The 57,671-nt window shown below is 45.8% G+C and carries 47 protein-coding genes and 1 tRNA gene (1 of these 48 running past the window's edge); 19 read left to right on the plus strand and 29 right to left on the minus strand.

The features are described from left to right. Nucleotides 1–211 precede the first annotated feature (211 nt). The 4 genes from carB to QUB77_RS13430 all read right to left on the minus strand — a co-directional run bounded on the left by carB (nt 212) and on the right by QUB77_RS13430 (nt 6,012). On the minus strand, nt 212–3,523 hold the full coding sequence (gene carB, locus QUB77_RS13415; RefSeq protein ID WP_333173756.1) for a carbamoyl-phosphate synthase large subunit: 3,312 nt from the start codon (nt 3,521–3,523) through the stop codon (nt 212–214). Between the two features lie 730 nt (nt 3,524–4,253). Continuing rightward, on the minus strand, nt 4,254–4,493 hold the full coding sequence (locus QUB77_RS13420; RefSeq protein WP_333173517.1) for a hypothetical protein: 240 nt from the start codon (nt 4,491–4,493) through the stop codon (nt 4,254–4,256). Between the two features lie 213 nt (nt 4,494–4,706). Further along, on the minus strand, nt 4,707–5,798 hold the full coding sequence (locus tag QUB77_RS13425) for a transposase (protein ID WP_333173519.1): 1,092 nt from the start codon (nt 5,796–5,798) through the stop codon (nt 4,707–4,709). Nucleotides 5,799–5,856: 58 nt separating this feature from the next. Next, nucleotides 5,857–6,012, minus strand: a complete 156-nt coding sequence (locus tag QUB77_RS13430) for a hypothetical protein (RefSeq protein ID WP_333323045.1) — start codon at nt 6,010–6,012, stop codon at nt 5,857–5,859. Between the two features lie 459 nt (nt 6,013–6,471). On the opposite strand from QUB77_RS13430, the gene QUB77_RS13435 reads away from it, so the two are divergent. From QUB77_RS13435 to QUB77_RS13450, 4 genes are all read left to right on the plus strand, one after another. After that, the gene (locus QUB77_RS13435) at nt 6,472–6,729 is read left to right on the plus strand and encodes a hypothetical protein (protein ID WP_333070949.1); all 258 of its coding nucleotides are present in this window, start codon (nt 6,472–6,474) and stop codon (nt 6,727–6,729) included. Next, on the plus strand, nt 6,722–7,945 hold the full coding sequence (locus tag QUB77_RS13440) for a murein transglycosylase A (protein ID WP_333173524.1): 1,224 nt from the start codon (nt 6,722–6,724) through the stop codon (nt 7,943–7,945). The genes QUB77_RS13435 and QUB77_RS13440 overlap by 8 nt, the downstream gene beginning before the upstream one ends. 141 nt (nt 7,946–8,086) lie before the next feature. Then, on the plus strand, nt 8,087–8,791 hold the full coding sequence (locus QUB77_RS13445; RefSeq protein ID WP_333173526.1) for a tetratricopeptide repeat protein: 705 nt from the start codon (nt 8,087–8,089) through the stop codon (nt 8,789–8,791). Nucleotides 8,792–9,049: 258 nt separating this feature from the next. Beyond that, on the plus strand, nt 9,050–9,937 hold the full coding sequence (locus tag QUB77_RS13450; RefSeq protein WP_333173528.1) for an ROK family protein: 888 nt from the start codon (nt 9,050–9,052) through the stop codon (nt 9,935–9,937). Between the two features lie 167 nt (nt 9,938–10,104). On the opposite strand, the gene QUB77_RS13455 is transcribed toward QUB77_RS13450, so the two are convergent. The 3 genes from QUB77_RS13455 to QUB77_RS13465 form a co-directional block, all read right to left on the minus strand. Further along, nucleotides 10,105–10,527 (minus strand): hypothetical protein, encoded by a 423-nt coding sequence (locus tag QUB77_RS13455; RefSeq protein ID WP_015174977.1) that lies wholly within the window; start codon nt 10,525–10,527, stop codon nt 10,105–10,107. Between the two features lie 484 nt (nt 10,528–11,011). Continuing rightward, nucleotides 11,012–12,670, minus strand: coding sequence for a CTP synthase (locus QUB77_RS13460; RefSeq protein WP_333173531.1), 1,659 nt, complete (start codon nt 12,668–12,670; stop codon nt 11,012–11,014). 106 nt (nt 12,671–12,776) lie between these two features. Beyond that, nucleotides 12,777–13,781: an Rpn family recombination-promoting nuclease/putative transposase gene (locus tag QUB77_RS13465; protein WP_333173534.1), complete on the minus strand. Its 1,005-nt coding sequence runs from the start codon at nt 13,779–13,781 to the stop codon at nt 12,777–12,779. A gap of 294 nt (nt 13,782–14,075) precedes the next feature. On the opposite strand from QUB77_RS13465, the gene QUB77_RS13470 reads away from it, so the two are divergent. The 4 genes from QUB77_RS13470 (at nt 14,076) to cutA (ending at nt 18,434) form a co-directional block, all read left to right on the plus strand. Next, nucleotides 14,076–16,550 carry a VIT domain-containing protein gene (locus QUB77_RS13470; RefSeq protein WP_333173537.1) on the plus strand — a complete coding sequence of 825 codons (2,475 nt, stop codon included), beginning with the start codon at nt 14,076–14,078 and terminating at the stop codon, nt 16,548–16,550. A 253-nt stretch (nt 16,551–16,803) separates the two neighbouring features. Further along, nucleotides 16,804–17,703, plus strand: a complete 900-nt coding sequence (locus QUB77_RS13475) for a pentapeptide repeat-containing protein (RefSeq protein WP_333173540.1) — start codon at nt 16,804–16,806, stop codon at nt 17,701–17,703. Further along, nucleotides 17,703–17,894: a hypothetical protein gene (locus QUB77_RS13480; RefSeq protein ID WP_333173542.1), complete on the plus strand. Its 192-nt coding sequence runs from the start codon at nt 17,703–17,705 to the stop codon at nt 17,892–17,894. The genes QUB77_RS13475 and QUB77_RS13480 overlap by 1 nt, the downstream gene beginning before the upstream one ends. A 219-nt stretch (nt 17,895–18,113) precedes the next feature. After that, nucleotides 18,114–18,434 (plus strand): divalent-cation tolerance protein CutA, encoded by a 321-nt coding sequence (cutA, locus tag QUB77_RS13485; protein ID WP_333173544.1) that lies wholly within the window; start codon nt 18,114–18,116, stop codon nt 18,432–18,434. A gap of 67 nt (nt 18,435–18,501) precedes the next feature. Here cutA and QUB77_RS13490 read toward each other — a convergent pair whose 3' ends face one another. Together QUB77_RS13490 and QUB77_RS13495 are read right to left on the minus strand one after the other, a co-directional pair. Next, complete coding sequence (locus QUB77_RS13490; RefSeq protein ID WP_333173547.1) at nt 18,502–19,041, minus strand: DUF2231 domain-containing protein; 540 nt, start codon at nt 19,039–19,041, stop codon at nt 18,502–18,504. 50 nt (nt 19,042–19,091) lie between these two features. Beyond that, nucleotides 19,092–19,370, minus strand: coding sequence for a hypothetical protein (locus QUB77_RS13495; protein ID WP_333173549.1), 279 nt, complete (start codon nt 19,368–19,370; stop codon nt 19,092–19,094). 211 nt (nt 19,371–19,581) lie between these two features. On the opposite strand from QUB77_RS13495, the gene QUB77_RS13500 reads away from it, so the two are divergent. Then, the gene (locus tag QUB77_RS13500) at nt 19,582–20,754 is read left to right on the plus strand and encodes an FAD-binding oxidoreductase (protein WP_333173551.1); all 1,173 of its coding nucleotides are present in this window, start codon (nt 19,582–19,584) and stop codon (nt 20,752–20,754) included. 257 nt (nt 20,755–21,011) lie between these two features. Here QUB77_RS13500 and QUB77_RS13505 read toward each other — a convergent pair whose 3' ends face one another. Genes QUB77_RS13505 through QUB77_RS13535 form a run of 7 tightly spaced genes read right to left on the minus strand, consistent with a single transcriptional unit; the run spans nt 21,012 to nt 34,194 of the window. Beyond that, entirely contained in the window at nt 21,012–22,130 is a 1,119-nt protein-coding gene (locus QUB77_RS13505) for an ATP-binding protein (RefSeq protein WP_333173552.1), read from the minus strand. 4 nt (nt 22,131–22,134) lie between these two features. Then, nucleotides 22,135–25,842, minus strand: coding sequence for a PAS domain S-box protein (locus tag QUB77_RS13510; protein ID WP_333173554.1), 3,708 nt, complete (start codon nt 25,840–25,842; stop codon nt 22,135–22,137). Nucleotides 25,843–25,886: 44 nt separating this feature from the next. Continuing rightward, nucleotides 25,887–28,712, minus strand: a complete 2,826-nt coding sequence (locus QUB77_RS13515; protein ID WP_333173556.1) for an adenylate/guanylate cyclase domain-containing protein — start codon at nt 28,710–28,712, stop codon at nt 25,887–25,889. Between the two features lie 57 nt (nt 28,713–28,769). Next, on the minus strand, nt 28,770–30,326 hold the full coding sequence (locus QUB77_RS13520; RefSeq protein ID WP_333173558.1) for a PAS domain-containing sensor histidine kinase: 1,557 nt from the start codon (nt 30,324–30,326) through the stop codon (nt 28,770–28,772). Further along, nucleotides 30,323–30,859: a Rab family GTPase gene (locus QUB77_RS13525; protein ID WP_333173561.1), complete on the minus strand. Its 537-nt coding sequence runs from the start codon at nt 30,857–30,859 to the stop codon at nt 30,323–30,325. Before QUB77_RS13525 ends, QUB77_RS13520 begins: the two co-directional genes overlap by 4 nt. A 2-nt stretch (nt 30,860–30,861) precedes the next feature. Next, nucleotides 30,862–33,579, minus strand: a complete 2,718-nt coding sequence (locus QUB77_RS13530) for an OmpA family protein (protein WP_333173564.1) — start codon at nt 33,577–33,579, stop codon at nt 30,862–30,864. A gap of 6 nt (nt 33,580–33,585) precedes the next feature. Then, nucleotides 33,586–34,194, minus strand: coding sequence for a hypothetical protein (locus QUB77_RS13535; protein ID WP_333173566.1), 609 nt, complete (start codon nt 34,192–34,194; stop codon nt 33,586–33,588). A gap of 1,138 nt (nt 34,195–35,332) precedes the next feature. Here QUB77_RS13535 and alaS point away from each other — a divergent pair. From alaS to QUB77_RS13555, 4 genes are all read left to right on the plus strand, one after another. Continuing rightward, the gene (gene alaS / locus QUB77_RS13540) at nt 35,333–37,984 is read left to right on the plus strand and encodes an alanine--tRNA ligase (protein ID WP_333173568.1); all 2,652 of its coding nucleotides are present in this window, start codon (nt 35,333–35,335) and stop codon (nt 37,982–37,984) included. 139 nt (nt 37,985–38,123) lie between these two features. Further along, entirely contained in the window at nt 38,124–41,921 is a 3,798-nt protein-coding gene (locus QUB77_RS13545) for a CHAT domain-containing protein (RefSeq protein WP_333173570.1), read from the plus strand. A gap of 254 nt (nt 41,922–42,175) precedes the next feature. Further along, nucleotides 42,176–42,541 (plus strand): hypothetical protein, encoded by a 366-nt coding sequence (locus QUB77_RS13550; RefSeq protein WP_333173574.1) that lies wholly within the window; start codon nt 42,176–42,178, stop codon nt 42,539–42,541. Next, nucleotides 42,528–44,078 (plus strand): hypothetical protein, encoded by a 1,551-nt coding sequence (locus tag QUB77_RS13555; RefSeq protein WP_333173576.1) that lies wholly within the window; start codon nt 42,528–42,530, stop codon nt 44,076–44,078. The genes QUB77_RS13550 and QUB77_RS13555 overlap by 14 nt, the downstream gene beginning before the upstream one ends. Before the next feature lie 162 nt (nt 44,079–44,240). Here the strand turns inward: QUB77_RS13555 and moeB are convergent, their stop codons facing one another. From moeB to QUB77_RS13600, 9 genes are all read right to left on the minus strand, one after another. Continuing rightward, complete coding sequence (gene moeB / locus QUB77_RS13560; RefSeq protein WP_333173578.1) at nt 44,241–45,410, minus strand: molybdopterin-synthase adenylyltransferase MoeB; 1,170 nt, start codon at nt 45,408–45,410, stop codon at nt 44,241–44,243. A 79-nt stretch (nt 45,411–45,489) separates the two neighbouring features. Further along, nucleotides 45,490–45,969, minus strand: coding sequence for a M67 family metallopeptidase (locus QUB77_RS13565; RefSeq protein WP_333173580.1), 480 nt, complete (start codon nt 45,967–45,969; stop codon nt 45,490–45,492). 124 nt (nt 45,970–46,093) lie between these two features. After that, nucleotides 46,094–46,705, minus strand: a complete 612-nt coding sequence (locus QUB77_RS13570; protein ID WP_333173582.1) for a Uma2 family endonuclease — start codon at nt 46,703–46,705, stop codon at nt 46,094–46,096. 148 nt (nt 46,706–46,853) lie between these two features. Then, the gene (locus QUB77_RS13575; RefSeq protein WP_333173585.1) at nt 46,854–47,081 is read right to left on the minus strand and encodes a ferredoxin family protein; all 228 of its coding nucleotides are present in this window, start codon (nt 47,079–47,081) and stop codon (nt 46,854–46,856) included. Between the two features lie 144 nt (nt 47,082–47,225). Continuing rightward, nucleotides 47,226–48,461: an ATP phosphoribosyltransferase regulatory subunit gene (locus QUB77_RS13580; protein WP_333173588.1), complete on the minus strand. Its 1,236-nt coding sequence runs from the start codon at nt 48,459–48,461 to the stop codon at nt 47,226–47,228. Nucleotides 48,462–48,920: 459 nt separating this feature from the next. Then, nucleotides 48,921–49,832, minus strand: a complete 912-nt coding sequence (locus QUB77_RS13585; protein WP_333173592.1) for a tetratricopeptide repeat protein — start codon at nt 49,830–49,832, stop codon at nt 48,921–48,923. 101 nt (nt 49,833–49,933) lie between these two features. Further along, nucleotides 49,934–50,749, minus strand: coding sequence for an inositol monophosphatase family protein (locus QUB77_RS13590; protein ID WP_333173595.1), 816 nt, complete (start codon nt 50,747–50,749; stop codon nt 49,934–49,936). A 124-nt stretch (nt 50,750–50,873) separates the two neighbouring features. Beyond that, the gene (locus QUB77_RS13595) at nt 50,874–51,389 is read right to left on the minus strand and encodes a thermonuclease family protein (protein WP_333173598.1); all 516 of its coding nucleotides are present in this window, start codon (nt 51,387–51,389) and stop codon (nt 50,874–50,876) included. Nucleotides 51,390–51,423: 34 nt separating this feature from the next. Then, the gene (locus tag QUB77_RS13600; protein ID WP_333040827.1) at nt 51,424–51,792 is read right to left on the minus strand and encodes a 2Fe-2S iron-sulfur cluster-binding protein; all 369 of its coding nucleotides are present in this window, start codon (nt 51,790–51,792) and stop codon (nt 51,424–51,426) included. Between the two features lie 207 nt (nt 51,793–51,999). On the opposite strand from QUB77_RS13600, the gene QUB77_RS13605 reads away from it, so the two are divergent. Beyond that, nucleotides 52,000–52,084, plus strand: a tRNA-Ser gene (locus tag QUB77_RS13605). Between the two features lie 252 nt (nt 52,085–52,336). Here QUB77_RS13605 and QUB77_RS13610 read toward each other — a convergent pair. The 4 genes from QUB77_RS13610 to QUB77_RS13625 all read right to left on the minus strand — a co-directional run bounded on the left by QUB77_RS13610 (nt 52,337) and on the right by QUB77_RS13625 (nt 54,391). Next, nucleotides 52,337–52,735: a transcriptional regulator gene (locus QUB77_RS13610; RefSeq protein WP_333173600.1), complete on the minus strand. Its 399-nt coding sequence runs from the start codon at nt 52,733–52,735 to the stop codon at nt 52,337–52,339. Further along, entirely contained in the window at nt 52,719–53,018 is a 300-nt protein-coding gene (locus QUB77_RS13615) for a type II toxin-antitoxin system HigB family toxin (RefSeq protein WP_333173602.1), read from the minus strand. The genes QUB77_RS13610 and QUB77_RS13615 overlap by 17 nt, the downstream gene beginning before the upstream one ends. Then, nucleotides 52,987–53,499 (minus strand): HEAT repeat domain-containing protein, encoded by a 513-nt coding sequence (locus QUB77_RS13620; protein WP_333173604.1) that lies wholly within the window; start codon nt 53,497–53,499, stop codon nt 52,987–52,989. Before QUB77_RS13620 ends, QUB77_RS13615 begins: the two co-directional genes overlap by 32 nt. A gap of 82 nt (nt 53,500–53,581) precedes the next feature. Next, a complete protein-coding gene (locus QUB77_RS13625; protein ID WP_333173606.1) occupies nt 53,582–54,391 on the minus strand; it encodes a pentapeptide repeat-containing protein in 810 nt (269 codons plus the stop codon). A gap of 71 nt (nt 54,392–54,462) precedes the next feature. Here QUB77_RS13625 and QUB77_RS13630 point away from each other — a divergent pair, with 71 nt between their 5' ends. From QUB77_RS13630 to QUB77_RS13650, 5 genes are all read left to right on the plus strand, one after another. Continuing rightward, a complete protein-coding gene (locus QUB77_RS13630) occupies nt 54,463–55,365 on the plus strand; it encodes a phosphodiester glycosidase family protein (protein ID WP_333173608.1) in 903 nt (300 codons plus the stop codon). Nucleotides 55,366–55,659: 294 nt separating this feature from the next. Then, nucleotides 55,660–56,316, plus strand: a complete 657-nt coding sequence (locus QUB77_RS13635) for a HEAT repeat domain-containing protein (RefSeq protein ID WP_333173610.1) — start codon at nt 55,660–55,662, stop codon at nt 56,314–56,316. Nucleotides 56,317–56,539: 223 nt separating this feature from the next. Further along, on the plus strand, nt 56,540–56,902 hold the full coding sequence (locus QUB77_RS13640; protein ID WP_333173613.1) for a hypothetical protein: 363 nt from the start codon (nt 56,540–56,542) through the stop codon (nt 56,900–56,902). A gap of 9 nt (nt 56,903–56,911) precedes the next feature. Then, nucleotides 56,912–57,061 (plus strand): hypothetical protein, encoded by a 150-nt coding sequence (locus QUB77_RS13645; RefSeq protein ID WP_333173759.1) that lies wholly within the window; start codon nt 56,912–56,914, stop codon nt 57,059–57,061. Between the two features lie 60 nt (nt 57,062–57,121). Next, nucleotides 57,122–57,671, plus strand: part of the annotated coding region (locus QUB77_RS13650) for a ribbon-helix-helix protein, CopG family (protein ID WP_333173617.1) (this coding region is incomplete at its 3' end). 21 nt of the annotated region lie beyond the right edge of the window; 550 of its 571 annotated nt are in view.

A 57,671-nucleotide genomic window follows, 5' to 3' on the forward strand; every position in this document is an offset into this window, starting at 1 on the left:
TAATAGTAGTAAGGTGCGCAGTGCGCACCCTACCTTTGAGACTTTCCCAGTTTAGGTTTGCGGGTAATAGTCTTGAAAAGAATGCAAGTCCTTAATCGTTTGTAGTAAGGTGCGCAGTGCGCACCCTACCTTTGAGACTTTCCCAGTTTAGGTTTGCGGGTAATAGTAGTAAGGTGCGCAGTGCGCACCCTACCTTTGAGACTTTCCCAGTTTAGGTTTGCGGGTAATAGTCTTGAATTGCTTTTACTTCCATCGGGTGGGATTTGAGCGATCGAATTCCCGCTGCTGTCGCTTTGGCACCAGCTATTGTGGTAATAATCGGGATTTTGTAAGTCAAAGCTGTGCGGCGGATAAAGATTCCGTCGGCGCGGGATTCTTCCCCAGAAGGTGTGGTGATAATTAGTTGAATTTTCTCATTCTTGATCGAATCCAACAAATTTGGTCGCCCTTCGTGCAGTTTCAATTCCAAATCTACCTCTAAACCTTGCTCTCGCAAAACTTTGCGTGTCCCGTGAGTTGCGACTACTTTGAAACCCAATTCTAAGAATTCCTTGACAACAGGTACAACTGCTAGTTTGTCCCGATCGCGCATCGAAATCAGCACGGTTCCCAACAACGGCATCATTTGTCCGGCACCGAGTTGAGCTTTGGCAAAGGCTTTGCCAAAATCGGTGTCAATTCCCATGACTTCACCGGTCGATCGCATTTCTGGCCCTAACAAGGTATCAGTTCCGGGGAACTTAGCAAAGGGCAATACAGCTTCTTTTACCGAAACATGGGTGGGTATAATCTCTTCAGTAAAACCCAAAGCTTCTAGAGTTTTGCCAGACATGACTCGCGAGGCCATTTTTGCTAAGGGAACTCCGATCGCCTTGGACACAAAAGGCACTGTTCGAGAAGCGCGCGGATTAGCTTCCAAAATGAAAACTTGTTCCCCTTGAACAGCAAATTGAATATTCATCAAGCCGATTACTTTCAGGGATTTTGCTAATTCTACAGTCCAGCGGCGGATTGTTGCCAAAGCTGCGTCAGAAAGCGTTTGGTAAGGGATAGAACAAGCAGAGTCGCCGGAGTGGATTCCCGCTTCCTCAATGTGCTCCATAATACCGCCGATCGTCACATTGCCAGTAGCATCGGCGATCGCATCGACATCAACCTCGATCGCGTTCTCCAAGAACTTATCAATTAAAATCGGATGATCGGGTTCTACTAAGACGGCATAGGTCATGTAACGTTCCAATTCCGTATCGGAATAAACAATTTCCATTGCTCGCCCGCCTAATACGTAACTCGGTCGCACCACTACCGGATAACCGATCCGTTGAGCTACTATTAAAGCATCCTCAAAACTGCGGGCTAAACCATTAGCAGCTTGCTGAATATCCAACTCCCGCAGAATCTTTTCAAATCGCTCCCTGTCTTCAGCAGTATCAATGGAATCCGGCGAAGTTCCCCAGATTTTTGTTTGTACATCGGGGTGATTTTCCAGAGCTTTTTGTAAAGGAACCGCTAATTTCAGCGGCGTTTGACCGCCAAACTGAATAATTACTCCCTCTGGATTTTCGGCTTCGATGATGTTGAGAACATCTTCTTTTGTTAGCGGTTCAAAATACAGGCGATCGCTCGTATCATAATCCGTCGAAACCGTCTCCGGGTTCGAGTTGACCATAATTGTCTCAAAGCCGTCTTCTCCTAGGGAATAGGAAGCGTGACAGCAGCAGTAATCAAACTCAATTCCCTGTCCGATTCGGTTCGGCCCGCCACCTAAAATCATCACTTTTCGTTTGGTAGAAGGCAAAACTTCCGACTCCGGCGCGAGACTGTGGCCTACAGGCGAAACTTTCTTTTCTTCATCGCCCAATTCCCAAATTGCCGCACCCGCTTCGTAGGTGGAATAATAATACGGTGTAAACGCTTCAAATTCAGCGGCACAAGTATCGACTGTTTTGTAAACCGGAATTACGCCTAACTCTTTGCGGTAAGCGCGGACTTGATCTTCCGGGGTTTTGGTGGCGTAAGCAATTTGGCGATCGCTAAAACCCAACTGCTTTACTTCAAACATTGCCTCTTTTGTCAACTCTTCCAACCGCGTTCGTTTCAAGAACTTCTCAGTTTCCAGCAATTCCTGCATCTTATCCAAAAACCAAGGATCAATTCCTGTAAACTCGAAGATATCTTCCACCGACATTCCCATCATCATCGCGTGGCGAACTGTAAAAATGCGATCGGGATTTGGCGTCCGCAATCCGGCGCGAATTTGTTCCAAACTCGGCAACTTTTCCGGTTTGTCGCACCCGAAACCTGCGCGGCCTGTTTCCAATCCCCGCAGTGCTTTTTGGAAGGATTCGTTGAAGCTGCGCCCGATCGCCATTACCTCTCCTACTGACTTCATTTGCGTTGTCAGAGTCGGTTCGGAACCAGGGAACTTTTCAAAGGCAAATCGGGGAATCTTCGTCACTACGTAGTCAATTGTCGGTTCAAAAGACGCCGGAGTTTTCTTGGTAATATCGTTGGAAATTTCGTCTAGGCTGTAACCTACCGCTAATTTTGCGGCCATTTTAGCAATAGGGAAACCAGTTGCTTTCGAGGCCAACGCGGAGGAACGGGAAACCCGAGGATTCATTTCAATAACGATGAAATCTCCGTTGACAGGATTGACGGCAAATTGAATATTGGAACCGCCGGTTTCAACTCCGATTTCGCGAATAATTTTCACCGAAGCATCCCGCAGGCGCTGATATTCTTTGTCTGTGAGAGTTTGCGCCGGGGCGACGGTGATAGAATCGCCGGTGTGGACGCCCATCGGGTCGAGATTCTCGATCGAACAAATAATCACCACATTATCTGCCAAATCCCGCATTACTTCCAGTTCGTACTCTTTCCAACCAATCAAAGATTGTTCGATCAAAATTTGCGATACTGGACTGGCATCAATCCCGCCTTGTGCCATTTCTTCAAATTCTTCTTGATTGTAAGAAATGCCGCCTCCCGTGCCTCCCATTGTAAAAGCAGGACGAATAATTAACGGATAACTGCCGATTTGGTGACCAATTGCTTTGGCTTCGTCGAGAGTGTTGGCAATTCCCGAAGGGCAAACTGCCACACCAATTCGCGCCATTGCTTCCTTAAATAATAGCCGATCTTCTGCCATTTCAATTGCTGGCAACTTAGCACCAATCAACTCGACGTTGTATTTTTCTAAAACGCCATTTTTAGCGACGGCAACTGCTAAATTTAGTGCTGTTTGACCCCCCATTGTCGGTAAAATTGCTTGAGGTCTTTCTTTAGCGATGATTTGTTCGAGGATGGCTGGCGTTAGAGGTTCGATGTAAATGCGATCGGCAGTTTCCGGATCGGTCATAATTGTTGCAGGGTTGGAATTTACCAACACTACTTCAAAACCTTCTTCTCGCAAAGCTTTGCAAGCTTGTGTCCCTGAATAGTCAAATTCGCACGCTTGACCGATAACAATTGGGCCGGAACCAATGAGAAGAATTTTTTTTAAGTCTTGACGACGGGGCATAGGTTCGTAATTAGTAATTGGACAAGGTGGAGGATTAATTTGATATTTTGCATCAGTCTTAGAAACAGGCTTTCTAAGCTGTTCCCCCCAAAGCTTACTCAAAATAGTGCAAGTTTTGTTGTTAATTTGAAATTGTGCACCATTCTCAGCATTTTGGAAGCAGAACCTCACAACTCCGGCTGACAGACACCCCCAGCTAACCAGAAATATTGATGAGAAAAGGGTGCAGTCGATCGGTAAATCAAGACTATTTTAAGTGTTGCGGTCAAATCGTGTTCTAAAATACACAATCCATTTATTCCGCCCCATTAATCATTGTAGGGACTTAGGCCAAGGCGTGTCCTGACTGTGGGGAACGGATAAAATTAACCGGGTTGGATGATGAAATTTCCCCATCGCCCTCGGAGGATGTGACAATCGGAGATCCAGCCATCTAGACGCGGCGATGGAGGACACGGCCGGGCCCCGTGTCCAAAGCGTGTCAACTTAAGCCCATCGTCCGCCAGTCCTCCCACCTGCCCCTCAGTCCGCCAGGGAATGAATTCCCTGTCTAATAGCTAAAGTCCTCTTGCATAGGACTAATGAGTTTAAAAGTGTTCTTCTGAGTCCTCATAGCGAGGACTTGAGTTTTGAGGAAGGGGTTTCAACCCCTCTCGGACTGCGGGTTTAACGTGTTTGTTGACAGGACGAAAGGCAGGGTGTCGTTTCCCTACCGTATTTCAGCCTATTTTTAAGCTTTGCGCGATCGGCGAATGAGTACGCTAATCACTTGTCCCGGCTTTGCACCTCGCTGCGGCGGGCTCCAATCCCCGACGGCGGCAAATCCCAGTCGGTACAAGGTGTGGATGGTTTCTAACACGGCTGCGCGGGAACCGACAACCGTTATCCGCACGACTTCCTGTTCCGATACTGCTGAGTCGTCATTTGGACGCGCGGAAAAGTTATCGTCAGGCACGAATTCCTGTGACATAATATGGTCTCCTGGTTTTTGGTTTTCTAGGAAAACCCAAAAACCCAGCCGCCCCGCACGTTAAAACAGAGCAGGGCGGCTACAGAGAGTGTTAAAATTCTGCTTTGTAAAACTTACCTAAACTTGTCTAAACCCATTTTTAGACACAATTCGGAGTTTACTTCCTACGCTATTGGGTAGACGGCTAATCCCAAGATAAGTAGGCTATCCCCCTCAAGCCGAGGGTTTCCAATTTAAAATATTTAGACTTGCGTTCCAGTCCCGATCTAAAGATATGCCACAAGCAGGACAATCAAAAGTCCGAATGCTTAGTGGCATATCTTTTTTAGTGCCACAATTCGAGCAAGTTTTAGTGCTGGGGAACCATTGGTCTACCAGCACTAAATTTGCCCCATACATTTTGCACTTATAATCGAGTTGGCGTTTGAACTCGTAAAAACCCAAATCGAATATTGCTCCAGCCAGCTTGTGATTCGCCATCATGCCCTGAACGTTCAAGTTTTCAATCTTGATTAGCTTAAAAGTTTTGGCTAAATAAGTTGTTAACTTGTGAAGGGAATCTAAACGAATACGAGCTATCCGTGCATGGAGCCGACGGATTTTATGGTAGATTTTGCGCTGATTTTGGGAGCCTCTTACCTGTTTTGAGGCTTTGCGTTGCAAGGTGGCAAGCTTGGTTTTCGCTTGTTTTAACGGCTTCGGCGCATCAAAGACCTGCTGAGTTGACAGCGTGGCAAAAGAATTAATGCCTACATCGATTCCTACAGAGCTTTCAGATTGTTGAACTGGCAAACGTTCGGCATCAACGCAAAAGGAAACAAACCAACGACTTCCTTCTTTTGAAATCGTAAAAGTTTGAGACACATAACCGCATTCTAGGGCTTCGTAGAGTCGAAAAGTCCCCAAGGTAGGAATCTTAATGGTTTTACCAGCGCTTAGTAAAACTTTGCCGTTAGATGAATCAACTGTAAAAGATTGACCGTCTCGGCGGCTAGCAAATTTTGGATGACCTGCCTTTCCAGAGCGATATCTACTAAAAGCATCTTTCAAGTCAATCAAAGCATTTTGATAAACTCGACTAGACAACTGGTTCATCCAGCCAAATTCAGCCTGTTTCTTGACGTGGTTGGTAAGAACTTTTTTAACTTCGTTGAGTACCTTCGAGTGTGTGAATTTTCCCTCGCTATACATTTGAGTCCGCAAGCTCAACCCAAAGTTAAACACTACGCGCCTGAATCCTGCGTGTTTTGCCATCAAAGTCGCTTCTGGGCCATTTAGTTTGAGCGCTCGTTTAATAGCAAACACAAAACTTCCTCTCAATAATCAACTATGGAGAATTTTAGCGAACTATTGGGCACTTGAGTCAAGCTCTATTAGCCTCCAGACTGCTGCTATCAGTTTGGCTGTTAGCTGTCCATTGCTGTTGGTAGCAGCTTTGGGCAGTGCAACTAGATTTTTGAGCGACGTGGGCTGCTTCCTCTTTGAGGAAAGCAGCCTTATTTTCACAGCGTAGCCACATAGAGGGGCCGCCGTCAATCGATTTAAGATTTTGGATTTTAGATTCGAGATTGAGATTTTCCTGCAACAACTCTATCGATTTTAGATTTTAGATTTTACATTGAGATTTTCCTGCAACAACTCTCCCGTCTCCCCCTCTCCCACCCTCCCCTTCTCCCACTCTCCCCCTCTCCCACTCTCCCCTCTCCCCCTCTCCCACTCTCCCACTCTCTCCCTCTCCCCCCCTCCCTCTCCCTCAATCCAACCTACTAGATGAGGGAATGCGCCGAGGAAGAGGTAAAATATGGAATCGTTCCAAAAGCTTACAATCAAAAATCTAAAATACAGATATGCCTAGAACACAAGTGCGAATATTCCGTGCACCTGCTGCTTGAGGGCAACCACATCAATTTTTGATTTTTGATTTTTGATTTTTGATTTTTGATTTTTGATTGTCCTCCAACAACTCTCTCCATCTCCTATGCCTAGAACACCCAGCGAATATTCCGTACACCTGCTGCTTGATGGCGGCCACCGCGAAGAAGTGCGTTTCGCAACGCTGCAAGATTTTCAAAAGTGGTACAGCAGTACGCTGGTGCCGAAACAAGATTCAAGAGAATTTCTTAACGTCCCGATCAAAAATATTCAAGGCGAATACATGGTAGTTCGGCCTACCAGCGTTCTCGCAATTCGCGTAGAACCGATATTTACTTCTAGCGTCGAACGATACGATGAATAAGGAAAATTATCAATTGAGTAGGAAAGATTGGAAATTGAGCAAGATTTTTCGCTATCAGCTATTAGCGATCGCCTGTTGCGTTTTGGCGATCGCTTTTTCGGTGCCCGCCGTTGCAGCGCCGCCACTGCAACCAATTAGTCTAAATCAATTGCAAGCTGGCGAGTCGGATGATCTCGCCTTTGACGCTCAAATCTGGGGCGAAAATGGCAAATCCGGAGATAAAGAATTGCTGTTAAAGTCGATCGACAACAGCCTCCGCTATCTCAATACATCGGCCGCCGCCACTGCTTACAGCCGCTATCCAGTCGCAGGAGTTACGCGCGATCGAGTCCGCCGTTCCCTCAATCGATTCCGCCAATTAGTTGTCAGTTCCACAACCCCAGCACAACTTCAGGAATCTGTCAAGCGCGAGTTTGTATTTTACAAATCCACGGGCAAAGACGGCAAAGGAACAGTCGCATTTACAGGTTATTTCGAGCCGACTTACGCAGCATCTCGCACGCCTAATTCCGAATACCGTTATCCCCTGTACCGGATGCCGCAAAACATGGCATCTTGGCCGAAACCTCACCCGACCAGATTGCAATTAGAAGGCGAAGATGCTTTGCAGGCAAGTAAAGGATTGCTGCGAGGATTAGAATTAGTTTGGTTGCGCGATCGATTCCAAGCATTTCTCGTGCACGTCCAAGGTTCTGCGAGATTGCAGCTAACTGATGGTAGCATGATGACCGTCGGTTTTGCAGGCAAAACCAGTCACAGTTATACAGGAGTTGGAAGAGAATTAGTTAAAGACGGAAAGTTTACTTTAGAAGAGTTAAATTTGCCGAAACTCAGGGAATATTTCACCAACTTTCCCGCAGATATGAACAAATATTTGCCGAAAAATGAAAGCTTTGTATTCTTCCGGGATACTAATGGAGCTCCAGCCACAGGAAGCATTGGAGTGCCAGTAACTGCCGAAAGGTCGATCGCCACCGATAAAGCCTTAATGCCCCCCGGTGCACTAGCATTAATTAGTACAAAACTCCCTTATCCGAATGCGGCGGGACAACTCGAACAAAATGCCGTGAATCGGTACGTTTTGGATCAAGATACCGGCGGTGCAATCAAAGGCGCGGGGAGAGTTGACGTATTTATGGGAACGGGAGATTTAGCGGGCGATCGGGCCGGTTTTATCAACTCGACAGGAGAACTGTATTATCCGCTTTTAAAGTAGATTAATTCTACTTTATATGATTGTTTGCTGTGCGTCGCAATCCCGGACACGGCAATGCGCCGTGTCCCTAGATCTTATCGCCGACAATCTCTATGTAGATTGCTATAAAATAGAAAATACCCGACCCTCCCAACCCCACAAATGCTAAACAAAATTCTGCAATTCTTCAAACGACTATTTCAGCGAATATTCGGAGCCCCAACCCCACCCACCCCGCCGGGAAATACCGCCATCCGCCCAACCTTAACTGACGCGGAATACGAGTCGAAATTCATGGAAATGCTGGAAGGGGTGAATGCCGGCTGGAGTCGCGGGGATGTAGCGGGATTCTTAATCGCAAAACGCCTTAAAGATGGTGAGTTTGCGGCTTGGTTGCGACGGTTTGGCAAAAGATTGTTAGAGGGCGAACATGATGAAACCGCTGCTACGGATGCGGTGGCATCGCTTCAGGAATTGGCGCAGCGGCTGGTATTGTTAGGTAGAATTGGCAGCGGGGAATTGTCAGAGGTTGCCAGGCAAATTGGGCGGGAGATATTGACACGGTTTCCGCTGCCGGAGGCTGAGGAGGAGGAGACAAAGGGGAGGGTGATTGAGGCGGTGTTTGTTGGGGATGGTTTGGGTTTTTCCGGGGAAGTGAACCGCAGAGGCGCTGAGGCTGCGGAGGCAGAATCGGAAGTTAATGTAGATGCTGAGGCGTGGTGCGATCGAGGGAACGAACAGTATAATTTAGGAAGATTTGAAGAGGCGATCGCATCTTATAATCAGGCAATTGCTCTCAAACCAGACTATCACGATGCTTTGCACAACCGAGAGGTAGCGCAACGTAAGTTAGGCGAAATTAAATAGGCGAACTTGCTTGTATCCATAATTGTTGCTAGTAGTGCGATCGGTATGATAATATTAAGAATTAAGCGCCCTTTTTGGGCTAATTCTCATATATTTAAAATAGGAATTTTAGGACTGAAGTATTCACTACCTACTTAAATTGCAAGGTGCGCAATGCGCACCATACAATTTAATTTGTAAGGTGCGCAATGCGCACCATACAATACGTTTATACTATTAGGATTAATCCCCAATTATTGCATCCAAAATCCACATCGAATGACACAAGTAATCGGCATTGACTTAGGCGGAACCGCAATTAAACTCGGCAGATTCGGCGAAGACGGCATTTGCCATCAATCCTTAACTGTTCCAACTCCTCAACCGGCAACGCCAGAGGCAGTTTTAGTCGCGATGACCGATGCTATTTTACAACTGAATCCGGTCGAAAATGCTGTAAGTGCGATCGGCATCGGCACTCCAGGCCCCGCAGACGCCGCCGGCCGCATAGCCAGAGTAGCAATTAACCTCAAAAACTGGCATAACGTCCCCCTCGCTGACTGGGTGGAAGCTAAAACCGGACTGCCGACCATGTTAGCAAATGATGCCAACTGTGCCGGATTGGGAGAAGCTTGGTTGGGCGCGGGAAGGCAATTTAAAAATCTAATTTTACTAACTTTAGGTACAGGCGTCGGCGGTGCAGTTATCCTAGACGGCAAACTATTTGTAGGTCATCAAGGCGCGGCTGGAGAGCTAGGATTGATTACTATAAATCCCGACGGCCCGGAGTGCAACAGCGGCAATCGCGGTTCTTTAGAACAGTACGTTTCGGTACAAGCAATTCGCCGCGAAACGGGTTTGGAACCTATAGAATTAGCAAATTTAGCTAAGTCTGGAGATGCCAAAGCTTTAGAATTTTGGCAAAATTACGGGCGCTATCTGGGTATCGGTTTGGCAAGTCTCATTTATATTTTGACGCCGGAAGCTATTATTATCGGTGGTGGAATTAGTGCAGGTGCAGAATTTTTCTTGCCGAAGGTTCAATCCGAAATTCAGCAACGTGTACTGCCGAGTTCTCGCGAAGATTTGCAGTTATTGGTTGCTGAATTGGGCAATCAAGCAGGCATGGTAGGCGCGGCAAAATTAGCTTGGCAGCTTGTTCAATAGTTAAAATTTTAAAAATCAGCGCATTTTACTGCGCTTTTTTTATATCTAAAATTAGGGTGCAACCTAAGCACTTTAGCTCAAAAATAAAATGAATGTGAGGAGTTACTAAACATAGTCTCCCTTCATTGTTCATGCTTCTAACTAATGACTGATGACTAATGACTGCTTCATGGCAGAGATTGTCCAGTCGTATTTTTAATGTATTCCTGAATTTCTTGGTAAGTTTCCGGGTTGCTTTGGCGGAGGATAATAATATTAGTTGCACTGTCAGGCAAGCAAAAGCTTAGCCGACCGTTCTGTTCGCAAGCAAAAGAGCTAATTCGACTCATATCGATCGCAAATTCTTTGCGGTCATAATGAATTTTAATCCACGAACCTCTAGAATTGCGATCGATGGTTTTTTTGAGGTAATCGAGAACTTGCTTGTAAGCCTCATAATTGCCTTGGGGATTGAGGATAATCGGCTGACTGCTATTAGGCAGCCAAAAGGTGAGACGCTTGTTATCCAGTTCGCTAGAAAAAGCACTTATAGTGTCAAGGTCAATTATGTATGTACTTTTCTCATAAGTAATTTTGCTCCAATAAGCCACAAAGCCTCCTCAAACCTGTGTTTCCTGGTATTTTAGAATAGTTTGACAACTCATACCATTTTAGATTTTAGATTTTAGATTTTAGATTGGGCATGACTGATGACTATCGGGGTTGGGAAGTTGCCTAAAGTTGCATTTTTTTGGGAAACTGGTATCACCCTTGAAATCCGTAAAAAGTTAAGTAAAAAATCAGCATTTTTACCTTCTGCCTTCTGCCTTCTGCCTTCTGCCTTCTGCCTTCTGCCTTCTCCCTTGTGGTACTAGCCCCCCCAGCCCTAGCATAGGGGTTGGGGGGGAGGTTTTTCAGTCGTTGAGAATGCTGCCCGATATCTAGTCCGGTAAGTGCGACCCCTATCAAATCCTATTGGTCTGTTGGGTGGGTTTTGTAATGTCCATTGTCGGGGCGATTTGAATATTGTCTATTCTAAACCGCCCCTACAGATATCTAATATATCAGAAGTAATCGATCGCACATGATATGAGATCAGTTGGCGACAACTTTCCCGGCCACCAAGTCGCGACCCTGATCTTCTAAAACATCCTGCTTTCCCTGGATGCTAGCGGCCTGGATAAACCCTTGAAACAATGGGTGGGGGGCGCTAGGTCGAGATTGGAATTCGGGGTGAAATTGACAGGCTATGAAAAAGGGATGGTTGGGCAATTCGATCATTTCTACCAATCGGCCGTCTGGAGATGTACCGGAGACTGCATAACCTGATTCTAAGAAAAGATTGCGGTAGGCGTTGTTGAATTCGTACCGATGGCGGTGTCGCTCGTAAATCACTTCTTTCTGATAAAGTTTGAAAGCGAGGGTGTCTGGGTTGACGCGGCACGGATACAAACCCAGGCGCATTGTACCGCCCAAATCGACTACATCTTGCTGTTCTGGCAATAAATTAATTACCGGGTTTGCTGTATCGGGGTTAAATTCAGCACTGTTGGCATCCTTTAGTTGGGCGTTGTTGCGCGCCCATTCAATCACAGCACACTGCATCCCCAAACACAATCCCAAAAATGGAATTTTGTGGTGTTTAGCATATTCGATCGCCGCTATTTTGCCGTCAACTCCCCGAACCCCAAAACCTCCCGGTACTAGAATGCCGTTGATATCTTTGAGATAATTATCGAGGTTTCCCGATTCTAAATCTTCTGAGTTAATCCAGTGCAAATTTAGGTCGCAACCGATCGCAATTGCCGCGTGCCGCAAAGCTTCGACCACCGAAAGATAAGCATCGTTTAACCGCACGTATTTGCCAACTAAAGCAATATCAATTTTGTGATTGGGACTGTAAAGCCTGTTGACTAAAGTTTGCCACTGATGCAAATCTGGCTGGCGATGTTCGAGTTGCAGCAAATTGATGGTTTGTTCCGCCAAACCCTCCTGTTCCATCATCAGCGGCACTTCGTAGATACTTTTGGCATCTTGAGCGGTGATGACGCATTCTTCGGGCACGTTGCAGAATTCCGACAATTTCTGTTTCATGCCCAAAGACAGCGGGCGATCGCACCGACAGACTAAAATATCTGGTTGAATGCCTATAGACCGCAATTCCTTCACCGAATGCTGAGTCGGTTTAGTTTTCATCTCCCCAGCCGAAGGAATCCAAGGTATCAGCGTGACGTGCATATACACAACATTTTGCCGGCCGACATCCTTGCGAAATTGGCGAATTGCCTCCAAAAACGGCAAAGACTCAATATCTCCCACCGTTCCGCCGATTTCCGTAATCACGACATCGGGATTAGTATTTTTGGCTACCCGGTGAATTCGCTCTTTAATCTCATTAGTGATGTGCGGAATCACCTGCACCGTGCTCCCCTGATACTCACCGCGGCGTTCTTTGTTGATCACCGCTTGATAAATGGAACCCGTGGTGACGCTGTTGAGGCGAGACATGGAAGTATCGGTAAAACGCTCGTAGTGACCCAAATCCAGGTCAGTTTCCGCACCGTCTTGCGTCACAAAGACTTCTCCGTGCTGAAACGGGCTCAGAGTGCCGGGGTCAACGTTAATATAGGGGTCTAGCTTCAAAATCGAGACAGAATAGTCCCGCGACTTCAATAGGCGGCCCAAGGAAGCACCGACAATTCCCTTGCCGATGCTGGAAACCACGCCGCCAGTCACAAACACAAATTTGCTCATAGGATTTTCGACTTTAGATGTTTCAATGTCAGGTCAGACTCAAATGTGACATAGGTAATCCATAAGGGCAACCACGGGGGATGACCCCTACACCCATTTGACCAAATTATTGACGATTGTTATGTGCTTGCAACCAAGTTGTCAAATCTGACACACTGGCAAAGTCTAATAGTGCCTCTCCTAAATTCTCTAATTGCTGAGCGGATAACTCAGCAATGCTGGTTTTGATCTCCGGCGACAGCAAGCCGACACTGCGCTCCAACTGACGAACAATTAATGTCACTTTTCCTTGTTTGATGCCTTGTTCGATACCTTGTTCGATGCCTTGTTCGATGCCTTGTTCGATGCCTTGTTCGATGCCTTGTTCGATGCCTTGTCTGATGCCTTGTTCTATCCCGATTCGGGTAGCTTTGGTAATTGCACCGCGCTGGTCTTGAATAAAAATTTCTCGCCTTTCTAAATCCTCCAATTCATCAGGATCGAGATTTGCTTCATTGGCAATTGTAAAAGCTTTGCGGAGTTCCGGTACATTTCCCAACTCTTCCGGTACAGACCTTAACGTCCGAGCGGTTTTCATGAAATATATCCACTTATCAGTCAGAGTCTCTAATTCTGCTAAAGTCTTGTCAAATTTTGGCAACTCAACAAATACAAATTCTAATTCATCCGCCAAATACTCGACCAGATTGTTTTTTTCTTTGATACAAAACCGCGAAATTACTGTTTCCAGATGCTCAAACATTGGGAAATCTGTAATCGTCAACGCAATCACGGGATTTAAGAGGTTGTAGTTTTCGCCGCTTTTCAATTGCACTGAGTAAGCTTTGGTAGCATTGTATAAAATCCGTTTTTCAAAGGATTCTACATTCAACACCTGCATTTCAATAATTACAGTTTTACTGCCACCAATTTTAGCTTTGACATCCAAGTAAGTATCTTTAACTCCTTTGATTTTGGGAGCTAAATAAGGGTCAAGAATTTCTAAATCTTCGATGACTGGCTGCGCTTCGTAGAGGATGGCATTTAAGAAGCTAATCAAAATGTCTTTGCTGTCAGCAGAGCCGAAGATTTTTTTAAATGCAAAGTCGGTTTTGGGGTTGATAAAATTCATGGCTTTTTCAGTTTATTAGAGCTTGAGAGGTTGAGGTTAGAGTTATTTAATTATTTAACTATCATACAATCTTCTAGGTTGGGGTCGCGGACGATCGCCCCAACCGACCTCACCCAAATACGGATGGAAGCCCACAGTCCGCCCCTAGGCGAGTCAATCTAAAATCTAAAATCTAAAATCTAAAATCAGCCCTATGCCCTTGGTGATTTTTCCCAGAAAGCTAACTCAGGAACGTTTCGCGAAGCGTAAAGTCATGGTAAACATAGCACCTCAAGTCTGCTAAAAAAAACAGCTATGAAGTTTGTCTGCGTTATATCCCCTCAACGGTTGCTTTCTGCTGGTATCGCATTGCTCGCTGCGATCGAGTGTGGCGCGTGGCTCGCTCCAAATGCGGCGCGGGCAAACGCTCCTGGGGAAAATTATTCCTCTGTGTCGCCGAAAATCCTCGCTAGTAACGATGTTAATTGCAATGGGGCGCGATCGCCCGAAACTAGCTGTCGAGTAGGCGGTTTGTTCGTCAAAACTCCCAATACGACTCAAGAACAAGTCTTTCCTCTCAAGCAGACTGAAGTTAAAGCCAAAATTGCTGGCAATATCTCCCGCGTCGAAGTTGTTCAGAAGTTTGAAAATCCTTTTCCCGAATCTATAGAAGCTGTTTATATATTTCCTTTGCCCGACGAAGCGGCGGTGGACGATATGGAAATTAAAATAGGCTCACGAATTATTAAAGCGGATATCAAACGCCGCGAGGAAGCTTTGGAAATTTACGAACAAGCCAGAAAGCAAGGCCGGACTGCTGGTTTGTTGGAACAAGAACGATCCAATATTTTTACTCAGTCTCTCGCTAATATCAAACCGGGAGAAAAAATTGAAGTTACGATTCGCTACACCGAAAGTCTCAAGTTTGCCGGCGGCGATTATGAATTTGTGTTTCCAATGGTGGTAGGGCCGCGCTATATTTCGGGAAATTCGACAGGTGCCGATCGCATTAACCCGCCTGTTTTGCCTCCCGGAACACGATCGGGTCACAATATCGCTGTTTCGGTAGAAATAGATGCCGGAGTGGCGATCGGCGATGTCCGCTCTACTTCCCATCAAATTACAACTGACCGCAGCGGCAATATTGTACAAGTCCAATTAGCCAATTCAGACACCATTCCCAATAAAGATTTAATTCTGCGCTATCGAGTCGCGGGCGAAAATACTCGGGCAACTATTTTGACTCAATCAGACAAGCGGGGCGGTCATTTTGCTACTTATTTGATTCCGGCTTTAAACTACAAAACTAATGAAATTGTACCAAAAGATCTCGTGTTTCTGATGGATACTTCCGGTTCTCAACAGGGCGAACCGCTGGCAAAATCTAAGGAGTTGATGCGCCGCTTCATTCAAGGGCTCAATCCCAACGATACTTTTACTATTATTGATTTTGCCAACACTGCGCAAGCGCTTTCAACAACTCCTTTAGCAAATACTCCAGAAAATCGACAAAAAGCAATTAATTATATCGAAAAGTTGCAGGCTAACGGCGGTACTGAATTGCTTAACGGCATTCAAACTGTGATGAATTTTCCGGCGGCGGCAAGGGGAAGGCTGCGGAGTATTGTACTAATTACTGACGGTTACATTGGTAATGAAAATGAAGTGCTGGCTCTGGTTCAGCAGAGTCTGAAACCGGGAAATCGACTTTATAGTTTTGGTGTCGGCGGTTCGGTGAATCGGTTTTTGATTAACCGTTTGGCGGAAGTGGGAAGAGGCACGTCTCAGGTAATTCGTCAAGATGAACCCTCGGCAGAAGCGGCAGAAAAGTTTTTTCGGGAAATTAATCGTCCGGTATTGACTAATATTCAAATTAGTTGGGAAGGAATGGGGGAAAAACCGGAGATTTATCCGATCGCACCTCCAGATTTGTTTGCGAGTGGGCCGCTGGTTTTGTTTGGCAAAAAGAGCGATCGAGCCTCCGGCCAACTTCGCATTCGCGGCACTCTTGCGGGCGGCAAAGCTTACGAGCAAGTTTTACCTGTTAATTTTGCTCAATCCGGCTCTTCGCGGCAGCGGGAGTCAACTTCAGTCGCAGCAAGCGCTACGGATTTTGGCAATCCGGCGGTAGCTCAACTTTGGGGGCGATGGCGCATTAAAGATTTAATGAATCAAATGTTTGGTGGTGAGACTAAATCTCTGGTGGAAGCTGTGACTAATACTGCTCTGAGTTATCGGTTGCTGTCGGAATACACGGCTTTTGTGGCTGTGAGCGAAGAAGTGCGAGTCGAACCAGATGGATCTCGTCGCCGCGTGCAAGTGCCTGTGGAATTGCCGCAGGGTGTCAGCTATGAAGGTATTTTCGAGTCGGAAGGGGCCGAGCCAACTAGAGGCGGCACTCGCAGCGTTACCTCGACTCGCAACTCGGCGCCAGTGAGTCCAGCTCCTGCTATGCCACGGCAGCCCGGTTACGGTGAGTTGCAACGCCCGAAGCCTTTGGTTTCTCGCCTCCAAGTAGTCAGCGCCGAAGGGTTGGATGCCGGGGCACTCGTGGCTTTGACTCAATACCTACAATCGGTTAATCTCCCGGCGGGGGTTAGCGGTGAAACGGTGTGGGAGTTATCGGTACAAGACGGCCGCGTTGCCCGAGTGGCGATCGACCCTCAAACCTCGACGCTGCAAGCAACAGACGCCGTAGAGACTCTCAAGAAGGCTTTGAGTTCCTGGCAACCTCCTGCAGGATTCAAGGGCACGCTGCGCCTGAAGTTGCGAATTAGGCTAGATCCTTAAGCAAGGAGTATCTATGTCAAAAAATATTAACTTTTAATTCAAAAATACCGAAAGGGCGATCGCTACCCCGTGGAAGATATAAAATCTTTATTAAGAGATTGCCTTTAAACAGAAAGTGATGTTAATGAAATTTATACCGTTTGAGGCAAACGCTAAAACAGTTTCCTTTCTGAAACAGTTTCCTTTCTGAAACAACCTTAACAGTAAAGATTTCTGGATCGAAACCCCACAATCATAGAAGGTATGATGCCCTATGGAAGTTAGTGAACTGCTCAACAATTACGAAAAAGGACAAAGAGATTTTAGTGGAGCCGACCTCAGCGGAAAAAACCTCAGCGGATCAATCTTAATCGGAGTCAACCTTTCGCAAGCTAATCTTTCCGGGGCGAACCTCAGCAGGGCGTTTCTCACCAAAGCCACACTCAAAGATGCACAGATGCAAAGAACAAATCTGACTTTTGCCAAAATGGGCGAAACCCAACTTTCGGGTGCAGATTTGACAAAAGCTAATTTGAGTGGAGCTTTTTTGGTAAAAGCAAAATTGCCCAGAGTAAAGTTAACCGGCGCAACTTTAACTAGCGCAAACCTGCGCGGTGCTGTGTTGTGGAATGCCAATTTGTGCAGCGCCGACTTGCAATTAGTTAACTTGCTGGGCGCGAATCTGACGGCAGCTAATTTTAAGTGGGCCAACCTTTACGGTGCAAGGCTCAACAGTGCAAAACTTGTTGGAGCTCAATTAACCGGAGTCAGTCTGCGGCGAGCGCAGTTGACAGGGGTGAATCTCTGCGGTGTAGATTTGAGTGGCGTTAACGTGAGTGAAGCTAAATTAATGGGAGCTAATTTGGAAGGCTCCAATTTGGCAGGGGCGAATTTCAGCGCGGCTCAGTTGCGTGGGGTAAAGTTGGCGGGTGCAAACTTAACCCGGGCTAAGTTGAGGGGAAGTTGTTTGAGAGGGGCTAATCTGAATTGGGCAAAGTTGTGTCAAGCAGATTTGATGGCAGCAGATTTGAGCGAGGCGACGTTAATAGGAGCTAATTTAGATAATGCTTTGTTGGCGGGAGCTATTTTGCCGGAATCTACTAGGCGCTATTTTTCCTTAGCTGGGGCGGGCAGAGTCAATTCTTGGGAAGTTACGGAAATTAAAAATGGGTAATGGGAAAGGGGGAGTTTGGAAGTGGGGAATTGGTAATTGCGTATCTGAAGGGGATTTTTGGGCGGGCATCCCGCCCAACCCCTACTTCCCACAAGAATTTCATCCCACTTGACTTTCAGTTGACAGTTGACCGCTTGACAGTTGACCGCACGCGGGGCGACTTCTACCTGGAAGTCCGAGGATTGGAGTAATGAATAGTCTTCTTTTAATTTCTCCCGCTCATGCTTGGGGCTTTAAACCAATTCTTTTTGGTAAAATTTAGATGCGACACGATCGATTAAATCCGGTAACTAGAATTATTAGAAGTGGTAGATATCCGCGCCTGACAAGGCATTGCCCTGTAGCTACAAAGGATTACGCTCAAGGTTTTTTGTTGAAATCTATTTTTTAATCTCAAATCTAAAATTGTTATGACTGTTAATTTTGGGGTGGTGCTGGTAACTGCTGCATCGGAGGCGGAGGCGGAAAATATTGCTAAATCTTTAGTTGAACACAAGCTGGCTGCTTGTGTGAGTTTGTCGCCGATTCGCTCTATTTATACTTGGCAAGGCGAGATTCATTCCGAGTCGGAGTGGCAGTTGGTAATTAAGACTGATCTGGCTAAATTGGAGGCTTTAAAAACAAAAGTTCAGGAACTCCATTCCTATGAAGTTCCCGAAATTATTGCTATTCCTATTATCGCTGGCAGCGATGCTTATCTCAATTGGCTGGGACAATCTTTAAGTTTGTAGTAAGGACTTTAGTCCTAAAGTGTCCAATGAAGAGGAACCCAAGTCCCTACTACAAATGGTCAGAAACCTACGAATTATGACTGGTAGGGCCGATGACGCCGATTTTATGGCGAAAACTTAGTTCGCCGCCGAACCAGCCTGTAATGCCCAGCAAGGTTGCAACGACGATCGATATTGCTAAACCTGTATATACGATCGGCTCAGCCGGATTTCCTTGTCGCAACAACAGGTTAATCAGGGTAAGTACCATAACCGCCACATTGCCGCCCATGTGCAACCAACCGGCACTGCGATCGCGCACTCTTTTAACTTTGAAAAAATCTAAAAAGCCTGTGATTGCGGCCAAAATCCCCGCCGCAAAACCGACACCCATCAGCCAAACCGAAGCTCTCGCCCAAAACGGATCGCTTGTCAGCCAATAACCGACATCAGTGCCGGCGGCTCCTACTAAAAAGGCTACCGGAAAGATGACGATGATTGGGTGGAGGGGATGGCCTGCAACTGAAAGCGTACTCGTAATGCCGGCATCGCGATACTCTCTGTCGTCACTTTCGAGAATCGGCGGAATATTGGGATAAGGCGTACTATTTCTGGGATTTGTTTCCATGATTTCTACGATAACTTTTGTACAACAAAGCCGTTTTTATTGGATTGAACTTAATCCCAAACCCGCTCGCCATTTTCGTCAACGCGGGCCTGCCGAATTACGTCAGAAATTTCATCGGCGTCTTTGACGTGGTGCAAAGCTTTCTTTTCCCCATCGGGTTCTTCTACGATCACATAAGTTGGAACTGTAACAACATCTCCCGTGATGTCGGGTACGTGGTCTACCGCCAGTTGCTGGGCTTTTTCTTCGATGGTTTGCGGTTCGTCGGCAATACGATCGCCCGGATTGACCGTGCGCTCCATATCTTTGCCTGGTTTGTCGATACTCATAAAAACCTCTCTGGTATTTCTAATTTTTTGCTGACTCTAATTCCTACTATTGAACGAAAAATATCTCTACCTAAACATCTCCCGACGGGTGGAAGTTTCAGTTAGGGCGATCGCAGGCAGCCTCTTCCTGTAGGTAGAGGTTTTTCGATTGGTTCGGAAAAAAACTAAGCTAAAATCTAAGCATGATATTTTCCTTCCGTTTGAGTTGCCCATGAAAAGTTACGATTGGATTGTTGTCGGCGGTGGCATTACGGGTGCGTCACTGAGTTACGAACTGGCAAAAAAAGGTTTTGCTGTGCTGCTTTTGGAACGAGATGCTACCCTGCAAAATGCGACTCGTTTTAGTTATGGCGGCTTGGCTTATTGGTCGGGAACGACTGATTTAACTCGGCAATTGTGTCGGGAAGGGATCGAACGCCACCGCCATTTATCGGTCGAATTAGATGCTGATACTGAGTTTCGCGAGTTGGATTTGCTGCTGACAATTGAGGCAGGTACTGATGCCGAAAAAGTGGCGGCTAATTACGCGCATTTTGCGATCTTTCCGCAGCTTTTGAGTGTTGCAGAAGCTGGCGAGTTGGAACCTTTACTCAATAAAAGTGCGATCGCCGGAGCTCTGATTGTGCGTCACGGTCACATTTCGCCGACTGCCACAAATAAAGCTTATTGTCAAGGGTTTCTACGGTTGGGAGGAACTATAGAATTTGCTGAAGTAATTGGGTTTATAGAAGAGGGAAATCGGATTTCGGGAGTCAAGACGGCCCAGGGAATTTATCGTTGTGAAAATACTGTGGTTTGTGCGGGAGGTTGGAGTCGGAGTTTGCTGAAAGTCGCTGGTGTTTCTGTGGGAGTTTATTTTACTCGCACGGAGATTTTGGAAACAGCACCTGTGGATTTGAAACTCAGGACTTTGGTGATGCCTGCGGTATTAAAACGTTTTGAATTGGAAGCTGAATCGAGTAGAATTGAGGTAGATTTTCTGTGGGATGAACCTGGTAAAGAGTTACAGCCGCCGATTTTAGATTCTGGTGCAATTGGGTTTAAGGATGGCAGTTTGCGGATCGGGCAATTGTCTCGCACTTTGAGCGATTTGAATGCTAAAGTCGATCGCGAAACCAGCGAAACGGCAATTCGTGCAGGAATCAGCAAGGTTTTGCCTGATTTGGCAGGTTTACCGGCAACTTGGCACGAGTGTAGTGTGGCATTTAGCGCTGATAATTTGCCTGTAGTGGGGCCAATTGCCGATCGCCCTGGATTGCACGTTTTTTCCGGTCTCAGCAATCCTTTGGTGATTGTACCTGCTTTGGCTGAGCGATTTGCGAATGCGGCGGGGGGAGAAGAAGATAGGGCGATCGAGCTTTTGTCTCCCCATCGATTTGCTTAAAAATGATATCATGTCCGGCCTGATTGAGACTTGTATGAATTTTGTAGGGGCGGGTTGACTAACAATAATTGCCTGTAATCTACAATCTCATAAACCCGCCCCCCGATACTTTTATCTCCTCTCCGTTGAATTGTCCGCGATGAAATTCTGTCGCGTGGTGGGGGCGGGTTTATGTAGATTGTTAGTCTGGATGATAGATTGTTGGTGAAACCCGCCCCTACAAGTATTGTGCTTATTTTACCGGACATGACTACTGACTACTGACTACTGACTAACAAAGGCAGCGCGACAATAAATTTAGTACCTTTGTCGATCGCACTTTCCACACTTATTGTACCGCCGTGCAGGTCAACTATGTGTTTGACAATGCAGAGTCCCAAACCCGATCCTTTAATATTGCCTACATTAGCACCCCGTTCAAACTGCTGAAATAGTTTTCCTTGATATTCCGGTGTCATCCCAATTCCCTCATCTCGCACGCACAAAATTATTTGTTGATTTTCGCAGCTTAAGTCTAAACTGACCTTGCCACCGTTTGGAGAATATTTAATAGCGTTTGAAAGCAAATTAGTCAGAAGGTGGTGCAGTAGTTTGGCATCGAGATTGGCGTGCAGCGGATTTGTGTGACTGCGGAAATGTATTAGGTGTTTGTCTGTGACGATAGGTTGCAGTTCTTCTAAAATAGAATTGCATAAATCCGTCGCATTAATCTGATTTAAATTTAAGCAAACTTTGCCTGATTCTGCTTTGCTAAGCATTAAAATATCTTCCAGCAACCCACTCATATTACTGACGGCTTTTTTAATGCGATCGACATTTTTATGGGTAGTTCCGGGGTTTCTCTGCAAATCGCTATCTTCTAGCATTTCAGCCGATAACTGTATAGTAGTTAAAGGAGTGTTTAAATCGTGGTAAGCCATTGAAATAAAGCGCGCTCTATTTTCGCTTTTTTCTGCTGCTACTGCCATTATTTTTTTCAGACTAACTGCTTCTTGATGTTTGCTCAGTGCTATCTTGATAGTGGCGTGCATTTCTCTTTCTTTAAAAGGTTTTAGCAGGTAGCCGTAAGAACCAGTATTTTCGGCTCGCTGCAAAGTTGCGTCGTCGGCATAGGCAGTTGTATAGATAATTGGTATATCTAATTCTTGATTAATTATTGCTGCTGTTTCTATGCCGTCAATGTCGCCTTTGATAACTATGTCCATTAAAATTAAATCTGGTTGTAGTTCGCGGGCGCGCTGAATGGCATCCGCTCCTGAAGAAACTATATCGGCGATTTGATATCCCAACTTCTCTAATTTCGGGGCTAAGTTTTTAGCAATTAACAGTTCGTCTTCGACAATCAAAATCTTAATTGCTCTTTCGGCAAAACTCATATTTTTACAATCTTTGAAAGTAGTTTAACTCGTTAAATTTTAAGTGAAATGATGTACCAAATTTTCTGGATATTTCGATGGTTCCTTCTAACTGATCGGTTAAAGTGCACACAACTTGAAACCCCATCGAGTGAGTTTTCCGAAAATCTAAGTTTTGAGGAAAGCCAATGCCGTTGTCCTTAACTAAGAGGTTGATTTCTTGATTGCCCGTTTGATAACATTCTACACTAACTGTACCAGTTGTGCCATCAGGAAAAGCGTGTTTCAGCGTATTTGAAACCAATTCATTGGCAATTAAACCGCAGGGAGTAGCAGTTTCAAGATTTAGGGAAATTGGCTCAGCTAATACCTGCAACTGAATTTGGTTGTTGCTAATATTGTAAGAGTGAAACAAGTTACTTACCAAATCTTCAAGATATTCACCAAAATTAATTTGCGCTAGGTTAGTCGAACGGTACAGTTTTTCGTGAATCAGAGCCATAGAATAAAGGCGATTCTGACTTTCTTCAAACATTTTGCTTACTTGCGGGTCGGCAACTGTGTTCGATTGCAATTCTAACAGACTGGCAACTACGCAGAGGTTGTTTTTGACGCGGTGGTGAATTTCTTTGAGCAAAATTTCTTTTTCTCTGAGGGAGTTTTTCAAATTTGCTTCCGCTTGTTTGCGATCGCTCAGTTCAGCTTGCAGTTGCTGGTAAAGTAGAGATTGCTGAATGGCGATCGCCAATTGATTCACCAACTGCTGAAATAAATTGATTTCCCATTCTTTCCAATCACGAGGGCCATCGCATTGGTGGGCAATCAGCAATCCCCAAAGTTGGCTGTGCTGAATAATCGGCACTACTAGCTTTGCCCTAACTTGAATTTGTTTCATAAACTCCGCTACACAAGCTGTAAGGAAGGGAGAATCTAGTTCCGAGATCGCAGAAATTCGCCCTTGCAAATAAAGCTGATAACTTTCAGGCGGAAAAACCTCTTCGCCAAAATATCTATCCACGAGTTGGCTGCATCCTTCTGCCACGGCTTCAGCAATTACTCGCCCGCCGCTTTTGGGTAAAAGTTGATAAACCAAAACTCGATCGGCTAATAATACTTGCTGGAGTTCCGCAACCGTGGTGTTGAGAATTTCCTTTAATTGCAAAGACTGGCGGACACGACGGGCGATCGCCTCCACAAGCCGTTCTTGCTCGAACTGCTGCCCCCTAGCGAGTTCGGCGTATTTAGAATTGCTGATATCAGCGGCATAACCAATAATTTCGATCGGAATGCCCCTGCTGTCAACCAATAGTTTTAGTTCCGTCCTTAGCCAGCGGTAACTTCCGTCTTGGTGTAGAAAACGGTACTCGCAAATGCAATTTTTTTGTGGGGACAAATCCGAAAAATTTACTATAAATTGTGGTCGATCTTCAGGGTGAATCCTGCTAGACCAAAATTTACAATCTGCTAATAATTCTTGGGGGTCGTAGCCAAAGATTGTCTGAACGTTGTCGCTGATGTAAGTAGTACAAAAGTCCCCCATCGGTGCGGCGGTAAAAATTACCGCCGGATTAGAACCCAGCAAAAATTGCAGGCGTTCTTTTAACTGCTGAAATTCCATTTCTGCTCGCTTACGATAACTGATATCTTCGATCGCCCCCATGCTGTAGAGAGGAATGCCCTCGCGATCGCGGATCAGCGTCACCGTCAAGTTTGCCCACATCAGCTCGCCATTCTTCTTAATCAAGCGTTTTTCCCTTTGGAAGCGAGCAATCTTGCCCTCGACCAACTGCTTGACTTGCTCCACATCTGCTTGTAAATCTTCTGGATGCGTGAGTTCAGTAAAAGTCATGGTAGCCAACTCCGAATCGCTGTAGCCCAACATCTGGCGGTGAGCTTCATTCACTTTGATCGTGCGGTAGTCGCGCACGCTTGCCAAACCAAGCGCGATCGGAGCATCGTCAAATAAGTTGCGAAACTTTTCCTCGCTCTTTTGCAGTGCAGCTTCTGCCTGTTTGCGAGCGGTAATGTCTCGGGCGACCCACATCACCCGATCACAATCCAGGGGCGAAATACTGGCATCAAACCAGAATAACTTGCAGCCAATTTCCATCCTGTATTCAATTCTGTGGGTTTGGCCAGATGCCAATGTTTGGCGAATGTGGGTCAGGGCAAAATTAGCTTCCGCTTCTGGGAAGATTTCGGCGACGGTTTTGCCCAGCACTTCAGGAGCAGGTTTGTACAGCAGTTCGGGAGCCGTGGGGGCGATTTTGAGGTAGCGGCCGCTTGCGTCGAAAACCAGCACGATATCCGTCATGGCGTTAAACAGCGCCAACAGTTCGGCTTCGGAGTTTTGGAGTTTTTCTTCGGTCAATTTGCGATCCGTAATGTCGGTGTCAGTGCCAGTCAGGTGTAATGCCTTGCCAGAAGCCGATCGGATCGCGCTGCCTCGGGCAAGTATCCAGCAGGTGCTGCCGTCTTTACGCAGCATCCGGTGTTCTACTTCATAAATTTCTGTCACACCCTCTAGATAAGCCTTTACTGCTTCCTCGACTACAACTCGATCGTCGGGATGAACGTGAGACACCCAATTTTCCATGCGGTTAGGAATCTCTGTGTCTTGATAGCCCAACAAAGCTTTCAAAGACGGAGCAATGTAGATTTCGCCGGTTTCCAAATTCCAGTCCCAAACCCCCACTTTGCCGGCCGATACTGCCAGTTCGTACCATTGTGTCCGCTGCACCACTCTCCGTTCTAACTCTGCATTGAGCTGCTGCAAAGCGATTTCTGCTTGTTTGCGATCCGTGACATCCCGGCCTGCAGCTTGATACTCGACGATTTGTCCGCTCTCGTCAAATATCGCCCGATCGATCCACTGCTGCCAGCGAATTTCCCCGCTCGGCAAAATTACTTGGTGCTCGCAGGTAAAAATAGGGTTGTCGGGAGACACAGAAGTATATTGCTGTTGAAAAATTTCTCGGTCTGCTTCTGGCAGCAGGGACAGGAAGCATTTGCCGAGTAAGTCGAACGGCTGCTGGCCGAAATAACGGCAGTAAGCTTGATTGACAAAAGTTATTTTACCGTCTGGGAGGTAGCGGCAAATCAGTTCGGTTTGGTCTTCCACAATCGCCAGGTAGCGCGCCTCGCTCTGCCGCATGGCATTTTCGGCCTTTTGGCGATCGCTGACTTTTTCTAGTTCACAATTGCCTTCTAACAGTTCGCATTGTTCCTGGAGGTTTGCCACTTCTTGATTCAGTGCCTCGATCCAGCTATACATTGCTGGGCGAATACTTTTTCCGCTGATTAAACCTACTGGCTGACCCCGTTCATCTACAATTGGCAAGCAGTCGATCGAGTATTGACAAAATAGCTTGAATGCGGTAATGAGATCTGTAAATTCTGATTCTTGTAAGACAATTAAATTCTGCCTCATTGCGTCGGCAACTTTCATGCCTTGCCATCCGTATTCGGCCGCGGCTAAGTTCAGCACATCTTCCGGGGTTAGCAGTCCGACTAGCTGATTTTCATCGACAACTAAGACGCAACTAATAGATGCTTTTACAGTTTCGTTTGAGTCGGGAAATGCAGGTGAATTAGGGAGTGGGCAAGGGTTGCTCGGCCCACGCATCAGGGCGATCGCGTCTGCGAGCGAAGTTGAGGGCGCAACCGTCACAGGGTGGCGATCGACAGCTTCGTCGGGCGATCGTAAATTTGCCGACAAATTAGCAAGTTCCATTAGTCTTGGTCAAAAAGTATTGCTAATTAACTTTAGCAATACTTTTAGTCATCAGCCAGATGACTGATGACTGATGAGCTGCCTGATTTTCGGCTAATGAGAATATAAGTTTTCATTACCCCTTTGCCTTTAACTTCAATCATTCCTCGCTCCTGAAATAAATAGTTATTTTTCAACAATTTATAAGTAGTTTCGCTCACTTGAATCCGCCAAGGCAAACCCTGAGATTCCATGCGGGAAGCAATATTTACCGTGTCACCCCATAAATCATAAATAAACTTCTTTATACCAATTACTCCGGCAACAACCGGGCCGCTGTGAATGCCGATGCGGATGCTAAAATATTTATTATGGCTAGCATTAAATCGGGCTATTTCTGCTTGCATATCTAGGGCAATTTGGGCGATCGCCTCTGCGTGGTCTGCTCTGGGTTCAGGCAGTCCTCCTACTGCCATGTATGCGTCGCCGATAGTCTTGATTTTCTCTAGGCCGTGCTGTTCGCACAAAAGGTCGAATCCTGAAAAAATCTTATTGAGGAGCTCCACAAGCTCGATCGGATTCATGACCGCAGACAAAGCAGTAAACCCCACAATGTCAGCGAACAAAACAGTCACTTCAGGAAAGTATTCGGCAATAGTAGTTTCATTTTGCTTGAGACGTTCTGCTATTGCCTTGGGCAAGATATTTAACAGCAGCTTTTCTGATTTTTCTTGTTCTTCCCGCAGGGCATCTTCTGCTTGCTTGCGTTCCGTAATGTCGTGATAACTCCAGACTCGGCCGATAATTTTATCTCCCAGCCGCTGCGGTTGCGAATAGCGTTCAAAAAATCTGCCGTCTTGAAATTCCAACAAGTCGTAACTTTCGGCTTCGGGCTGCTCGTCAAGCGATTCTATTCTCTCTTGAAATGCTTGGGGGTCTTTGAGCTGGTTCAGGACAAAGGCGATCGTTGCCGCGTTATCTCGCAGTGCCATCACTTCGTTAGGTATGCCCCACATTTCCACAAATTCTCGATTGAAAGTGACTATTTTTCCGCTCCTGTCAGTAGCTAAAATACCATCAGCAGTAGAATCAAAAGTTGCTTGCAGCAGGGACACAGATTTTGCCAGGGCGTCTTCTGTCATTTTTCGAGCAGTAATGTCTCGCAAAATAGCGCGAATCGCTACTAGCGAACCAGCCGCAAACTTACAGCTTAGGCTGCCTTCCAACAAAATTTGTTCGTGATATTTAGTGATAAATATTACTTCAATCGATTCTGGATACAAGGTATTTTCATTTACCGTTTTTTGGGTAAAAAGTTGATACAATATATCCAGAGACTCTGGGGAACTGTTGGGATGAATAATATCAAAAACAGTCATTTGAGCAATTTCTGCTTCGCTGTAGCCCAGAGTTTCCCGCCAAGCCCGATTTACATACAAAAAATGACCGTCCGCTCCAATACTTTGAATTAAGTCAGTAGCATTTTCAAATAAGTCTCGCAGTTGTTCTTCGCTTTCCCGCAAAGCTATTTCCGCTTGCTTGCGCTTGATAAATTGACCGATTTGGCTGCCGATTGTCGCCATTGTCTGGAGCAATTCTTCATCGAAACACTGCACTTCCAGGCTAAATAAAGTCATCACCCCCAACACAGACCGGGCATAATTTTCCGACTCGTAGTCGCCAAAAATTGGGAAACCAAAAGCTCCGTGCACTCCTTCTTCGGCAGCGGTTTCGCGGCGCATACAACTGTCGCTTTCTGTGACATCTGCAATCCACTGAGACGAACCGCTAGCCCAAACCAGACCGGGCAATCCTTCGCCCAATGCACAGGTCATTTGTTCGGTAAATTCGGCAAATTTGGGGATAGAAACTGAGCGTTTTGTCCAACTGGCGACGCACCGAAGCAAATTGGGGTCTGACACCCCAGTTATTCTCTTAGTTTCTGACAGCAATTTTTCCCCAGCTTCTGGCATCCAAAGTTCGATGGTATCCCATCCCAAACTGTCGCAAATTACGGGAAGAATTGCTGCTATAGCTTTTTTGATTGTTTCGGATGCCGACAGGATGCGAGTGGTGATGTACTGAGTTATTTGTCTCTTGCGGGCCCGCTGTCTATCGGTCACATCGCGGCCGATGTACACGAAATCTTGAACCGCACCTCTTGCTTCAGAAATACCTTTAATTTCAGTCAAAATCGCCGTACAGGAAAACGAAACTGTTAGCTGTTCTCCGGTTTTTGCCCGGCAAATTACTTCGGTGTCCGTTGGAGATTGTTGAGGTTCCGCTTGACTGACTGCTTGCAAAGAGGAGCCAAATGCCGCAAGAGCGTCTATTTGCTGGCCTACTAATTCTGATTCGCTGTAACCGAACAAATCTTGAGCAGCTTGATTGACTTTTTTAATCTTTCCCGAGGCTGTTGTTACCAACAAAACTTCGGCCATTGAAGTAATAATTTTTTCAACATAATTATTAGTAGCCGCTAAGGTACTCAATAAAATATCCATTTCATTGGTAGCTTGCACTAGAGTTTGTTCTAAAGCCATCCTGTCGCTTACGTCTTGAAAAAATATAATTAATCTCTGATAATTATCGTCATTGGTAAACTCCACGATATACATATCAAAATAAAGCCGCGAACCATTTTCTAATAATCGCGTCATCGCTTTTAATTCAAAATTCGGCAAACGTTTTTCAAAAATATCGATTAAAATTTCTTCAGTTCCCACCAATTCGGGAAAGGGAATGCGGACATCGCTGCCGGCGACTACTTCGTCGGGAGAGTCGGCAAACCGCTGCACTTTCAGGGAAATTTCTTGGATTAAAAAGTTTTTATCCAGTGCTAGGTACTCCAAGTGGTGGGGAACTAACAGTTTTTTTAACAAGGTTTTCATGTGAGGTTTTTAGTATTGAAGGCGCCCTCTGGATGTAATTATATAAGATTTATTTATTTATCGCTGTTTTTCAAAGGGAATTCTGACTATAAAGGTAGTGCCTAGCTCTATCTCGCTGGAAAATTCGATTTGACCTCCGTGCAATTCTACGCACTGCTTGACTATGGATAAACCCAGTCCTGTACCGGGTACTTTTCCGACATTTTTGGCTCGATAATAAGATTCAAACAGTTGTTCTTGGTCTTCTATAGGAATGCCAATGCCTGCGTCTTTAATTTTAAATATAGCTTCTTCATTATTCTGACAATTTAATTCAAAATAAATAGGGCTGTCGAGGGGCGAATATTTTACAGCATTTGACAGCAAATTTGTCAAGATGTGTCGCAGCAATTTTGGATCTAGTGCAGGCAACTCTTGCGTTTCCTGCGAGTCGGTATCATTTTGTTTCGCGGGCGTAACTAATTCTTGATAAATAAAGTTAATTGTATGATTTTTTCCATAACTAATTTTAATTGATTCTACTAACTCGCTACAAAAGTTTTTTAAGTCAACTGGTGCGGGATAGAATTCGAGTTTTCCTGCTTCGGCGCTGCTAAGCAACCGCACGTCCTCTAATAGCTGAGCCATTTGTTGAGATGCAGATTTAACGTGTTGCAGGTATTGTTGTTTTTCCGCGTGGGTGATTTCGTCCCCGTAGTCTTGGAGGATTTTAGTAGCAAATAATACGGTACTTAAAGGATTGCCGAATTCGTGAGCTATCATCGAGAAAAAACGAGATTTTACCTGTCTGAGTTCTTGCTCTTTTGCCAAAGAGCGGCGAATTTCTATTTCTTGTTGCTTGCGTTCTGTGATGTCCCTGCCGATATAGATGAAATCGTAAAGTCCCTCGAATTCGGTCTGAATTGCCGAACAGGAAAATTCTACCCAAATTTCTTCTCCTGCTTTAGTAGTGCAGACTATTTCTAGTTCTCTACGCAGCTCTTTCTGAGACAAAATATAGAGGTGGCGAGCTTGGTAAATTAATGTTTCTTCGATTAATATTAAAGACAGGGGGTTGCCGATAAATTCTGCTTCGCTGTAGCCAAATAACCATTGTGCTGATTGATTGACTGTTTTGATAATTCCTAATGTTGTTGTCACCAACAAAGCATCGCCCATCGAACGAATAACTTTATCTATATAATCTTTAGAAGCGGCTAAGGCACTAACCAAAAGATTAGCTTCATTCGCGCTCTGAATCAACGATTGCTTCATCACCATCTTTTCGGTGGTATCTTCAATCAAAATTAGCAATTTATTTGGCACATCTTCTTGTTCTTCTTCATATTTGATAGCCAACATATCAAAGTATAAAGGGCGGTTGGGATCGGCAGACCGAGCGATACCTTTGATTTCAAAACCCGGCAGCCGTCCCATAATGATAGACATGAGGATATTTTCAATGCCAATCAGTTCGGGAAAACTGATGCGAGCATCTGCACCGGGTATTGCCTCGCCCGGAGTATCGGCATAGTTCTGCACTTGGGCGGAGGTTGCCTGAATGATAAAATGGTGATTGACTACAAAATACTGTGTTTGTCGCGGCCCTAACAGCTTTCTTAACAGGGGGTTCATACTTGTTCTACCATTGTGTAAGCTAGTTTGTAGAAAATTTCGTCAACGTCTTTGCCTGTTTTAGCAGATGTCGTGCAGACTCCTATTACTTTGTCTTGACCTATCGAATGGGATATTTCCACTAGCAGCGCTAATTTTTCCTCGTCAATCAAGTCTACTTTGTTCAAAGCGACGATAATTGACCCTTTAGGATTGACTGAAGAAAAAAGCTGAATGTGTTCGGAGATTCGCTCAACTGTTTCGGAGCGGCTGACATCCGCAACGATTAAAACGCCGCTAGCTCCCTGCAAGTAAGTCGGTGCTATTCCTTTGAATTTTGTATGCCCTTCTAAGTCCCAAATCAGCAACTTTGCCGTCACGTTTTCCCGCTGTTTTACCCCTTCTAATTCTACGATTTTGCTGGAAATTTTTACTCCCACGGTGGAGAGGTATTGGTCGCTGAATTGCCGATCGACAAAACGGCGGATCAGGCTGGTTTTGCCCACGCCAAAATCGCCGATCATGCACATTTTTTTAGATATAGTAACTGACATAATTATTTACTGTTTATGGTCTTAGTTATGGGTTCAAATAGCACGCATCTGCCTAAAAGTCGTGGTTGATTGGGTTCCACGTCGGCAGGAGGATGCGCGACGCCAACCGTTTGGAGGCGCTTCGGATCAGCACCTTGCTGCACTAAAGCATCTCGCACGGCTGCGGCACGCCTCAGCGACAACTGTTGGTTTGTAGCAAGTTCTCCACTTTGATCGCTGTGCCCAATTATCTTAATCTGTTTTTGAGGATATTGATCCATGAATTTTTTGACACTGGCGATGATTTCTTCATCTGTTGAGTCTAATTTTGCGGTTCCTGGCTCGAAGTAGATGCGGGTTGTAATTTTCAGGGGATCTAATTTAACCGTACTGATGACCGACTGAACACCGGGAATTTGTTTTAAGGACTGAGCTATTTTCTGTGTGTCTGCTAGGTCTATAACTGTGCCATCTACTGTAACTTTACGATCGCCATACCGACTAGAAATAGAAACGCCCTCTCTCTGGTTCAAAACGGCGGTAATCCGCTGCACCTCAGCCGCCGTCAAAACTGGATCTGGGGGGACATCGACAGCTATAATTCTATTATCTAATTGCAATTTCGGTGCAGTTGATGCGGCTATTTTTTCCGCTTGTGCCCGCAATTCTTGATTGGGCAACTTTCCGGTTAGCTTTAAAGTTTTGCCATCAACTGCCACATCTAAGCGGTAGACTGCTAATTCGGGAGTGGATGCTAAAGCTGCGATGGCATTTGCTTCGAGGCGGCGCTCCACGCTGCTGCGGTACTGATAAATTCCCCAAGGTACTAAGATTAAGCTCAAAGCTGCTAAACTGATAGCCGCGAGGGCGATCGGGGGTTTTGTTGATTTTTCCGTTTGTAGCGGGTCGAATAAAGTTTTTATACACGGGTGCAGCGACTCCGGTATCGTACCCGGATCGCCGTTAAACTCGTGAATTACTTTAGCGTAATTAAGAATGAGATTACTAACGGTTTCTCGTATTTTCTTGATGAAAGAGTCGGGCGGTTCTCCTTTAATCACGACTGCCATGTAGCAATATCCCGCTACTTCTAGCATAATCTTGGAGTCGCCGTATTCAATTTGATTTAGTTCGGAAACTTCTCCCGGCCTAACGATACAGTCGTTAACAAAGCTGCGAATAGCTGTGAGCATTCCTGCTACCATTTCTGATTCTAAATGGTAGCTTTCTGAGTTTTGAAATTCGGAAATTATCAAGCCTGATGCTTTGTGAATTAAGAAGGCGGCTTGGACTGTAAAGGGTACTGATTCTTGGAGGATTAATTCAGCTTCGGAGACTCCTTGTACTTGGGAGCGAATTTTTCTTTTGAATCCTTCAACGCTGATGGCATTTGACACTTTTTCATTGATTGTCTTGATAGCTTCTGCCATGTATCGGGCAATTGTACTGCCAATTACGGGATAGAGCGCATCCACCATAGAGTCGCGTTCGAGTTCAATTTGGGCTGTAATCGCTTTGCCCATTTCCGGTGCAAGGGCTTGAGCGATCGACTCTTGGTCGAGGCGAATTTGCTCTTTAATCGCCAGACCAATTTCTGGGGCGATCGCCTTAGCAATATCCGCTGGCGAATTCACTATTTGTTGAGCAAGTGCGTCGGGAAGCAGCTCAGCTATTGCCGCACTCATTGCCGACTTATTTTCCTGAGTTTTTGCCCTAATCACTTCGTCAATAATTGGCCCGATCGCCTTGACAACTTCTTCTCTGGAGTCGGCAATTTTGCGGCTGAGAATTTCTGCGATCCAAGGCAGCATCAACTCAATCAACTCTTGGGGCTCGTAGATTTGGTGCTCCAATTTTCCTAATTTATCGTCGATTGTTGCCATCAGGTGGCGCACCCCGGGCAAATCGTTTTCTGCCAGCAGATTTTTGACTTGCTCGATATCTGATATTTTTGAGCCGAAAATCAGATTTTGCAGCGTTTCCATCGCGCTGTCGGCTTGATTTAAATCTTGTTTAATTTGGCTTAATATTTCTGTAGGCTGCGATATCGCGGTCGGCGGTTCTACCAAGTTTGGCATCGATTGAAGCGAAGCTAGCACCGGATCTAAATATGGAGTTTCTGGTGACTCTGAGACTGTGGAAACTATGAAGTCATTGGAAACTTCCGAGGATTTTGACTCGGTTGGGGCAGGGGAAACATTTTGTAAATGCCGATCGAACTTGTGGGATTCTTGAGCCTGTACGTACTGTAGAGAATCTTTCATTGTCAAGTTAGACAATTCTTCGACAGGCTGTGATTCCTCCTCCAAATCCGGCTGGGCGATCGCAGAAACATCTATAGTTTTAGCGGAGGAATAGTCTTTTTCCAGTTCTGAAGTGTTGAGTTTGTGAGTAGTGAATAGCAAACTTTTGAACTCGTCTGCAACAGGCGGGGAATCGCCAGACTGGGGTTGGGGAGATCCAGTTTCGGGTACACTCGCTGCAACCTCCTCTGGCGCTTGCTCAGAAATACCTAACAAATCCATCAACCCGCCGAGGGCCCCAGCTTGATTATTTTCGCCACTGCTGTCATCTTCGGGCTCTGCATTTTGCTGGTTGGAACCTGCAATAATTTTGAGATCGACTAACAGATTCAGAAAGGGTTCTAGCTGGGTTGCTGGATCGGCAGCAGACTCGTCAGGTTGAGAAACAAAACCCTCTAACTCATTTTCGTCAGCCGGATTTTCTTTCGGTAAAGCCATGCGTTATTATCCGTGATGGTGGCGCTCCGGCAACAGAAATTCGTTATTTAACTTATTATCAGCAACGCCTTTAAGTTCGGGTACAAATTCTGTTCCTTTGAGCCTCATGCCGAGTTCAAACAGAATTTCTGCCATGTCGTCTCTAGAAACTTTAACATCTCTGAGCATAGAAAAGCGACGGTCGAGTTCTTCAAAAACCTGGGTTTTCAAAGTGCGGGTTTCTTCAGATAGTCGCTCTCTGGTTTGGGAGAATTCGTCGCGAAGCGAACGGGTTTGATTGTCAATAGCCTCGTCGAGGGCTTCAATGCTGCTGGATAATTTTCGGTTAACGCGATCGACTTGCTGACGGATGTCTGCGCTTTCTTCTTGGGTGTTTGAGGTGAGCGATTTAACTTTTTTTTCTAACGAATCAACTGCAGCCCTCATTTCTCCTGAAAGAACTGTTTTTACTTGTTCGATGCGAGTTTGCATATCTTGCTGCATCATCGACAAGTCGGAATCTATTTTATCGAAGCGATTGTCGTATTCTCTAAGCTGCGCTCCAAAAATTATATCGCGAATTTGGTCGATATTTCCCAGCCGTTCGCGCATTTCTTCTTTAGTTATTTCGGCCATGCTTGTACCTAGAATCTCCGAAGATTGTGAGTTTAAGAACTGTGCTAGTGATTTACTACCGTTGTTGGTGGCACTAGCTTTTTTGAGTGGGCGGGCTTTTATTTTTTGAACTCTCACCCCTGCCTCGGAGATGTGATTTTTTAGAGTCTTGACTCTAAATATCCTGAGATTCAAATTTTTGAGCCTGGTCTTGTCACCAAAAATGGCGGTTGGCGATCCTTGGCTTGCAGCAAGCTCAGAGAAGCGTAGATTTGCTGCTATACAGGACAGCGGGGTAGATTTTAATGTCTTGTACTGACATCTTCAATGATATCGCATCTTGACAGTGCCTCATACCACAGCGCTTGATCCCAGGCAAAAAGCGGGCGGGTGCGAGCGCCCACGTCCTATTATATATAATATATAACTCAAAAGCTGCACAGATCGCTCGCCGATCGGCTCCGAGGGATGTAGCCTTTGAGCAGAAAGCACTTATACAGCCGAAATCGGTTCCTCTCTCCCCCTCTTCCCCTCTCTTCCTGCGATCGCCCTATAAAAATTCATAGGGCCCGATCGACAGCGACCAGACCCAATAATATGAGAACTTTGTTTTTTCTAACAAACGAGATGTGTTTCCAATTGAGAACTGTTTGAGAACTGTTACTTACTAGGGTTTACAACTTGTGCAGCTTTACTTTTAATCCGCAACCACAATAAGTCTGACTCGACTGCGGTTTGGCTTGACTGCTCGATCGGCAGTTCGCCACTATTCCAAGTTGTGTTCGGTTAATTTCTGCTGCGCCTGGGAATCTAGACCGGAGACACCATGTCTATATCCTCGAACTTTGTTTCTAAATATAGCGACCTCCTTTCTCTTTCTGTCCCGGTGTCTATTATTAAGTTAGCATGGCCTTTCGGAGGAGTAAAGCACTATTTGCAAAACTTGATAGGTCTTTACATTACTAAGTATAATGATATGAATATCCACATAGATGTCAGTTAGGACTCACGCACTCCGAACAAAGAAACCGGGTTTTTCTACCGAAATTGAGGATTTTAAGCAAGTATTTTGGTTGAAAAACCGGGTTTCTGGACACCCGTGCGTAAGTCCTATAAATTCTATTGTTGCTACATCTTTACATAATTAACAGTTCTTGTCATGTCTATTTCTCCTAAGTTTCTCAGTGGCAGCCAAATCCGCCAAACATTCCTCGACTTTTATGCTCAGCGGGGACATAAGATATTGCCGAGTGCTTCTTTGGTGCCCGAAGATCCGACAGTGTTGCTGACGATCGCCGGAATGCTACAATTCAAGCCGATATTTCTCGGACAGCGCGCCGCCGAATCACCGCGCGCCACGACTTCTCAAAAGTGCATCCGCACCAACGACATCGAAAACGTCGGGCGCACCGCCCGCCACCACACGTTTTTTGAAATGTTGGGCAATTTCAGTTTCGGGGATTATTTCAAGAAACAGGCGATCGCCTGGGCGTGGGAACTTTCGACGGAAGTTTTCGGTTTACCAGCGTCGAATTTGGTTGTTAGCGTTTTCCGAGAAGATGACGAAGCTTTTGCGATTTGGCGCGATGAAATTGGCATTCCGGGCGATCGGATTCAGCGCATGGGAGAAGATGACAATTTCTGGCAATCCGGCCCGACAGGCCCCTGCGGCCCGTGTTCGGAGATTTACTATGATTTCTACCCAGAGAGAGGCGACAATATTGACCTCGAAGATGATACCAGGTTTATTGAATTCTACAACCTGGTTTTCATGCAGTACAATAAAGATGCAGAGGGCAATTTAACACCGCTGCAAAATCAAAATATTGATACTGGCATGGGACTGGAACGGATGGCGCAAATCCTCCAGAAAGTCCCCAATAATTACGAAACAGATTTGATTTTTCCGATCATTCAATCGGCGGCGGAAATTGCCGGAATTGATTACCACAATAGCGATGAAAAAGTCAAGGTTTCGCTGAAAGTAATTGGCGATCACATTCGGGCTGTGGTACACATGATTGCGGACGAAATTCGCGCGTCGAATGTTGGTCGGGGTTACATTTTGCGCCGGTTGATTCGCCGGGTGGTGCGCCACGGGCGGCTGATTGGAATTCAGGGCGAATTTACGGTGCGGGTGGCCGAAAGTGCGATCGCCCTTTCGGAAGCAGCTTATCCGAACGTGCGATCGCGGGAAGCTCAAATTAAGGCGGAATTGGCAAGGGAAGAGGCGCAGTTTCTCAAGACTTTGGAACGCGGAGAGAAGCTGCTGGAGGAAATTGTCGATCGCACAAAACAGCAAGCAAACCAGCAAATCAGCGGTCAAGATGCTTTCACGCTTTACGATACCTACGGTTTCCCCTTAGAACTGACTCAAGAAATTGCTGAGGAACAGGGAATTACTGTAGATTTGGACGGATTTGAAAGGGCGATGAAGGAACAGCAAACTCGCGCTAAAGATGCTCGCCAAACAATCGATTTAACCGTGCAGGGTTCATTGGATAAGTTGGGTGAAACAATCCAAGGAACTGAGTTTGTCGGTTATGCTGAATTGTCGAGTTTAGCTGAGGTGGAAGTTATCTTGGTTGACGGCAAATCTGTCGAGGAAGCAGCCGCCGGTACCGAGGTACAAGTTGTGTTGAACCAAACGCCGTTTTATGCAGAATCCGGCGGACAAATTGGCGATAAAGGTTATTTGAAAACCGGAGATAATGGTGATGGTTTGTTGGTGAGAGTTGATGATGTGAAGAAGGAATCGGATTTCTTCGTGCATTTCGGCTTTGTGGAACGGGGAACGCTGAGAGTGGGCGATAGTATTACTGCGAAAATTGACAATAGCGGTCGTCGCCGAATTCAGGCTAATCACACAGCAACTCACTTATTACAATCAGCTTTGCGGAAAATTGTAGACGATTCGATTTCGCAAGCTGGTTCGCTGGTATCGTCAGAGAGATTGCGGTTTGATTTCAATTCTCCGCGCGCTGTCACAGCAGAAGAGTTGCAGAAAATTGAGGATTTAGTTAATAGTTGGATTGCTGAAGCGCACGCTGCTGAAATTGCAGAAATGCCGATCGCCCAAGCGAGGGAAAAAGGCGCGACTGCGATGTTTGGCGAGAAGTACGGCGATGTGGTGCGGGTTATCGATTTTCCCGGCGTTTCGATGGAATTGTGCGGCGGAACTCACGTCAGCAATACGGCAGAAATCGGGCTGTTTAAGATTGTTTCCGAAGCCGGGGTAGCGGCGGGAACTCGCCGGATTGAAGCGGTTTCCGGTCAAGCTGTTTTGGACTATTTGAACGTGCGGGATAAGGTAGTGCGCGATTTGGGCGATCGATTTAAGGCGAAGCCTGAAGAATTGCCCAACCGGATTACTAATTTGCAGAATGAGTTGAAGGATACTCAGAAACATTTGGCTGCTGTGAAATCGGAATTGGCGATCGCGAAATCCGACCAGTTGCTGAGTGCGGCGGAGGCTGTCGGCGAATTCAAAATCATTGTAGCTCAATTAGGAGATGTGGATGCAGAAGCGCTGAAAACTGCGGCGGAAAGATTGCAGCAAAAGTTAGGAAATGCTGCGGTTGTTTTGGCATCAATTCCTGAACCGGATAAGGTAAGTTTGGTGGCTGCTTTTAGTCCTGAAGTCAATAAGAAAGGATTGCAAGCTGGCAAGTTTATCGGGGGAATTGCTCAAATTTGCGGCGGAAAAGGCGGCGGGCGGCCTAATTTGGCGCAGGCTGGGGGACGCGATGCAAGTAAGTTGCAGGAAGCGTTGGAAAGTGCTCGCAATTTGTTGGTTGAAGGGTTGGGGTAATTCATCCCCGCGCCGAGCCCAGAAACCGGGTTTTTTCGACAATAATCGCCCAACACCCAAAAACTCCCAAAAACCCGGTTTCTTCATCCCCGCGCCGAGTCCAGAAAAAATGTACAATATCCCAAACATGGATAGTGCAATGAAAAGCAAAAAACAAACTTATTTCGACTTGATCGAATCCCTGATTAACTCCCCCAACGAGGAAGCACAAATCGCCATCCTGAAATCCAAGGAAAAACGGATAGATGATGACTTTGCGGATTTTTTGCGTAAATGGGCAACTAAAATCATAGCAGAAAATAATTTCCGCCACGCTAGAGACATTATTATTAATATTTTAAACTTCAGTAACTTGATTCAAGATTTTCCACTGGGTAGCCCAAGGAGCAATATGGAAATTGCCATTGCAGGATATGAGGTGGGACTGAAAATTTTTAACCGATATGATGATCCCCAAAAATGGGGAACTCTTCAAAATAGTTTAGGAACTGCTTACACGGACAGAATCAAAGGAGAAAGGCAGGATAATCTAGAAAAGGCTATCGCCTTTTATGAAGCTGCTAGTCAAGTTCATACCCGCCCTGCTTTCCCGGAACAATGGGCTATGACTCAAAATAATTTGGGAGAAGCTTACCGTAACAGAATCAAAGGAGAACGTGGTGAGAATATCGAAAAGGCGATCGCATTTTATCAAGCAGCTAGTGAAGTTTACACCCGCCCTGCTTTCCCGCAAAATTGGGCGCTAACTCAAAATAATTTGGCTGCTGCTTACTATAGCAGAATCAAAGGAGAACGGGGTGAGAATATCGAAAAGGCGATCGCCTTTTTTGAAGCAGCTAGTGAAGTTCTTACCCGCCCTGCTTTCCCGCAACATTGGGCGATGACTCAAAATAATTTGGCAACTGCTTACAGTGACAGAATCAAAGGAGAACGGGGTGAGAATATCGAAAAGGCGATCGCATTTTATCAAGCAGCTTTACAAGTTTACACCCGCCATGCTTTCCCGCAAAATTGGGCGATGACTCAAAATAATTTGGCAAATGCTTACAAAGATAGAATCAAAGGAGAACGCGGTGAGAATATCGAAAAGGCGATCGTATTTTCTGAAGCAGCTAGTGAAGTTCTTACTCGCCCTGTTTTCCCCGAACAATGGGCGATGACTCAAAATAATTTGGCTGCTGCTTACAGTGACCGAATCAAAGGTGAACGGGCTGAGAATATCGAAAAGGCGATCGCATTTTCTGAAGCAGCTAGTGAAGTTTACACCCGCCCTGCTTTCCCAGAACAATGGGCGATGACTCAACATAATTTGGCAAATGCTTACTATAGGAGAATCAAAGGTGAACGGGGTGAGAATATCGAAAGGGCGATTGCATTTTCTGAAGCAGCTTTACAAGTTCGCACCCGCGATGCTTTTCCCCAAGATTGGGCTGGGACTCAAAATAATTTGGCAACTGCTTACAGTGAGCGAATCAAAGGAGAACGGGCTGAGAATATCGAAAAGGCGATCGCATTTTATCAAGCAGCTAGTGAAGTTTACACCCGCCCTGCTTTCCCGGAACAATGGGCGATGACTCAACATAATTTGGCAATTGCTTACTATAGCAGAATCAAAGGTGAAGAGGGTGATAATATCGAAAAGGCGATCGCATTTTATGAAGCAGCTAGTGAAGTTTACACCCGCCCTGCTTTCCCGGAGCAATGGGCAGGTACTCAACATAATTTGGCAAATGCTTACAGTTACAGAATCAAAGGAGAACGGGGTGAAAATATCGAAAAGGCGATCGCACTTTATGAAGGAGCTTTAGAAGTTTGTACCCGCCCTGCTTCCCCGCAACATTGGGCTGATACTCAAAATAATTTAGGAATTGCTTACTCTACCAGAATCAAAGGAGAACGGGGTGATAATATCGAAAGGGCGATCGCATTTTATGAAGCTGCTTTACAAGTTTACACTCCTACCATCTTACCCCTTAACTGTCTGAACACAGGGCAAAACTTAGGTAATTTAGGATTTGCAGAAAGTTTGTGGGAAACAGCCATCTTCGGCTACGAAAAAGCCATCGAAGCAGTCGAACAAAGCCGCGAGTGGGTAACATCCCAAACCCGCAAACGAGAAATAATAGAAGAAAACCTCAACATTTACGAAAAAATGATGCAATCCTGCATCAACCACAAACAATATCACAAAGCAGTCCAAACCTTAGAACGCAGCAAATCCCGCTACCTAGTCGAACTCTTCACCAACAGCGAAATCTATCCCAAAACCGCCACCGAAACCGAGAAACAGCAACTGAGAGACTTGCGCCGCCAAATCGCCACCGCCCAACAATCCCTAGAAACAGAATCATCCTCTCCCACTCTTTCTCCCCCCTTTGCTAAGGGGGTTCCAGAAGACTCCGATACACAACGCACAACTCAAACCCGCAATCTAAGCCCCGAATCACTGCAACAACAAACAGACAACTTAGCAACAGCATTGCAGCAATTAGAACAATTGCTGCAACAGATAAAACAGCGCGAACCCGAATTTGTTTTAACCCAAGCAGTCAAACCCATAAACATCGGCGAATTCCAGAAAACATTAGACACAAAAATAGCAATTGTAGAATGGTACATCGGCAACTCCAACACCTCCGAAAACCCCGACTACTCTAACTCCCCCCTTAAGAAGGGGGGCTGGGGGGGATCAGCCTTCATCATCACCCACAACAAAATAGACTTAGTACCAATCACCGCCGCCGAATTAGCCGAATTAGAAACCTGGAAAAACGACTATCTCAACGAATACCGCGACAAAACCAAACAAAAAATCTGGCAACAAACCTTATCCGCAAAACTCCAAAAACTCTCCGAAATCTTGCGGCTAAACGAGATAGTCGCCAAAATCCCCAATGATTGCCACCAACTAATATTAGTACCTCACCGCTACCTGCACCTATTCCCCCTCCACGCCCTACCATTCACATCAGAAGGCGGGCACGGGGGCACAGCCCCTACGAAATACCTCCTAGACTGCTTCCCCGACGGCGTGAAATACGCCCCCAGTTTGCAACTGCTGCAACTCGTACAAAACCGCAGCAAAACCCGCACATCTCCCGCCCCCGAATTGCAACCATTATTTGCGATTCAGAATTCCACCGAAGATTTGTCAAACGCCGACATGGAAGTAGAAATTATTAAACAAAGATTCAATCCCCATGACATCTTAATCAAACAACAAGCCACAAAAATCGCCTTCAACGAAAACCTCAAAAACCTCTCTAATGCCAGCTACATCCACTTTTCCTGCCACGGAGTCTTTAACTTTGACTATCCGCTGCTATCCCTACTAGCCCTAGCCGATTCCATCGAATCAACCTCAGAAATTAACCCGCCACCAATCCCCGAAATTAACCCCCCCCAACCCCCCCTTGCTAAGGGGGGGCTTCAAGAGGATGGGGTCGAAACTCCGCGCTATGTGACAATGCGAAGCGGGCGAAAAGCCAACCCGGAAAAATGCCTAACCTTGCGAGAAATCTTTGCCAATTTAGAGTTAAGTAGGTGCAATCTCGTGACACTCTCCGCCTGCGAAACCGGCTTAACCCAGTCAACAACAATGACAGATGAATACATTGGTTTACCCAGCGGCTTCTTGTATGCTGGGAGTATGAATGTTGTGAGCACATTGTGGTCGGTCGATGATTTTGCGACGGCGATTTTAATGATAAAATTTTATCAGGAATTGCAACCTGAAGTATCAGTAGCAGTCGCTTTGAACGCCGCCCAAAACTGGATGCGCGCAGTCAGACGCGAAGATTTTGAAGTTTGGGTTAAATCTTTAAATTTAGATAAAAAATCGCGGCAAAGTGTGGAACTGTGGTTAGTATTATCCCCAGAAGAACAGCCGTTTAGCCATCCCAAGTATTGGGCGGCATTCTGTGCTACGGGATATTAAGTTAGGTGTGCTATCAAAATTTGGTAGGGGCGGGTTTTACAAACAATATATAACGATGACCAACAATCTAGATAAACCCGCCCCCACCCCACCAATAACCCACATCAACCTGAAATTTGCATCGAATGTTAAGATGTAGATGATGATTTTTCGTATGGTGGGGGCAGGTTTTTGAGATTGTCGATTTCAGGCGATTATGGTTGGTGAAACCCGCCTTTACGAATTTATATTTTTTAATCACGGGAGTAATTACAATGGAACCTGACAAAATTATCAATGCTTTTCTCCAATGGCTGCACGAAAATCCGAGCATTTTCATGCCGACAGCATGGCAAGATTTACCCAAACTAGAGACAGAAATAGCAGAATCAGCCGATGATGAATTATTTCCCATTGCCATGACTATTAGCAAGTGGTGCGCCAATCATGGATTGGGAGAAACTTTAAGAGATAAAGTGCGGAAAGATATCGACGATGGAGGCGAACCCACCCCAACTACAATGCAGCCGCTAACCAATATCACTCAAGTTTTGCGTCAAAGCATTGAAGATAGCTACAAAAAACTTCAAAAAGAACTCGATGCAGAGAATCAATCAAATACAGACAATGACTCAAAATAGTAAAATCTATGCCCCCAACGTCTATCTATTTGCCTATCACCTCTGCAAACCCCTAGAAACAGAGTCGATTTCCCCTGAAGAATTCGCCAAACTCTGGGAAAAGTGCAACGAGATATTGCAAGCTAAATTAGCAGTCGGTACGGCATTCAACGGCAGCTACTTGTCCAAAAAAGACGAACCTGCCGGATGGCGAGTCAACCTGATTAACAAACAAGTTGTCGGCGGCCGAAATTCTCTGGCTTTTGCTAAGAATATTTCCCTTGACAACCAGCAAATAAATCTCAAAGGTTTTGCCCAACCGCTGCGGATTGATGACAGCTATGCCTTGGGTTTACAAATTCGCGTTCCCGAAAAAATTGACGGCAATAAAACCCCCGCTGTCGATGTTAGCATCTTCAAGGAATTTAATCCCGATAACTGCTTGCTGCCGGATTTTGTGCAAAGCTATTTCGGTCAAACTCTGCTGCTTACGGCTTGGCTGAGTGTAGAACAAAATCAAGCGGCGCGGGAAGATGCGCTGTTTCTAAAAAAATTAGCCCAACAGTGTCTAGAAAAATTCATTTCCGGTGACAATCTGCCGAGTTTTTACCGTCAAGGCGAGTTATTCGGCAGCCCGATTTTAGAATACGGCCACCCCAGTCGGCCAGATACTGAATGCCACATTATAGTCTGGTTTTTCCACAGTTCTACAACTGATGAAATCTGGGATAAGACGCGGTACAGCGATTTTGTCGAGTTGTTTTTGTACCGCAATAAGATTCTTCGCGCTTATCGCGATACCCGCAAAACTTACTTGGTGACTCGCGAGGAATACAAACACATTGAACTCAATATCGACGCGACTTTTAAGTATTTGCAGCGAGATCGAACTCAGCAGAGGCAATTGAAAGGTGCGGGTTTAAAACAAGAGGAACTAGAACATCTGGAACGTCAGACAATCGAGATGCCGCCTCGCGCTGTGAATTATGCGCGGTTGCTGATGGACTTGGAATTGCGCCAAAATACGATCGCAATTAATGCCAAAAATTACCAAGCTAAATTAAATCAAATAAGTCTTGACTTAAAATCAAGCAAAAAGTACAATGATAGTGATTGCAATTTAAGCTTTTTAGAATTATTCAGCAAAGAAAATTGCCCGCAGTTTGAAGAACAAATCAAAGCCGACTTAGGCTACTTCAAACACGGCACAGGCTTGCTAGACAAAGCAATGGAAGCAATTCGAGGAGTTGTCGCCATTGAAGAAGCTTATCGAGATGCAAAATTAGAAGTCACGATTCAAGCTGTCGGCTTTGGTTTGGGAGTAGCCGGGGTAGTGGCTGGCAGTTCTCCTTATTTGATTAAACAAGACCCGCCGAATCAGATGGTTGCTGTACCTTTCCTGAAGGTGGGAATTAATTCTTTTGCCTTCGTATTGTTGATTAGTATCGGTGCGGGGGTTGTGGTTTGGAGTGTGGTGATGTTGGGTGCAAATTCCAAGAATCTACTAGGTAAGTTCAAGAATCTACTCGGTAAAAATAAGCAGTTGCCGCCGCAATAGACTTGAATTGCATAAATCCTTGATTAATACGGAAACCGCAGATTCAAGGCAGATAAACACAGATTAACGCAGATAATTTTGAGATTGTTTGGGAATGAGTGCAAGAAGTCTAATCATCCCGGTTCCGGGCGGGCAAATCACCCGCCCAGAAAAAGATTGATCTTAATATTGAGGTACAGATGGGTCTACTTCTTCACTCCAAGCAGTAATCCCGCCCTTAACATTAATCCCCTCAATTCCCGCTTCCTTCAAAATCCCCAAAGCCTTCGCAGAACGTCCGCCCATTTTGCAGTGTGCAATCAAGCGGTGGCCGTTCAACAATTCCTTGACCTTAGCGACACCTGCGCCGTGTTCGATATCCGGCAAAGGAACCAAAACCGACCCAGGAATTTGACAAATTTGATACTCGTTGGGATTGCGAACATCTAACAATACAAAATCCTTCGCACCGCTGTCGATTAATTCCTTAAGTTCTTTGACAGTCATCTCAGGGATTTTCTGTTGTTCCGCTTCCTCGGCTTTTGCTTTATTAAAGCCGCAGAATTCTTCGTAATCGATTAACTTTTCAATTACCGGGCGCACTGGATTCGGGCGTAGTTTCAATTGCCGGAACGTCATGTCTAAGGCATTGTAAAGCAACAGTCTGCCGCTCAAAGTAGTGCCTTGACCCAAGATAATCTTGATAGCTTCCGTTGCTTGGATAGAACCGACAACTCCGCACAAAACGCCTAAAACGCCGCCTTCTGCACAAGAAGGAACCATCCCAGGAGGCGGGGGTTCTGGGTACAAATCGCGGTAATTCGGGCCGCCTTCGTAGTTGAAAACTGTTGCTTGCCCTTCAAATCGGAAGATGGAACCGTAGACGTTGGGCTTGTTTAAAAGCACGCAAACGTCGTTCATCAAATAGCGAGTCGGGAAATTGTCCGTACCGTCGATGATGATATCGTAAGGAGTGGCAATGTCGATCGCATTTTCGGAACTAACGCGAGTCTCGTACAAATCAACTTGGCAAAAAGGATTAATTTCTAAAATCCGATTTTTACCCGACTCAATCTTCGGTTTCCCAACCCAAGAAGTGCCGTGAATTACTTGCCGCTGCAAATTGGAATGGTCTACAACATCAAAGTCTACAATCCCAATGCGGCCAACACCGGCCGCTGCTAAATACAGCAGCAGCGGCGAACCGAGACCTCCCGTACCGATGCAGAGCACACTGGCAGCTTTGAGACGCTTCTGCCCATCCAATCCAACTTCTGGGAGGATCAGGTGGCGAGAGTAGCGTTCGTATTCTTGTTTGTTGAGCTGGATCTCGTCCAGATTAGGATTTAGCATGATATTGTGTGTAGCGCAGATTTTGAATTATATCCTATCTGAATCTTTCGCATTTTTACCTGTTTGTTATTTTTACTAATTATTTCTTAATCTCAGTCGGTTCCTGTGCGAGAATTTCCTCTGCTTGAAAGTTCCCCTCTCCGTCAAGACTCCAACTGCGGAGGTCTTCTGAACAGCCTTGTCGGACTGACACAATGATGTAAGAGTATTCGGCCCAGGCCAATGTTCGATCGCACTCTGAGGGCACTGCGGGACAATCGGTGTGAGAATGATATATGCCGATGATGTCTAAATTGCGATCGCGCCCATGTTTCATCGCCCGCAACATATCTTCGGGTCTAATAGCATATCGGCGTCTTTCTGTCAAGTCTTTTTGTTCCGGCCAATTCTCCTCTGCTTCCGCACTCCAAGCATTCTCAGTCGGCCAAACTTCTACCAAAGTTTTAACATCGCCAGTAACTCTACCCAGCAACAAACCGCAGCATTCTTCAGGATAAGCGCTTTCGCCGTGGGTGCGGATAGATAAAATGTGAGAGTCGGAAAGTGCGATCGGCTGCATAGGATTTTATTGTAGTTTTTTTTGTAAAGTGCGATTCCCTGCGGGATAGCTACGCTTCACGGGCTTTTTTTTAATTGTGGAACAGGCCGGAATGCCTGTTCAATACTGGCTTTTCTGGAGATGTCTATTGATTTGACATTCCTGTAGCTGTTTGCAAAACAGTTCTATAAGCAATAACAGCTTCAGTCTGGTTAACATATCCTACATATTGACTCAATAAAGAAAAGTCTAACTCAGGCAAAAATTCACTCCTCGAAATTAACTCATAACCAGACTCCCGCAAGCGGTAAAGAGAAAATTGATCCTTAGCCCAAAACCAGACTTCAGGAACCTGCAAACCGCGATACACATCCAGCTTGTCAACACCGCCGCTAGTTAGAGCAATTTCTATCACAATATCTGGGACTTCTGCAAGTAAACCTAAACAGTAACACTCATCTGGTTCCGCACCCCGTCTCACAGCTTCGCGGCGAAATGTAGCACTTCCGTAACCGTTGAGATTAATTAGCCTTTCAACTGCATAGGTTTCTATCAACCGGGCAATAATTGTTTTAAGCCTTTCATATTCTGGCGAAGTCGTCATGATAATTTCTAACGTTCCTTCCAAGTAAGTCATCCTGGGGAATTCATCGACAAACATATCAGAAAGCTGCTCGTATTGCTCCCAACTCACCTCATATAAAATAAGGCGCTGTTCGATAGCAGGTTCGAGGGTTTTTGGATCTAAAAATAACATAATTAATTACCTGCACTTAAATATCTAAACGTTAGATTTTTAGGCTCTTTCTCACTCTTCTTCTCTGTGTCCTCTGCGCCCTCTGCGGTTCATAAAAAAATGTAGGGTGCGCCGCAGCGCACCTTACCGATGAAGTTAATTAATCCAATCAAGTCGGAGTTTGCTGCAACTCAGGGCGTTCATCGGGAATGATCGCACCTTCGACAGGACAAACCTGCAAACAAATGCCACAGTCAATGCAGGTATCAAAATCAATCCAAAACCAATCAGTAGCCTTGACATTTTTGCCGGGGCCGGGGTGAATGCAAGCAACCGGACAGGCGCCGACACAATCAGCAATTCCCTCGCAAATATTCGTAACAATAGTGTGTGCCATAGTGTTCTCTCAAAACATTTTAGGTAGATAGGGAATTAGCAATTAGTAATTGGCAAAACCTTCTCTGAATCAGCAGGATACATAATATCATATCCGGTGATTTTTAACCAATTACCAACTACTAATTACCAATTACCAATGAGGCTAATTTACCGTTTCAATTGTTGGCAATCCTTCGGCATTTACCCAAGCAATTTGAGCAATTCGTCGATCGCGCGCGTATTCCCGCGCCGCCTCCTCCGTCTCCCGACTCTCCAAATCTATTTCCACCCGAACTAGGTGAGTAGAGTCTCGGAGTTTGCGAGCGTAAGCAAACGCGGCGGCACTAGCTTCAGGAGTTTGAGCCACAACCAACCAGTCGCTAGCTGGCGTCTGGGTGGGCAATTGCCCCTCTGTCAGCAAAACTTGGTGCAAATCTTCAATATTCAGACAAAACCCGATGCCGGGGGAATTTTGCCCTTGCGGGTCGAACAGTCCCAACAGTTGGTCGTAGCGTCCTCCTTGTCCTAAAACTCGCTGTCCAGTCTTGCTGCTGCTGACAACTTCAAACACAATTCCAGTGTAGTAGTCAAATGTTTGAATTAAACTCAAATCGAGGTGAATGTGGGATTTGAGATTGGGAATTTTTGACTGGCATTTGTGCAGCAATTCGATCGCCGATTTGAGATTATTTAAGGCGGCTTGCTGTGGCAAATCTAAATCCAGCTTGGCAACAATTGGCAACACCTCTTCTGGCCGGCCGCGCAAGTCAAATAACAGCAGAGCTCTTTCTCGCAATTCCGTTGACAGCGGCAAAGTTTCCAAGGCAATTCGATCGAGATTGGCGATCGCCCCCCGAACTTTCTGGCGCACATTTGGCGGAAACGGTTCTAGCAATGTTGCAGTCAAGCCCGCTTCTCCCAAAACCAAATGCCAGTCATCAATTTCCAAGCTCTGCAAGCACTCAGACAGCAGCAGCAGGACTTCCGCATCCGCAACCGCCCCCCCCGCGCCGAGCAGTTCTACCCCAGCTTGATAGAACTCCTGTTGCCCGCCTGAGCCAGTATCGGGGCCTTTGCGGAACACGTTGGCGTTGTAGTAGAGGCGAAACGGCTGCCAGCGAGTCCCGGCCATCCGCATCGCAGCCGCGCGGGCGATGGATGCTGTCAATTCCGGCCGCAAGCCAAGTTCTCCATCCTCCGCGTCTTGGAGTTGAATTAAGGTCGATCGGTCGATCGCACCCCCAGCCATCAATGTCTCCAGCCTTTCTAGAGTAGAAGTAATAATCCGGTGATAGCCCCAGCGGTGAAAAACCTGCTGCAAGCGCCGTTCGATCGAAATTTTTTGAGCAACGTCAAGGGGCAATAAATCTCTTGCACCGGATGGGGGTTGGTGAACCATATCAATTTTAGATTTTAGACTTTAGAAGATTTTAGATTGGGCTTAGAAGCTTAGCTTTATGGACGGTGTTAAAGTCTAACGAGGCAAGCTTAACATTCGACTTTAACAAATTAAGGTGTCATATCAATTTTAGATTTTAGATTTTAGATTTTAGACTGGGCTTAGAAGCTTAGCTTTATGGACGGTGTTAAAGTCGAAGCAGGCAAGCTTAACCTTCGACTTTAACAAATTAAGGCGTGATAGCGTTTTGGTTTGCATGGGAATCATCATTTTCTTGCGTCAGCGCGATCGTCCCGTTCTTTCTGGATCACCCGATCTCGCGGGACGATCGCACTGACGGTATAATTCCGATGTCACCGGATTTGATATCACCAAGTCTTGATTATTTTGCTTGATCGCACTCCACTGCTGTGCAGTTCACCCGTTTCTAAATATTCAAGACTCACAAATCACAACTTCTCACTTCTTCTTCCCGCCAAACAAACTTGCAAAAAATCCGGGTTTCTCGTCACTTTTTTTGGCCTTGGCGGCAGCTTGTTCCAGCTTTTTCTTAACCTCCAAAGCCGTCGGTTCTTCAGGATTTGATGCCAAAGCTTTGTTCATCTCAATTTTTGCCATTGTGGCTTGATTTTGTTCAATGTAACACATTGCTAACAAAGCGTGGGCCTGGCTGTGTTTCGGATCGCGTTTCACCGCTTCTTTCAACTCTAAAATTGCTTTGGCGTAACTTTTGCTGTCCATGAATCCTTGAGCTCGGCGGCAATAGGATTCGGTCTGCGAGTCTATTACCGGAATTTTTGTTGGGGTTGGGGTTGGGGTTGGGGTTGGGGTTGGGGTTGGGGTTGGGGTTGCATCTTTTATGGGTGAAGCGGGTGTAACCCCAACACCACCAACCCGCTCTTTTCGCAGCAGGTAAACCATGTTAAGTTCGCTAATTTGATCGATCGCCTCTTGCGTTTCCTTAACTGATTCGTACTGCTTGAGAGCGAGTTTGCTAACTGCTGTTTTGTAAGCTTCTTCCCAATCTTTAGCCGTAACTAACTGTTTAGCTGCTTCGCTTTCAATTTGCATTTTCGCCTGTTCTTTAAGGACGCGCTTGCCGATGGCTGCTAATAGCAGGCTGTATTCTTTGCGATCGCTTTCCTTGGAGAATTTGTTGTAAGCCGGATTGACTACTTTTGACAAAAATTGGTTAGCCCAATCTTTATCGGCTTGGCTTTCAAAAGAGCAAGTATCCGAATGCAAGCGGCGGGCGATTTTCATGTAGCGCTTGCGGATGTCGTTGAACTCGGCGTCTAAGGGAATTCCCAAAATTGCGTGCTGATCTGTAAAGTCATACTTGAACAGCCCTTTTGTCATTTCAAAAGACATAACTTTTACTCTTCCTTTCCTGGCTTTTCACTATTCTTTAATGTAGCTTGAGTCAAGGGGTTGTGACCCCCGTACTACCCCCGATCTATTGCTGGGGGGCGCTACTTCCAAGAAGATAAGGGAGGAACCGCTAGCAGTGCGCTGCTGAGTTCGGCGTGGATTTTGCCGTTTGTGGCCAAAATCCGACCTGAGTTCATCTCAAAGGCACTGCCGTCATAAGCTGTAATTTGACCTCCGGCTTCGGAGACGATGACTACACCGGCTGCTACGTCCCAAGGGGAGAGTCCCCGTTCCCAGTATCCGTCCGATCGCCCCATCGCCAGGTGTGCGAGGTCTAGGGATGCCGAACCGCTGCGCCGCACGCCTTGGGTGAGGTGGGTGAGGTGACAGAATTCGGCATAGTTATTGTCTGCTGTTTCGCGCCGATCGTATGCAAAGCCACTGACTAGCAAGCTGGTTCTCAATTCTGAGATTTGGGAAACTGCGATCGGCGAACGGTTGCAGGTTGCTCCCAATCCTTTGCCTGCCCGAAATAATTCGTTATGAAAAGGGTCGTAAATTACTCCGATTTGTGGTATGCCGTCGATCAAAAGTCCGATCGACACGGCCCAAAAAGGATATTGGTGAGCATAATTGGTTGTGCCGTCCAAAGGGTCGATCGCCCACAGGTATTTGCTGCTGGCATCTCCTAATTTGCCGGATTCTTCGGCGAGGATGGCGTGGTCGGGTACGTGGCGGCCCAGAATTTCTAAGATGACGGCTTCTGAGGCTTTGTCGGCTTCTGTGACTAAATCGCCCGATCGGCCTTTTTCTTGAATTTTTTCTAATTTTCCGCAGAAAGATTGCAGGACGGAACCGGCGGCTAGGGCTGCTTCGGTGGCTATTTCTAAGAAGTTTTGCAGTTGATTGTCTGTCATTGGGAATTGGGAATTGGGAATTGGGAATTGGGAATTGGGAATTGGGAATTGCTTCCAATGTCAACTGCCAACTGTCAACTGTCAACTGCCAACTGTCAACTGTCAACTGTCAACTGTCAACTGACTATTGCCGATTTTGCTGGCGAAATTCTGCGGGAGTTTGGCGCAATGCTCGTTCTGGATTCCACAGGCCTTTACCCATGAGTCTCGCCCATTCTTGAGCGTTCACGAGTCGCTGCTGATATTTGGTGTTGGGCGCTCGCACTGAGGCGAGGGCATAACCTTCTTTGACTAGCAGTTCGTTGAGCAAATTTTTATCTTGCCACAAGTAGGCTAGTTTGCGATCGAACTGGTCTTTCTGTTCGATGTCTGATTCTAACAATACCTGCTTTCCCCCAATTAGCTGTTCTAGTCTTTGTTTGGCTGCTTCTCCCCAAGGCTGCTGTTTTAAATCCGGTGCATCAATACCAATCAGCCTGATTTGTTCTAATAAGGCTATTCTGTCGGCTGTACTGATAACTTCGATTGTTTGACCGCTGAGGGCCCTTTCTACTTTGGCGATCGTACCTTGGGGCATTTCTGGTTTTTGGCAGCTAGCTAACCACAGACAAAGGGCGATCGCAAATAACCGATAAAGCATGGATAATTGGTGATTGATAATTTATCAAATTGCCTTATTCTTCATCCAACGGCAAACCGGCTTTAACTTTACCTTTGCCGAAGTAGCGGCCAAATTGCAGTTCGTACACTTCGTCTTCGTCTTGCGTCTCTACCTCGATGTTGGAACGGGGATAGCTGACGCACAGCAGGGCATAACCTTCTTTTTGCAGTTCCACAGAAAGCCCCATTGCTTCTGGCTGGTGCAGTTCCCCCGAATTGACGCGCACCGCACAGGCGGTACAAGCGCCGTTGCGGCAGGAAAAGGGCAATTCTACTCCTTGGTTTTCGGCGCTTTGGAGGATATAGCGGTCTTCGGGTACTCGCACTGTGTGGCGATCGCCTGTCTGTCTGTTATGAATTTTAATTGTGTAAGAGTTAGTCATGGAATTTTAGATTTTAGATTTTAGATTGGGGTTTGCGGGGCAAGATCCTTGAAATGAATGGGTTTGCGACCCCGGGAGGAGAACCCAAGCCTGCCCGTTTCAGACCCTACCCATATTAAACAGCAAATTTATGCCGTTACCCCTTCCCAAATCAGATTTGTTCTGCTAAGATAGTTTAGCTGTGGCTAAATGAATGAATTTAGCCCTGGAGAGGTGGCCGAGCGGTTGAAGGCGCACGCCTGGAAAGTGTGTTTAGGGCAACTTAACGAGGGTTCGAATCCCTCCCTCTCCGTTAAACAAGCTGTTTAGGCAAAAAAACAGCTTGCAACAAAAATCTCTGATATGAGATAAATACTTTGATTAGAGCGAGAGCCCTTGAATTCTGTTAGAAAACTCAAGGGCTATCGCTTTTCTAGGGTCAGATGCCTCTGGCATGGGCATCGGGCATGGGGCACCGGGCATGGGTAATAGTTAGTGGTTACTGGTTAGTAGTTTTTCTAATCACAAATAACCAATGCCCTATTCCCAATGCCCAATTTCCAAATTAAATAAACAAGCTAGGTGAGATTTTAAAATAATCGCCTAGTGCCTTAGCTTGTGCCTTGCTAATCGCTCTTTTCCCATTCACAACCTCAGACACCACACCGCTCGATCCAATGATACCTACCAAGTCCGCTTGACGGGTGCCGCTGGATTCCATGATGTGTTGCAAAATCTCATGAGGCTCGGATTTGTCCATCGGATAATTTTCTCTCTCATAAACTTCAATCAGCGTGACTAACAACTTGTATAAAACTCTCTCCTCTGGAGTGCGGTTTTTAGCGAACGTTAGCCGTTCTGCCACAGCCAGGAGGCGATCGTATTCCTCTTCGGTTTCGATCGCCCTAGGAGCGATTTCTGCAAGCAATTTGCTATAAGTGGCTCCATCAAAAGTAAGGATCATTTTTCCATTTGTCTTTGTCGTATTCAGCGTGGGTTAGGAAATATTGGTAGAAAATAGTTGGCTCGTCGTAGTTGATGCCGACAATCAGGCGATATTCGTTGCCTTTGATATTAAAGACTGTGAAGTTTCCTACTGCTTCGGCATCCCGGTAAATCTTGCGAACCTCCTCCAAATTAAGCCATTCTGCTTGCTTTACAGTTGCGTTCCAGCTATCAATTAGATTTTTGACATCGGGATACTGGGCAGCATCTTTACGGATGTTCCGGATCGAGATTAGGTGCATTTGTTTTTCTTTGATTTGTTCTTTTGTTTTGCATAGTGATAACTAATTGTTGACAGTGTGGGTTGCATACTATGCTTATACTCTCAAAATGAGAGTATAACGTCAAGGCCCGATCGAGTAAAAATTCTTTAACCCACTCCAAGTGGGTTTTGTCTGTGTAGGCGGGGTTGGAAACCGCAGGCTTTGTCTTTAATCCCACTATTCCTCCCCCGACTCGATCGTCATCGTGTAAAAAAGCTTCTAGCAGCGTGGTTCGGGCGATATCCTCGCAAATCAGAGTCAGCGTTTTAGCAGAGGCTCTACGCACGACAGGGTTGAGGTGATGTGCTAGAGCTTCCAGCAAAAAAGGAGTTGCAGGTTTGCCAATTGAGCCGAGAGTTTCGGCTAAACTCAGCCTCACCATTCCCTGCGAATCTCCGATACATTCGACCATCTTTTTGAGCAGTTCGCTGTCGTTGGGATTAAAAGTTGCGAGGGCCATTTGCTCCCTCACCGTTTGCAGCAAAGCGTCGCTTTCTGCTGGATCAATTGCTGTTTGAATATCAGTCTGGGAATTTTAGATTTTAAATTTTAGATTTTAGATACAGGTAATTTATATCGAACTTAGCATCAGCGAGATTTGCCCCTCTGAACGAAGTACCCTCAGCATTTCCAATCTCTCGAACAATCGCCGAGAAAGAGACAAACGCAAACCAAAGATACAGCAGCGACAGCAAACCAAAACACATACCCCAAAACAGTTTGTTAGTGCTCAGAAAAGCACTCGCCGTTGCACTGAACAAAAAAGCCGCTGCGTAAGTCGCCACACTTCCAGCCGATGCGATCGCCACCTGTGCAAATTGGCTATGAATCCGGGAAATCACAAAAAACATTAACACCCCCCCGATCACCATTCCAGCAAGAGCAGCCTGGGAATTATTATTAGTTGCAGTGCCAGCATAAAAAAATCCCAACAAAGCTCCTGATAGAATAGCAGAAATTGTTCTTGCCAATCTACCCGCTTTTGAAGTTTTTGGCTGTTTGCTGGCGATCGCCGAAGCGAAACCAGCAGCGCTCAAAACCCCGTACAGCAACAGAACAAAAGGCCAACTGCCAGAGCCCGGTACTTGTCCTTGAGATCCCAAAATCAGTCGAGTCAGAACATCGCCCACAACCAAACAAATCGCGATCGCCCCAGCACTCAAAACAGCTATCTGTCGCCGAGAAAGCCCGATTTTCGCACCGATAAAATTCGCACCCGCTAACTGAGCATTTCTAAAATTGCAGCCTCTAACATCCGCGCCGCTAAAATCAGCACCGTTAAGAACTTGTCCTTGGAACGATCTGTTTCGTAAAATTTGATTGCTAAAATTATTGGAATCCGAATACTTCATATTAGTAGAGGATGCTTAAAAATATATAAATCTGTCAGTGTTCCCGTCCCCCATCTCAAATATAAAATGCTATGACTTATCGGCCCACTCTCAAACAAATTTGGCATATTCTCGGTTTCGGAATATTGCTCGCACCAATACTACTCTACAACATTCCCTACTTTTTCCGTCCCGAACAAACAAACGAAGCCCGATCGCTCTTTCAAGGAATAGCCTACCGCCGGGAATTTCGGACTAATCCGCGTCCCACCCTAATTCACATTGTTAGCATCGACCTAAAAGCGCCGGGAATAGGAATTTTTGTCACTCCCGGAAACCCAACAGCCGATTTAACAGAAACCCATGCCCGCACGGCTACTGAATTCCTGAAAGAATTTAAATTGCAATTAGCAGTTAACGGCAATTTTTTTTACCCCTGCATCGAGGAAGCACCTTGGGATTACTATCCCCGCAGTGGCGATCGAGTAAATAATGTCGGACACGCCATTGCCAAAGGTCAAGCTTATTCTCAACCACATTCAGGCTTTCCCGCCCTTTGTTTTGATACCAAAAACCGCGCTCAAATAATCGAAAGCGGCACTTGTCCTGCGGGAACAGCCTATGCAGTTGCCGGAGATACTTTGCTGGTAAAAAATGGCCAACCCGTAGCACAAAGTCAGGAAGAACGCAAACAGGACAAACCCTATCCCCGTGCCGTTGTGGCGATGGACAAAACAGGCGACAAGTTGTGGTTAATTCTGGCAGACGGCAAGCAGAGGCTTTACAGTGAAGGGCTGAAATTGAGCGAAATAACTGATATTTCGATGCAGTTGGGAGCCGAGACAGTGCTAAATTTAGATGGCGGTGGGTCGGTAACTTTTGCAGTAGCATCGTCGTCAGGAGCGAAACTGTTGAATGCTCCGATTCAGAATAAAATTCCCATGCAGGAACGTCCAATTGCCAATCATTTAGGATTTTATGGGCGGGAGAATTAGGGGTATAAATTGCGCTTGTATGTCCGACATCTGAGGTTTAAAGTGATTGTATTGTCCCCGGCACCCAAGCCGCTGCTTGTAAAAAATAGGCTGTTAAAACCTATAAAAAAGAATAAAGGATGCCTCCGCCTACTCAAATAAATAGGGTACTGATTGCCTTCATTACTAATACAAAAGCTTACTTAAATACCCACAAAATTTCTAATTCAGCAGTGAATTTTTTTAAATCTGCCCAAAATGCGGGAATAATTGCTAAAATTGTAAATAAAAGTAACAAAAATATATAATTGGCTTATGAAAATTAGCGAAATCCAAGCAGCGCTGCAAAGTTCGGATTCTCAAGACAGGCTGCGGGGGGTAACGGCTCTGAGAAAGTGCGATTCTGCGGTGGCGTTACCGATGTTGCTGAGCAAAGTGGACGATCGCGAGTTTATGGTGCGATCGTTGGTGGCGATGGGATTGCGGCAGATTCAAACTGCGGAAGCTTTTGCGGCGCTGTTGAAAATGATGCAATTCGATCGCGATCCGAACGTGCGCGCCGAAGCCGCTAACTCTTTGTCAAGGTTCGGAACCGAGGCAATTTCTCATTTAGTTGAAGCTTTTCGCCGCGATGACAATTGGCTCGTCCGCCGCAGTATCATGGCTCCGCTGTATGAAATGCAGTGTCCTGATGCAGTATTTGAAATTTGTGCGATCGCTCTTGGCGGCGAAGATTTACCAGTTCAGGAAGCAGCAATTGACGGATTTGGGCTGCTAGCAAATACCCATAAGCAAGAAGAGGCATTGCAGCAATTATTACCTCTAGTAAGTTCGGATTACTGGGGAATTCGGCTGCGAGTTGCTCGCGCGCTGAGCAAATTTGACCATCCTCAAGCTCGCGCTGCTGTGAGCTATTTGGCAAAAGATCCAGATCATCGGGTTGCAGGTGCGACTTTGGAAGCTTCGCTTTAAAACAACGGCTTACAACCTCAAGCAGACCTTAAACTCTTAAACCAGCCCCCAGATTAGCCCGATCGCCCTCTCAATATTACGGATTGTTACTTGGTTTCTAATAAACGAGACAGGGGGGATCGGTATGCTTGACGATCGCTCTTAGTTTTGCCATCTGAGTTAATTCGCCATGTACCAGCCTTTTTGGGAATACCTAGAGCAATAGCTGTTTCAAAGGTTTGATTTGCAAAGTCGGCCCATTCCTTCCGCGTTGGAAGTTAATGTCAGCCGGGGCAAAACCCCCGCTACTATCGGCAGTTGGTGTTACGACTGTCGGCAATTACGGAAAATCCGCTACACTTACATCGATGCGGGTGAATCTGCTCAACTTTTTAGTGGCGTGATTTATCCGACTCACAATTACGATTTGCCGCTGTTGGGAATTCACCTCTTGTCTTTGGGCAAGAAGAAAATTTTGGTGCTTTTGGACTTTCAGCCGCTATTTAGAGATGAGGCTTATATAGCAAAATACTTTCTGGCGGCTTATTTAGATTTGGTCGATCGCGCCGAACCGGTGAAATCGGGCGCAAAGTTAGATAATATCTGACAAGCTCAACTGTGCTATCTGCGGTATCATGCCGAAAAAAACTCGGCCGAGGGAATGTTTAAGCGATTCTACGGCGAGGAATGGACGCAAGAGTATATTCAAGGATTTTTGTTCAATTGGGAACGGAAGCTGGCACAATTGGTAAGTAACAAGAATTAATTTTAATAGAAGCTTCAGCCACTACACTAATAAGTGTAGGTTGGCATGAGGAAAATGCCAATGGTCAAAAAAAATCGCAATGTAGTTAGTTCCAATTCAGAAAGTAAAGTCAAAGTCGGACTTTCGCTGACTTCTTCAAGTGCCGATCGATTAAACGTGATCGCTCGCAAGCTCGGAATATCAAGGTCGGAACTCCTAGAACGCTTGGCACAAGGCGCTCTGGATATTTCTAAGGACAAGACGGAAGTTACTGTCACTTGGAAAAAAGGTGAAGAAACGGAGGGAGAGGCAGCCCACTTGCAAGGGGAAACAGCCGAAGAAACCGAATTTAATGAGGCTGTAACGGCAGAAACTCTATCGGACTCGGTGAGTGTAAAGCCAAATCCGCTGCAAGAAAGTTACGAAAGTTTACAGCAGCAGTTGAGTGAACGCGAAAGTTTGATCGCTTCTTTGCAGCAGCAACTCGCTACTGAAAAGCAAAATCTCGAAAGCCAATTGCAGGAAACAGTAGCAAAGTCAAGTTACGAAAGTTTACAGCAGCAGTTGAGTGAACGCGAAAGTTCGATCGCTTCTTTGCAGCAGCAACTCGCTACCGAAAAGCAAAATCTCG

It is taken from the genome of Microcoleus sp. AT9b-C3, from assembly GCF_036705485.1.
GTDB lineage: Bacteria > Cyanobacteriota > Cyanobacteriia > Cyanobacteriales > Microcoleaceae > Microcoleus.

Excerpts from the sequence above, each read along its gene's own strand:
- QUB77_RS13570 (WP_333173582.1), bottom strand. The coding sequence starts at position 46,705 with ATGTTATTTTTAGATCCAAAAACCCTCGAACCTGCTATCGAACAGCGC.
- QUB77_RS13435 (WP_333070949.1), top strand. The coding sequence starts at position 6,472 with ATGCCTAGAACACCCAGCGAATATTCCGTACACCTGCTGCTTGATGGC.
- QUB77_RS13465 (WP_333173534.1), bottom strand. The coding sequence starts at position 13,781 with ATGAATTTTATCAACCCCAAAACCGACTTTGCATTTAAAAAAATCTTC.
- QUB77_RS13610 (WP_333173600.1), bottom strand. The coding sequence starts at position 52,735 with ATGATCCTTACTTTTGATGGAGCCACTTATAGCAAATTGCTTGCAGAA.
- QUB77_RS13580 (WP_333173588.1), bottom strand. The coding sequence starts at position 48,461 with ATGGTTCACCAACCCCCATCCGGTGCAAGAGATTTATTGCCCCTTGAC.
- QUB77_RS13615 (WP_333173602.1), bottom strand. The coding sequence starts at position 53,018 with ATGCACCTAATCTCGATCCGGAACATCCGTAAAGATGCTGCCCAGTAT.
- QUB77_RS13620 (WP_333173604.1), bottom strand. The coding sequence starts at position 53,499 with ATGGCCCTCGCAACTTTTAATCCCAACGACAGCGAACTGCTCAAAAAG.
- carB (WP_333173756.1), bottom strand. The coding sequence starts at position 3,523 with ATGCCCCGTCGTCAAGACTTAAAAAAAATTCTTCTCATTGGTTCCGGC.
- QUB77_RS13510 (WP_333173554.1), bottom strand. The coding sequence starts at position 25,842 with ATGGAACTTGCTAATTTGTCGGCAAATTTACGATCGCCCGACGAAGCT.
- QUB77_RS13630 (WP_333173608.1), top strand. The coding sequence starts at position 54,463 with ATGACTTATCGGCCCACTCTCAAACAAATTTGGCATATTCTCGGTTTC.
- QUB77_RS13535 (WP_333173566.1), bottom strand. The coding sequence starts at position 34,194 with ATGGCCGAAATAACTAAAGAAGAAATGCGCGAACGGCTGGGAAATATC.
- QUB77_RS13505 (WP_333173552.1), bottom strand. The coding sequence starts at position 22,130 with ATGAGTTTTGCCGAAAGAGCAATTAAGATTTTGATTGTCGAAGACGAA.
- QUB77_RS13590 (WP_333173595.1), bottom strand. The coding sequence starts at position 50,749 with ATGACAGACAATCAACTGCAAAACTTCTTAGAAATAGCCACCGAAGCA.
- alaS (WP_333173568.1), top strand. The coding sequence starts at position 35,333 with ATGTCTATTTCTCCTAAGTTTCTCAGTGGCAGCCAAATCCGCCAAACA.
- QUB77_RS13585 (WP_333173592.1), bottom strand. The coding sequence starts at position 49,832 with ATGTCTTTTGAAATGACAAAAGGGCTGTTCAAGTATGACTTTACAGAT.
- QUB77_RS13525 (WP_333173561.1), bottom strand. The coding sequence starts at position 30,859 with ATGTCAGTTACTATATCTAAAAAAATGTGCATGATCGGCGATTTTGGC.
- QUB77_RS13545 (WP_333173570.1), top strand. The coding sequence starts at position 38,124 with ATGAAAAGCAAAAAACAAACTTATTTCGACTTGATCGAATCCCTGATT.
- QUB77_RS13515 (WP_333173556.1), bottom strand. The coding sequence starts at position 28,712 with ATGAAAACCTTGTTAAAAAAACTGTTAGTTCCCCACCACTTGGAGTAC.
- QUB77_RS13595 (WP_333173598.1), bottom strand. The coding sequence starts at position 51,389 with ATGCTTTATCGGTTATTTGCGATCGCCCTTTGTCTGTGGTTAGCTAGC.
- QUB77_RS13575 (WP_333173585.1), bottom strand. The coding sequence starts at position 47,081 with ATGGCACACACTATTGTTACGAATATTTGCGAGGGAATTGCTGATTGT.
- QUB77_RS13430 (WP_333323045.1), bottom strand. The coding sequence starts at position 6,012 with ATGTGGCTACGCTGTGAAAATAAGGCTGCTTTCCTCAAAGAGGAAGCA.
- QUB77_RS13475 (WP_333173540.1), top strand. The coding sequence starts at position 16,804 with ATGGAAGTTAGTGAACTGCTCAACAATTACGAAAAAGGACAAAGAGAT.
- QUB77_RS13445 (WP_333173526.1), top strand. The coding sequence starts at position 8,087 with ATGCTAAACAAAATTCTGCAATTCTTCAAACGACTATTTCAGCGAATA.
- QUB77_RS13520 (WP_333173558.1), bottom strand. The coding sequence starts at position 30,326 with ATGAACCCCCTGTTAAGAAAGCTGTTAGGGCCGCGACAAACACAGTAT.
- QUB77_RS13600 (WP_333040827.1), bottom strand. The coding sequence starts at position 51,792 with ATGACTAACTCTTACACAATTAAAATTCATAACAGACAGACAGGCGAT.
- QUB77_RS13450 (WP_333173528.1), top strand. The coding sequence starts at position 9,050 with ATGACACAAGTAATCGGCATTGACTTAGGCGGAACCGCAATTAAACTC.
- QUB77_RS13460 (WP_333173531.1), bottom strand. The coding sequence starts at position 12,670 with ATGAGCAAATTTGTGTTTGTGACTGGCGGCGTGGTTTCCAGCATCGGC.
- QUB77_RS13490 (WP_333173547.1), bottom strand. The coding sequence starts at position 19,041 with ATGGAAACAAATCCCAGAAATAGTACGCCTTATCCCAATATTCCGCCG.
- QUB77_RS13470 (WP_333173537.1), top strand. The coding sequence starts at position 14,076 with ATGAAGTTTGTCTGCGTTATATCCCCTCAACGGTTGCTTTCTGCTGGT.
- QUB77_RS13495 (WP_333173549.1), bottom strand. The coding sequence starts at position 19,370 with ATGAGTATCGACAAACCAGGCAAAGATATGGAGCGCACGGTCAATCCG.
- QUB77_RS13480 (WP_333173542.1), top strand. The coding sequence starts at position 17,703 with ATGGGAAAGGGGGAGTTTGGAAGTGGGGAATTGGTAATTGCGTATCTG.
- QUB77_RS13500 (WP_333173551.1), top strand. The coding sequence starts at position 19,582 with ATGAAAAGTTACGATTGGATTGTTGTCGGCGGTGGCATTACGGGTGCG.
- QUB77_RS13550 (WP_333173574.1), top strand. The coding sequence starts at position 42,176 with ATGGAACCTGACAAAATTATCAATGCTTTTCTCCAATGGCTGCACGAA.
- QUB77_RS13555 (WP_333173576.1), top strand. The coding sequence starts at position 42,528 with ATGACTCAAAATAGTAAAATCTATGCCCCCAACGTCTATCTATTTGCC.
- cutA (WP_333173544.1), top strand. The coding sequence starts at position 18,114 with ATGACTGTTAATTTTGGGGTGGTGCTGGTAACTGCTGCATCGGAGGCG.
- moeB (WP_333173578.1), bottom strand. The coding sequence starts at position 45,410 with ATGCTAAATCCTAATCTGGACGAGATCCAGCTCAACAAACAAGAATAC.
- QUB77_RS13530 (WP_333173564.1), bottom strand. The coding sequence starts at position 33,579 with ATGGCTTTACCGAAAGAAAATCCGGCTGACGAAAATGAGTTAGAGGGT.
- QUB77_RS13565 (WP_333173580.1), bottom strand. The coding sequence starts at position 45,969 with ATGCAGCCGATCGCACTTTCCGACTCTCACATTTTATCTATCCGCACC.
- QUB77_RS13635 (WP_333173610.1), top strand. The coding sequence starts at position 55,660 with ATGAAAATTAGCGAAATCCAAGCAGCGCTGCAAAGTTCGGATTCTCAA.
- QUB77_RS13420 (WP_333173517.1), bottom strand. The coding sequence starts at position 4,493 with ATGTCACAGGAATTCGTGCCTGACGATAACTTTTCCGCGCGTCCAAAT.
- QUB77_RS13440 (WP_333173524.1), top strand. The coding sequence starts at position 6,722 with ATGAATAAGGAAAATTATCAATTGAGTAGGAAAGATTGGAAATTGAGC.
- QUB77_RS13625 (WP_333173606.1), bottom strand. The coding sequence starts at position 54,391 with ATGAAGTATTCGGATTCCAATAATTTTAGCAATCAAATTTTACGAAAC.